The 57,671-nt window shown below is 66.2% G+C and carries 48 protein-coding genes and 2 pseudogenes (1 of these 50 running past the window's edge); 27 read left to right on the top strand and 23 right to left on the bottom strand.

From position 1 onward, the window contains the following. Positions 1 to 1,376: the 3' end of an RND family transporter gene (locus CYU59_RS01195; protein WP_292974949.1), read on the top strand. Its footprint begins 1,543 nt before the window's first position; the window shows 1,376 of its 2,919 coding nt (coding positions 1,544–2,919); the start codon falls outside the window, past its left edge; its stop codon occupies positions 1,374 to 1,376. A gap of 108 nt (positions 1,377 to 1,484) precedes the next feature. Here CYU59_RS01195 and CYU59_RS01190 read toward each other — a convergent pair whose 3' ends face one another. Both CYU59_RS01190 and CYU59_RS01185 read right to left on the bottom strand, forming a co-directional pair. Continuing rightward, a complete protein-coding gene (locus CYU59_RS01190; RefSeq protein ID WP_292974947.1) occupies positions 1,485 to 5,222 on the bottom strand; it encodes a multifunctional oxoglutarate decarboxylase/oxoglutarate dehydrogenase thiamine pyrophosphate-binding subunit/dihydrolipoyllysine-residue succinyltransferase subunit in 3,738 nt (1,245 codons plus the stop codon). Between the two features lie 117 nt (positions 5,223 to 5,339). Then, complete coding sequence (locus CYU59_RS01185; protein ID WP_292974945.1) at positions 5,340 to 6,095, bottom strand: hypothetical protein; 756 nt, start codon at positions 6,093 to 6,095, stop codon at positions 5,340 to 5,342. A 268-nt stretch (positions 6,096 to 6,363) separates the two neighbouring features. On the opposite strand from CYU59_RS01185, the gene CYU59_RS01180 reads away from it, so the two are divergent. Both CYU59_RS01180 and CYU59_RS01175 read left to right on the top strand, forming a co-directional pair. Then, entirely contained in the window at positions 6,364 to 6,933 is a 570-nt protein-coding gene (locus CYU59_RS01180; RefSeq protein ID WP_292974943.1) for a PadR family transcriptional regulator, read from the top strand. 83 nt (positions 6,934 to 7,016) lie between these two features. After that, positions 7,017 to 9,020: an MFS transporter gene (locus CYU59_RS01175; protein ID WP_292974983.1), complete on the top strand. Its 2,004-nt coding sequence runs from the start codon at positions 7,017 to 7,019 to the stop codon at positions 9,018 to 9,020. Here CYU59_RS01175 and CYU59_RS01170 read toward each other — a convergent pair. Both CYU59_RS01170 and CYU59_RS01165 read right to left on the bottom strand, forming a co-directional pair. After that, on the bottom strand, positions 9,017 to 12,445 hold the full coding sequence (locus tag CYU59_RS01170; RefSeq protein ID WP_292974941.1) for a TM0106 family RecB-like putative nuclease: 3,429 nt from the start codon (positions 12,443 to 12,445) through the stop codon (positions 9,017 to 9,019). The two genes, CYU59_RS01175 and CYU59_RS01170, sit on opposite strands and share 4 nt — an antisense overlap. Positions 12,446 to 12,528: 83 nt before the next feature. After that, positions 12,529 to 13,110 carry an LppP/LprE family lipoprotein gene (locus CYU59_RS01165; RefSeq protein WP_292974981.1) on the bottom strand — a complete coding sequence of 194 codons (582 nt, stop codon included), beginning with the start codon at positions 13,108 to 13,110 and terminating at the stop codon, positions 12,529 to 12,531. A 99-nt stretch (positions 13,111 to 13,209) separates the two neighbouring features. Here CYU59_RS01165 and CYU59_RS01160 point away from each other — a divergent pair, with 99 nt between their 5' ends. Continuing rightward, complete coding sequence (locus CYU59_RS01160; protein ID WP_292974939.1) at positions 13,210 to 14,919, top strand: DEAD/DEAH box helicase; 1,710 nt, start codon at positions 13,210 to 13,212, stop codon at positions 14,917 to 14,919. After that, a complete protein-coding gene (locus tag CYU59_RS01155) occupies positions 14,916 to 16,052 on the top strand; it encodes an acyltransferase (RefSeq protein ID WP_292974937.1) in 1,137 nt (378 codons plus the stop codon). Before CYU59_RS01160 ends, CYU59_RS01155 begins: the two co-directional genes overlap by 4 nt. Here the strand turns inward: CYU59_RS01155 and CYU59_RS01150 are convergent. Together CYU59_RS01150 and CYU59_RS01145 are read right to left on the bottom strand one after the other, a co-directional pair. Then, a complete protein-coding gene (locus CYU59_RS01150) occupies positions 16,033 to 16,620 on the bottom strand; it encodes a TetR/AcrR family transcriptional regulator (RefSeq protein ID WP_292974935.1) in 588 nt (195 codons plus the stop codon). The two genes, CYU59_RS01155 and CYU59_RS01150, sit on opposite strands and share 20 nt — an antisense overlap. After that, positions 16,621 to 17,856 carry a cytochrome P450 gene (locus CYU59_RS01145; protein ID WP_292974933.1) on the bottom strand — a complete coding sequence of 412 codons (1,236 nt, stop codon included), beginning with the start codon at positions 17,854 to 17,856 and terminating at the stop codon, positions 16,621 to 16,623. It lies immediately after the preceding gene. Between the two features lie 774 nt (positions 17,857 to 18,630). On the opposite strand from CYU59_RS01145, the gene CYU59_RS01140 reads away from it, so the two are divergent. Next, the gene (locus tag CYU59_RS01140; RefSeq protein WP_292974931.1) at positions 18,631 to 19,713 is read left to right on the top strand and encodes a GGDEF domain-containing protein; all 1,083 of its coding nucleotides are present in this window, start codon (positions 18,631 to 18,633) and stop codon (positions 19,711 to 19,713) included. Between the two features lie 20 nt (positions 19,714 to 19,733). Here the strand turns inward: CYU59_RS01140 and CYU59_RS01135 are convergent, their stop codons facing one another. Continuing rightward, positions 19,734 to 20,756, bottom strand: a complete 1,023-nt coding sequence (locus tag CYU59_RS01135; protein ID WP_292974929.1) for an NAD(P)H-binding protein — start codon at positions 20,754 to 20,756, stop codon at positions 19,734 to 19,736. A 359-nt stretch (positions 20,757 to 21,115) separates the two neighbouring features. Here CYU59_RS01135 and CYU59_RS01130 point away from each other — a divergent pair, with 359 nt between their 5' ends. Beyond that, positions 21,116 to 21,769 (top strand): STAS domain-containing protein, encoded by a 654-nt coding sequence (locus CYU59_RS01130; protein WP_292974927.1) that lies wholly within the window; start codon positions 21,116 to 21,118, stop codon positions 21,767 to 21,769. Continuing rightward, a pseudogene (locus CYU59_RS01125) lies at positions 21,766 to 22,048 on the top strand (GlsB/YeaQ/YmgE family stress response membrane protein). Before CYU59_RS01130 ends, CYU59_RS01125 begins: the two are co-directional and overlap by 4 nt. A 100-nt stretch (positions 22,049 to 22,148) precedes the next feature. Here CYU59_RS01125 and CYU59_RS01120 read toward each other — a convergent pair. The 3 genes and pseudogenes from CYU59_RS01120 to CYU59_RS01110 all read right to left on the bottom strand — a co-directional run bounded on the left by CYU59_RS01120 (position 22,149) and on the right by CYU59_RS01110 (position 24,306). Further along, complete coding sequence (locus CYU59_RS01120) at positions 22,149 to 22,694, bottom strand: sigma factor (RefSeq protein ID WP_292974925.1); 546 nt, start codon at positions 22,692 to 22,694, stop codon at positions 22,149 to 22,151. Positions 22,695 to 22,858: 164 nt separating this feature from the next. Beyond that, a pseudogene (locus CYU59_RS01115) lies at positions 22,859 to 23,497 on the bottom strand (Crp/Fnr family transcriptional regulator); the annotation flags it as partial. A gap of 653 nt (positions 23,498 to 24,150) precedes the next feature. Next, the gene (locus CYU59_RS01110) at positions 24,151 to 24,306 is read right to left on the bottom strand and encodes a hypothetical protein (protein WP_292974923.1); all 156 of its coding nucleotides are present in this window, start codon (positions 24,304 to 24,306) and stop codon (positions 24,151 to 24,153) included. A gap of 458 nt (positions 24,307 to 24,764) precedes the next feature. Between CYU59_RS01110 and CYU59_RS01105 the strand changes: the two genes are divergently transcribed. Continuing rightward, positions 24,765 to 25,526 (top strand): YoaK family protein, encoded by a 762-nt coding sequence (locus CYU59_RS01105; protein WP_292974921.1) that lies wholly within the window; start codon positions 24,765 to 24,767, stop codon positions 25,524 to 25,526. Between the two features lie 23 nt (positions 25,527 to 25,549). Here CYU59_RS01105 and CYU59_RS01100 read toward each other — a convergent pair whose 3' ends face one another. Then, positions 25,550 to 25,792 carry a hypothetical protein gene (locus tag CYU59_RS01100; RefSeq protein ID WP_292974919.1) on the bottom strand — a complete coding sequence of 81 codons (243 nt, stop codon included), beginning with the start codon at positions 25,790 to 25,792 and terminating at the stop codon, positions 25,550 to 25,552. A 269-nt stretch (positions 25,793 to 26,061) separates the two neighbouring features. On the opposite strand from CYU59_RS01100, the gene CYU59_RS01095 reads away from it, so the two are divergent. After that, positions 26,062 to 26,568: a J domain-containing protein gene (locus CYU59_RS01095; RefSeq protein WP_292974917.1), complete on the top strand. Its 507-nt coding sequence runs from the start codon at positions 26,062 to 26,064 to the stop codon at positions 26,566 to 26,568. Between the two features lie 22 nt (positions 26,569 to 26,590). Here CYU59_RS01095 and CYU59_RS01090 read toward each other — a convergent pair whose 3' ends face one another. Then, the gene (locus CYU59_RS01090; protein WP_292974914.1) at positions 26,591 to 28,324 is read right to left on the bottom strand and encodes an NAD-binding protein; all 1,734 of its coding nucleotides are present in this window, start codon (positions 28,322 to 28,324) and stop codon (positions 26,591 to 26,593) included. Positions 28,325 to 28,674: 350 nt separating this feature from the next. On the opposite strand from CYU59_RS01090, the gene CYU59_RS01085 reads away from it, so the two are divergent. From CYU59_RS01085 to CYU59_RS01070, 4 genes are all read left to right on the top strand, one after another. Then, complete coding sequence (locus CYU59_RS01085; protein ID WP_292974912.1) at positions 28,675 to 29,724, top strand: hypothetical protein; 1,050 nt, start codon at positions 28,675 to 28,677, stop codon at positions 29,722 to 29,724. Between the two features lie 68 nt (positions 29,725 to 29,792). Next, entirely contained in the window at positions 29,793 to 30,092 is a 300-nt protein-coding gene (locus tag CYU59_RS01080) for a hypothetical protein (protein WP_292974910.1), read from the top strand. After that, positions 30,092 to 31,585, top strand: coding sequence for a hypothetical protein (locus CYU59_RS01075; RefSeq protein WP_292974908.1), 1,494 nt, complete (start codon positions 30,092 to 30,094; stop codon positions 31,583 to 31,585). Before CYU59_RS01080 ends, CYU59_RS01075 begins: the two co-directional genes overlap by 1 nt. Before the next feature lie 13 nt (positions 31,586 to 31,598). Then, positions 31,599 to 32,156, top strand: a complete 558-nt coding sequence (locus CYU59_RS01070; RefSeq protein WP_292974906.1) for a hypothetical protein — start codon at positions 31,599 to 31,601, stop codon at positions 32,154 to 32,156. Here the strand turns inward: CYU59_RS01070 and CYU59_RS01065 are convergent. Next, on the bottom strand, positions 32,153 to 33,520 hold the full coding sequence (locus CYU59_RS01065) for an FAD-linked oxidase C-terminal domain-containing protein (protein WP_292974904.1): 1,368 nt from the start codon (positions 33,518 to 33,520) through the stop codon (positions 32,153 to 32,155). The genes CYU59_RS01070 and CYU59_RS01065 overlap by 4 nt on opposite strands. Before the next feature lie 48 nt (positions 33,521 to 33,568). On the opposite strand from CYU59_RS01065, the gene CYU59_RS01060 reads away from it, so the two are divergent. After that, positions 33,569 to 34,405 (top strand): uracil-DNA glycosylase, encoded by an 837-nt coding sequence (locus CYU59_RS01060; RefSeq protein WP_292974902.1) that lies wholly within the window; start codon positions 33,569 to 33,571, stop codon positions 34,403 to 34,405. Between the two features lie 45 nt (positions 34,406 to 34,450). Beyond that, positions 34,451 to 35,488 (top strand): LLM class flavin-dependent oxidoreductase, encoded by a 1,038-nt coding sequence (locus CYU59_RS01055; RefSeq protein WP_292974900.1) that lies wholly within the window; start codon positions 34,451 to 34,453, stop codon positions 35,486 to 35,488. Positions 35,489 to 35,503: 15 nt separating this feature from the next. On the opposite strand, the gene CYU59_RS01050 is transcribed toward CYU59_RS01055, so the two are convergent. Continuing rightward, positions 35,504 to 35,944 carry a nitroreductase family deazaflavin-dependent oxidoreductase gene (locus CYU59_RS01050; protein ID WP_292974898.1) on the bottom strand — a complete coding sequence of 147 codons (441 nt, stop codon included), beginning with the start codon at positions 35,942 to 35,944 and terminating at the stop codon, positions 35,504 to 35,506. 10 nt (positions 35,945 to 35,954) lie between these two features. Further along, positions 35,955 to 36,383 carry an HIT family protein gene (locus CYU59_RS01045; RefSeq protein WP_292974896.1) on the bottom strand — a complete coding sequence of 143 codons (429 nt, stop codon included), beginning with the start codon at positions 36,381 to 36,383 and terminating at the stop codon, positions 35,955 to 35,957. A 52-nt stretch (positions 36,384 to 36,435) separates the two neighbouring features. Here CYU59_RS01045 and CYU59_RS01040 point away from each other — a divergent pair, with 52 nt between their 5' ends. After that, positions 36,436 to 37,827: an amidase gene (locus tag CYU59_RS01040; protein ID WP_292974894.1), complete on the top strand. Its 1,392-nt coding sequence runs from the start codon at positions 36,436 to 36,438 to the stop codon at positions 37,825 to 37,827. On the opposite strand, the gene CYU59_RS01035 is transcribed toward CYU59_RS01040, so the two are convergent. Next, positions 37,822 to 38,316 (bottom strand): DNA-deoxyinosine glycosylase, encoded by a 495-nt coding sequence (locus CYU59_RS01035; protein WP_292974892.1) that lies wholly within the window; start codon positions 38,314 to 38,316, stop codon positions 37,822 to 37,824. The two genes, CYU59_RS01040 and CYU59_RS01035, sit on opposite strands and share 6 nt — an antisense overlap. 16 nt (positions 38,317 to 38,332) lie before the next feature. Here CYU59_RS01035 and CYU59_RS01030 point away from each other — a divergent pair, with 16 nt between their 5' ends. Beyond that, the gene (locus CYU59_RS01030; protein ID WP_292974890.1) at positions 38,333 to 39,448 is read left to right on the top strand and encodes an adenylate/guanylate cyclase domain-containing protein; all 1,116 of its coding nucleotides are present in this window, start codon (positions 38,333 to 38,335) and stop codon (positions 39,446 to 39,448) included. 56 nt (positions 39,449 to 39,504) lie between these two features. Continuing rightward, positions 39,505 to 40,071 (top strand): hypothetical protein, encoded by a 567-nt coding sequence (locus CYU59_RS01025; protein WP_292974888.1) that lies wholly within the window; start codon positions 39,505 to 39,507, stop codon positions 40,069 to 40,071. On the opposite strand, the gene CYU59_RS01020 is transcribed toward CYU59_RS01025, so the two are convergent. Continuing rightward, on the bottom strand, positions 40,068 to 41,927 hold the full coding sequence (locus CYU59_RS01020; protein ID WP_292974979.1) for an ABC transporter ATP-binding protein: 1,860 nt from the start codon (positions 41,925 to 41,927) through the stop codon (positions 40,068 to 40,070). The genes CYU59_RS01025 and CYU59_RS01020 overlap by 4 nt on opposite strands. Positions 41,928 to 41,962: 35 nt before the next feature. Then, the gene (locus CYU59_RS01015; RefSeq protein WP_292974886.1) at positions 41,963 to 43,708 is read right to left on the bottom strand and encodes an ABC transporter ATP-binding protein; all 1,746 of its coding nucleotides are present in this window, start codon (positions 43,706 to 43,708) and stop codon (positions 41,963 to 41,965) included. 133 nt (positions 43,709 to 43,841) lie between these two features. Between CYU59_RS01015 and CYU59_RS01010 the strand changes: the two genes are divergently transcribed. The 3 genes from CYU59_RS01010 to CYU59_RS01000 all read left to right on the top strand — a co-directional run bounded on the left by CYU59_RS01010 (position 43,842) and on the right by CYU59_RS01000 (position 45,643). Further along, positions 43,842 to 44,339, top strand: coding sequence for a DUF3558 domain-containing protein (locus tag CYU59_RS01010; protein ID WP_292974977.1), 498 nt, complete (start codon positions 43,842 to 43,844; stop codon positions 44,337 to 44,339). An 8-nt stretch (positions 44,340 to 44,347) separates the two neighbouring features. After that, entirely contained in the window at positions 44,348 to 44,893 is a 546-nt protein-coding gene (locus tag CYU59_RS01005; protein WP_292974884.1) for a DUF3558 domain-containing protein, read from the top strand. Positions 44,894 to 45,052: 159 nt separating this feature from the next. Further along, positions 45,053 to 45,643 carry a hypothetical protein gene (locus CYU59_RS01000; RefSeq protein WP_292974882.1) on the top strand — a complete coding sequence of 197 codons (591 nt, stop codon included), beginning with the start codon at positions 45,053 to 45,055 and terminating at the stop codon, positions 45,641 to 45,643. Positions 45,644 to 45,659: 16 nt separating this feature from the next. On the opposite strand, the gene CYU59_RS00995 is transcribed toward CYU59_RS01000, so the two are convergent. Continuing rightward, positions 45,660 to 46,166 (bottom strand): histidine phosphatase family protein, encoded by a 507-nt coding sequence (locus CYU59_RS00995; RefSeq protein WP_292974880.1) that lies wholly within the window; start codon positions 46,164 to 46,166, stop codon positions 45,660 to 45,662. Between the two features lie 192 nt (positions 46,167 to 46,358). Between CYU59_RS00995 and CYU59_RS00990 the strand changes: the two genes are divergently transcribed. Beyond that, positions 46,359 to 47,525 (top strand): exonuclease SbcCD subunit D, encoded by a 1,167-nt coding sequence (locus tag CYU59_RS00990; protein ID WP_292974878.1) that lies wholly within the window; start codon positions 46,359 to 46,361, stop codon positions 47,523 to 47,525. Further along, positions 47,522 to 50,131: an AAA family ATPase gene (locus CYU59_RS00985; protein WP_292974876.1), complete on the top strand. Its 2,610-nt coding sequence runs from the start codon at positions 47,522 to 47,524 to the stop codon at positions 50,129 to 50,131. The genes CYU59_RS00990 and CYU59_RS00985 overlap by 4 nt, the downstream gene beginning before the upstream one ends. A 3-nt stretch (positions 50,132 to 50,134) precedes the next feature. Here CYU59_RS00985 and CYU59_RS00980 read toward each other — a convergent pair whose 3' ends face one another. From CYU59_RS00980 to CYU59_RS00965, 4 genes are read right to left on the bottom strand one after another with little or no spacing between them, the layout of a single operon-like run. Continuing rightward, positions 50,135 to 51,757: an ABC transporter family substrate-binding protein gene (locus CYU59_RS00980; protein WP_292974975.1), complete on the bottom strand. Its 1,623-nt coding sequence runs from the start codon at positions 51,755 to 51,757 to the stop codon at positions 50,135 to 50,137. 49 nt (positions 51,758 to 51,806) lie between these two features. Further along, positions 51,807 to 53,642, bottom strand: a complete 1,836-nt coding sequence (locus CYU59_RS00975; RefSeq protein ID WP_292974874.1) for an ABC transporter ATP-binding protein — start codon at positions 53,640 to 53,642, stop codon at positions 51,807 to 51,809. Then, a complete protein-coding gene (locus tag CYU59_RS00970) occupies positions 53,639 to 54,529 on the bottom strand; it encodes an ABC transporter permease (protein ID WP_292974872.1) in 891 nt (296 codons plus the stop codon). Before CYU59_RS00970 ends, CYU59_RS00975 begins: the two co-directional genes overlap by 4 nt. Then, positions 54,526 to 55,503 carry an ABC transporter permease gene (locus CYU59_RS00965; RefSeq protein WP_292974870.1) on the bottom strand — a complete coding sequence of 326 codons (978 nt, stop codon included), beginning with the start codon at positions 55,501 to 55,503 and terminating at the stop codon, positions 54,526 to 54,528. The genes CYU59_RS00970 and CYU59_RS00965 overlap by 4 nt, the downstream gene beginning before the upstream one ends. Before the next feature lie 129 nt (positions 55,504 to 55,632). Here CYU59_RS00965 and CYU59_RS00960 point away from each other — a divergent pair, with 129 nt between their 5' ends. From CYU59_RS00960 to CYU59_RS00950, 3 genes are all read left to right on the top strand, one after another. Next, positions 55,633 to 56,124, top strand: a complete 492-nt coding sequence (locus CYU59_RS00960; protein WP_292974868.1) for a carbonic anhydrase — start codon at positions 55,633 to 55,635, stop codon at positions 56,122 to 56,124. A 289-nt stretch (positions 56,125 to 56,413) separates the two neighbouring features. Next, a complete protein-coding gene (gene cysD, locus CYU59_RS00955) occupies positions 56,414 to 57,337 on the top strand; it encodes a sulfate adenylyltransferase subunit CysD (RefSeq protein ID WP_292974866.1) in 924 nt (307 codons plus the stop codon). After that, positions 57,337 to 57,671: GTP-binding protein (locus tag CYU59_RS00950; RefSeq protein ID WP_292974864.1), on the top strand; the 335-nt coding region annotated here is incomplete at its 3' end. The genes cysD and CYU59_RS00950, both read left to right, overlap by 1 nt.

Below are 57,671 nucleotides of genomic sequence, written 5' to 3'. Positions count from 1 at the left end.
AGTTGACCGACCAGCTGGGCGGCACCATCCACGCGCTGGAGCATGTGAACGTGTTGATGAACCAGCTGGTCGGCACCACGCACCACATCACCGGTCTCACCAAAGACACCCTGGCCATCACCAATCAGGTGCGCGACGACATCGCCGACTTCGACGACACCTTCCGGCCGCTGCGCAGCTACTTCTACGCCGACACCCACTGCTACAACATCCCGACGTGTTGGGGGATCCGGTCGGCGTACAACGCGACCGACGGCGTCGACAAGCTGAGCGAGAAGCTCGGCGAGTTGATCAAGGACATCGACAGCGTCGACGTCGTGGTGCCGCAGCTGGTCGCGATGCTGCCGTCGCAGATCGACGCGATGCGGAGCTTGCGCACCATGGTGCTGACGATGCACAGCACGATGTCGGGGATTTTCGACCAGGCCAGTGAGCTCAGCAACGACGCGACCGCGATGGGCAAGGACTTCGACGACGCGAAGACCGGCGATTCCTTCTACCTGCCGCACGAGGTCTTCGCCAATCCCGATTTCCAGCGGGTCGAGAGTCTGTTCCTGTCGCCGGACGGCAAGGCTGCGCGGTTCATGATCTCGCACAAGGGCGATCCAGCGACCAGCGAGGGAATGTCGCGCATCAACGCGATCCGGACAGCTGCTTACGAGTCGCTGAAAGGGACCGCACTGGAGGACGCGAAGGTCTACATCTCAGGCACCGCAGCCACTTTCAAGGATCTGCGCGAAGCCTCCAACTATGACTTCATGATCGCCGGGATCTCGTCGCTGTGCATGATCTTCATCATCATGCTGCTGATCACCCGCAGCCTGGTGGCCGCACTGGTGATCGTGGGGACCGTCGCGTTGTCGCTGGCCGCCTCATTCGGCATGTCGGTTCTGTTGTGGCAGTACATCATCGGCGTCAAGCTGCACTGGCTGACAATGGTGATGTCGGTGATCATCCTGCTTGCCGTCGGATCCGACTACAACCTGCTGCTGGTTGCCCGCTTCAAGGAGGAGATCGGCGCCGGCCTCAAGACCGGCATCATCCGGGCGATGGGCGGCACCGGCAGGGTGGTGACGGCGGCGGGTCTGGTGTTCGCCTTCACCATGGCGTCGATGTTGGTCAGCGACAACCTCGCGGTGGGACAGGTGGGTACCACCATCGGGCTTGGCCTGCTGTTCGACACGTTGATCGTGCGGTCATTCCTGATGCCGTCGATCGCAACGTTGTTGGGCCGCTGGTTCTGGTGGCCGATGAACGTCGCATCGCGGCCGCCACGGATCCGGCGTCGACCGGTGACATCGGACGACCCCGACGCCACCGGACCGCTGCCCGCCGGCGGAACGCACGCCGCCTACGAGGGCGCGGTACGCCGCTAGCCGGGGTTTCAGGCGCCGAGATCGACGCCGGCGTGCTGCGCACTCGCGGACTACCGCGCCAGCGTCGAACTCGACGAGACTGACGGCAGCAGTGCCACGCTCAACCGGTCAGCGAAACGCCTCGTCGAGGATCTCCTGCTGCTCGACGGCGTGCACCTTCGACGAGCCCGACGACGGTGCCGACATCGCGCGACGTGAAATCCGTTTGATGCCAACCAGTTTGTCGTCGAACAGCTCAGGCAGCTCGAGACCGAACCGCGGCCATGCGCCCTGGTTGGCCGGCTCCTCCTGCACCCAGAAGTACTGGCTGACGTTCGGGTAGCGATCCAGCGTCTCCTGGAGGCGGTGGAACGGCAGCGGGGCAAGCTGCTCGATGCGCACGATCGCGACATCGTCCCGGTTCTCCTTGGCCTTGCGAGCGGCCAGCTCGTAGTAGATCTTGCCGCTGGTCAACAACATCCGCGTGGCCTTGTTGCGGTCGCCGATGCCCTCTTCGTAGGTCGGCTCTTCGAGCACCGAGTGAAACCTGTCCTCGGTGAAGGCCCGGATGTCGCTGACCGCGGCCTTGTTGCGCAGCATCGACTTCGGGGTGAACACGATCAGCGGGCGCTGCACCCCGTCGAGGGCGTGGCGGCGCAGCAGGTGGAAATAGTTGGCCGGAGTCGACGGCACCGCGATCGTCATCGATCCCTCGGCCCACAGCTGCAGGAAGCGCTCGATGCGGCCCGAGGTGTGGTCGGGGCCCTGGCCTTCGTGGCCGTGCGGCAGCAGCAGCACCACGCTGGACAACTGGCCCCACTTGGCCTCACCGGAGCTGATGAATTCGTCGATGATGGACTGGGCGCCGTTGACGAAGTCGCCGAACTGCCCCTCCCACAACACCAATGCGTCCGGGTTGCCGACGGTGTAGCCGTACTCGAAACCGACCGCCGCGTACTCCGACAGCGGTGAGTCGAACACCATGAACTTGCCGCCGGTCGGGTTGCCGTCCTTGTCGATGGTCAGCAGCTGCAGCGGGGTGAACTCCTCGCCGGTCTGACGGTCGATGATCACCGAATGCCGTTGGGAGAAGGTGCCGCGTCGGGTGTCCTGACCGGACAACCGCACCAGCTTGCCTTCGGCCACCAGCGTGCCCAGCGCCAGCAATTCGCCGAAGGCCCAGTCGATCTTGCCTTCGTAGGCCATCTCGCGGCGCTTCTCCAACACCGGAGTCACGCGCGGGTGAGCGGCGAATTCGTCTGGCAGAGCGAGGAATGCGTCGCCGATGCGGGCCAGCAGGGCCTTGTCGACGGCGGTGTCCAGGCCGGCCGCGAGCATCTGGTTGGACTCCACCGACATGCTCGCCTGAACGCCGTGCTTCTCCAATTCGCGGACGTCGTTGAAGACCCGCTCGAGTTGGCCCTGGTAGTCGCGCAGTGCGTCCTCGGCCTCCTTCATCGAGATGTCGCCACGGCCGATCAGCGCTTCGGTGTAAGTCTTGCGGACGCCGCGTTTGACGTCGACGACGTCGTACATGTACGGGTTCGTCATCGACGGGTCGTCGCCCTCGTTGTGCCCGCGCCGGCGGTAGCACAGCATGTCGATGATGACGTCTTTCTTGAACTTCTGCCGAAAGTCGACTGCCAGCTTGGCCACCCAGACGCAGGCTTCCGGGTCGTCGCCGTTGACGTGGAAGATCGGGGCGCCAATCATTTTCGCGACGTCGGTGCAGTATTCGCTGGATCGCGAGTACTCCGGTGCGGTGGTGAACCCGATCTGGTTGTTGACGATGATGTGGATGGTGCCGCCGACCCGGTAGCCGGGCAGCTTGGCCAGGTTCAGCGTCTCGGCGACCACACCCTGCCCGGCGAAGGCGGCGTCGCCGTGCAGCATCATCGGCACGACGGAGTTGCCGCGTTCGCCCTCGCCCTTGTCGAGCAGGTCCTGCTTGGCCCGGACCAGGCCTTCCAGCACCGGGTCGACAGCCTCCAGGTGCGACGGGTTCGCCGTCAGCGACACCTGAATGTCGTTGTCGCCGAACATCTGGATGTACACACCGGTGGCGCCGAGGTGGTACTTGACGTCACCGGAGCCGTGCGCCTGGGCGGGGTTGAGGTTGCCCTCGAACTCGCTGAAGATCTGCGAGTACGGCTTGCCGACGATGTTGGCCAGCACGTTCAGCCGGCCGCGGTGCGGCATGCCGATGACGACTTCGTCCAGGCCGTGCTCGGCGCACTGGTCGATGGCGGCGTCCATCAGCGGGATGGTGCTCTCGGCGCCTTCAAGTGAGAACCGCTTCTGCCCAACATATTTGGTCTGCAGGAAGGTCTCGAACGCCTCGGCGGCGTTCAGCTTGCTCAGGATGTACTTCTGCTGCGCCACAGTCGGTTTGACGTGCTTGGTCTCGACGCGTTCTTCCAGCCAGCGCTGCTGTTCGGGGTCGAGGATGTGGGTGTACTCGACGCCGATGTGCCGGCAGTAGGCGTCGCGCAACAGCCCCAGGATGTCGCGCAGCTTCTTGTACTCCGAGCCGCCGAAGCCGTTGACCTTGAACACCCGGTCGAGGTCCCACAGGGTCAGCCCGTGGGTGACCACCTCGAGGTCGGGGTGGCTACGGAACCTGGTGTTGTCCAACCGAAGTGGGTCGATGTCGGCCATCAGATGCCCGCGGTTGCGGTAGGCCGCGATCAACTCCATCACGCGGGCGTTCTTGTCGACGATCGTGTCGGGGTTGTCGGTGCTCCACCGAATCGGCAGGTAGGGCACACCCATCTCGCGGAACAGCTCGTCCCAGAAACCGTCGGCGAGAAGCAGTTCGTGAATGGTGCGCAAGAAGTCACCGGACTCCGCGCCCTGGATGATGCGGTGGTCGTAGGTCGAGGTCAGGGTGATGAGCTTGCCGATGCCCAACTCGGCGATCCGCTCGGCGCTGGCGCCCTGGAACTCGGCGGGATATTCCATCGCACCCACGCCGATGATCGCGCCCTGACCGGCCATCAGTCGCGGCACCGAGTGCACGGTGCCGATGGTGCCGGGGTTGGTCAGCGAAATCGTCACGCCGGCAAAGTCTTCGGCGGTCAGCTTGCCGTCGCGGGCCCGCCGGACGATGTCCTCGTATGCCGCGACGAACTGGCCGAAACTCATGGCCTCGCAACGCTTGATCCCGGCGACCACCAGTGATCGCTTGCCGTCCTTGCCCTGCAGGTCGATGGCCAGACCCAAGTTGATGTGGGCGGGTGTCACCGCGTTCGGCTTGCCGTCGATCTCGGCGTAGTGCCGGTTCAGGTTCGGGAAGCTCTTCAGCGCCTGCACCAGGGCGTAGCCGAGAATGTGGGTGAACGAAACCTTGCCGCCGCGGGTGCGTTTCAGCTGGTTGTTGATCACCACGCGGTTGTCGATCATCAGCTTGGCCGGGATGGCCCGAACGCTGGTCGCCGTCGGGAGCTCCAGCGACTGCGACATGTTTTTTACGACCGCTGCGGCCGCTCCGCGCAGTATCTGGTTCTCGTCGCCCTCGGCGGGCGGGGGCCCGGACGGCTTGGAGGCCGGCTTCGGAGCTTCGGCGGCCGGCGGTGCGGCGGGTTTCGGGGTGGTGGGCGCGCCGTTACCGGACGCGGCGGGAACGGGCGCGGCCTGCGGGGGAGTGACTGCGGGCGGGGGAGCTGCGGGCGGAGGAGCTGCGGCAGGCGGGGGCGCCGGCTTGGCCGGCTTCAGCTCAGCGGGCGCATCGGCGGCCGGGTCGGGGTTGTAGTCGACCAGAAAGTCGTGCCAGCTCGCGTCGACCGAGGACGGGTCGTCACGGAATTTGCGGTACATCTCCTCGACCAACCATTCGTTCTGTCCGAATGGTGAACTCGTACTGCTCACAGCAGCTGCTCGCCTCGATTCCTCTGTCCGGAAAGCGCTCTCCCACGCTTGTCATTGGCCCCATAAAGGCTAACCCTTCAGCGGCGATCCGCCATGTGAGTTCGATCAGCGCCCCGCTCAGTGCGCGTCGGACGCCGACGGCAGCAGGTGCAGGGTGACCGGCCACTTCGCCGGCGGCGTTCCGAAGGCCTGGCGCGCGTTCTGCACGATCCGCTTGCCCGCCAGCCGATTGCCCACGGCGCCGATACCGGCACCGATCCCGACCGGAAGGACCTTGCCGAACAACAGTGCGCTACGACGCAGAGTGAAGCGCCGGACCGCCCGCTTGAGCAGGCGCGAGTTCAGCTGCGACAACGCCGGCATCGGCAGGGAGGCCATCCCTTCGGACAACCACGCCCCGCTGGTGCGCCCGCCGCCGATCAGTTCGGACATGGCGTGCTTGCTGTCGTCCCCGACCAGTACCGACAGCACCAGCGTGCGTCGTCGCTCCCGGTCGTCGGTCGAGATGCCGTACACCGACGCGACCGCCAGCGCGTAAAACGCCGTCGCCTCCAGGAACACCGCGGTCTCACCGGCCGACGCCGACAGCGCCGCCAACGTGCCCAACCCGGGCAGCACCGCGGCCGAACCGACGGCGGCGCCGCTGGCCGTCACCGCGGTCACGTAGCGCTTCTCCAGCTTCGACACGATTGCAGCGGGGCTGGCTTCGGGGTCGGCGCGGCGCAGCCGCTCCACGTAGGCCGTCGCGGCAGGTCCTTGAATACGCGAGCTGCGCTCGATGATGCTGGCCAGCGCCCGCGCCGACCTCTTCGGCTTGCCTTCGGTGGTCGCGGGCAGCGAGTCGGCCGATGACCGTTTCCGTCGGGCGAACATGGAAGCCTCCGGGTCGTGGTGGACCCGGGTTCTTCCCCGGGCCGCTTCGCAACCCGCATTGTCACCCGGCGGCATTGCTGCAATCCCCGGGTCCTTCGCGGGCAGTGACGTTATCTCAGGCTAGCGCCGGCCTCCGGCGACGTGGGGCCACCCGTCCGTTCGAATAGTCCGTTAGGAATAATCCACCGCAGACAGGTGCGAGGACACAGGCAGATTCGCTCCCGGTCCGGAGAGTGACCGCGACGATCCCAAACAAGACGGAAAGCCGATGGCCTATCAACTCACCGCACTGGGAATCTCGGTGCTGGCGCTGCTGCGCGGACGCCCGATGCACGGTTACGAGATGGTCCAGACGCTGGTCGAGCGGCATGCCGACCGCATCGTGAAGGTCCGCCCCGGATCGCTCTACCACGTCGTCGACCGCCTCACCGACGAGAAGCTGATCCGTCGCGCGGGCACCGCACGCGACGGCAAACGGCCCGAGCGGGCCATCTACGAGATCACCGACGCCGGGGCCGAGGCGCTCGCCGATCGGGTCGGTGAACTCATCGCGGTGCCGGCGCACGAGTTTCCGCAGTTCGCGGTTGCACTCGCGGAGATCGATACGCTGGACGACGATGCCGCGCTGAATGCAGTGGAAGACCGGGTTGGGGCGCTGGAGTCCCGCGCCGCAGACATCATGGCGCTGCGGGATGCCGGCATCACACCCGCCGGATACCTGGTGGCATTCGACTACCTGCTGGCAACCACGCGGTCCGAGCTGTCCTGGCTGCGAGGCTTTGCCGGCTCGATGCGATCCGATCGGTCGGGGCTACGAACGGACGGGGTGAAGACATGACGACGGCGACTGCACGTCGGCGCCCGGGCGGTGAGCCGGCGTCGAATCCTGACGACGTGAAGCCGTGGAACGCGCTGTGGGCCATGATGGTCGGCTTCTTCATGATCCTGCTGGACTCGACGATCGTCGCGGTCGCCAACCCCAGCATCATGGTGAAGCTCGGCACCGGCTACGACACGGTCATCTGGGTGACCAGTGCCTACCTGCTCGCCTACGCGGTGCCGCTGCTGGTGGCCGGCCGGCTCGGGGACCGATTCGGCCCGAAGAACCTGTATGTGATCGGTTTGACCGTCTTCACCGCCGCCTCGCTGTGGTGCGGCCTGTCCGGCACCATCGGGATGCTGATCACCGCGCGGGTGGCCCAGGGCATCGGTGCCGCGGTGATGAGCCCGCAGACGCTGTCGCTCATCACCCGGATATTTCCGCAAGAGGGCCGCGGGGTGGCGACGAGTGTGTGGGGCGCCACCGCCGGGGTGGCCACGCTGGTCGGGCCGCTGGCCGGTGGCGTGCTGGTGGACGCGATGGGCTGGGCGTGGATCTTCTTCGTCAACGTGCCGATCGGCGTCATCGGCCTGGCGCTGGCCGTGTGGCTGGTGCCGGACCTGCCCACCCAGAAGCACCGCTTCGACCTCGTCGGCGTGGCGCTGTCCGGGGTGGGGATGTTCCTGATCGTGTTCTCCCTGCAGGAGGGCCAGTCCCACCACTGGGCGCCGTGGATCTGGGCGGTGCTGGTCGCCGGGATCGGGTTCATGACGGCGTTCGTGTACTGGCAGTCGATCAGCCACTACGAGCCGCTGATCCCGCTGGACATATTCCGCTACCGCGACTTCGGGCTGTGCAATGCCGCGGCGGTCGTCATCGCATTCGCGGCCACCGCGATGATCCTGCCGCTGATGTTCTACGCCCAGTCGGTGTGCGGATTGTCGCCGACCCGGGCGGCGCTGCTGACCGCGCCGATGGCCATCACCAGCGGCGTGCTGGCGCCGGTCGGCGGCCGGCTGGTTGATCTCGTACACCCGCGCCCGGTTGTCGGATTCGGGTTCTCCTGTCTGGCAATCGGTCTCACCTGGCTGTCGATCGTGATGACGCCGACCACCCCGATCTGGGAATTGGTGCTGCCGTTCTTCGTCCTGGGTGTTTCGAATGCCTTCATCTGGGCGCCGATCACCGCGACGGCGACCCGCAATCTGCCGCCGCAGTTCGCCGGCGCCAGCTCCGGGGTCTTCAACGCGACGCGTCAGGTGGGCGCCGTGCTGGGCAGCGCGGCGATGGCGTCGTTCATGACGTCGCGCATCACCTCCGCGCTGGGGCCGATGCCCGACGGTGGGTCGGGCCCACCGGCCGGCGAAGGCGGAGGCCTTGAGATGCCGGAATTCCTGCACGAGCCGTTCGCCGCCGCGATGTCGCAGTCGATGCTGTTGCCGGCGTTCGTCGCGTTGTTCGGGATCGGTGCGGCGATCTTCCTGATCGGATCCGATGGGGCGTCGACGGACGGCGAATTGCCCGCCGACGGGACCGCCTCAGGCGGCCCGGACGCGCCGACCCGTCGGGTTCGGGTACGGCCCAGCGCCCCGGAGGGCTTCGCGAGTGGATTCGACGGCTACCGGGAAGGCTTCGACGATGACGACGACTACGTCGAGTACACGCTGACCCCGCCCCGGCCCGCTGCGCCGCGGCGACAAGCGCCGCCCGCTCCGCCGGCCCGCGGGCGTGCTGCCGAGCCGCTCACCGAGCCGCTGGCCACCCATCGGGAGCCGCCGCTGGCGGCACCGGCCGAGAGCTGGCGCAGCGCGCCGGTCGAGTCGTGGCACAGCCTGCTCGACGACACGACCGCGACCACCGAGATCGCGGCGGTCAGGGACACTCCCAACGGATCTCGCGACGAGGACGACCAGCGATTCGCTCCGGTCGAGCAATTCCCGCCGCCGACGCGCCGGGGGGTCGAGCCCGAACAGCCGGCGTTCGACGACATCATCGACACCTACGGCGGGGCCACTTTCCCTGACGACCGGCGCAACGGCCAGCACCGGCCGCCGCCCAGCCGGCGACCCCGTCCCGATCCCGACCAAGGTCCGCGACGGCGCTAAACGTCGGGCGCGGCACGATCGGGCGTCGTCAACGCGAGAAAGGCGCCGAGCTCCACCAGGCCGGTCGGCGCGGCAGGCAGGTACTCGGTCAGCGCGTCCGCACGCACGACAACCGCGCAGTACTGCGCTCGGCTGATCGCGACGTTGAGCCGATTCCGTTTGAGCAAGAACGGGATTCCGCGCGGGATGTCCTCGACGGACGACGCGGTCATCGACACGATCGCCACCGGCGCCTCGGCACCCTGGAACTTGTCGACGGTCCCCACCCGCACCTCGCCGAGTCCCGCGTCGGCCAGGTGTCGACGCAGCAGCACGACCTGAGCGTTGTACGGCGCCAGGACCAGCACGTCGGCGGGCGTCAAGGGCCGGGTGCCTTTCTCGGTGGTCCACGCCCGGCCGACCAGCGTCTGAATCAGGTCGGCGATGGCGTCGGCTTCCTCGGGGCTCTCGGTCGAATTGCCCTCGTGTTGGACGCGAAGCACCTGTAGCCCCGGCGGATGCCCGTCCAACTGCCGCGCCGCGGTGACTTCGGCGAGGGGCTGCAACCTGCCCTCGTAGGCCAACGTCGATACCGGGGCACACACCGCGGGATGCATTCGCCGCGAACGGTCCAGGAAGTAGCCGCGTTCGGCGGGCAGGGTGCGGTGGTGTTCGACCAGCCAGCCCAACGCGGAGCCGTCGACCGGTTCGGGATGGGTGCCCTGGCTGACCTGGGGCAGCTGCTGTGGGTCGCCGAGCAGCAGCAGGTTCGCGGCCGCGGCGGCCACCGCGATGGTGTTGGCCAGACAGAACTGGCCGGCCTCGTCGATGACGAGCAGGTCCAGGCTGCCCGGCGGAACCCGGCCCGGGTTGGCGAAGTCCCACGCCGTTCCACCGATCACACACCCTGTTGTGCTGCTGATGAAGGCGGCGTACTCGCTGTCGCCGATCACCTGCCAGTCGACGTGGCCGCGGTCGGCATTCTTCTTGGCGACCCGTGCCGGGTCGATGCCGGCGTCGATCGTGCCCTGCAGCAGGTTCTCCACCACGGCGTGTGACTGCGCGACGACGCCGATGCGCCAGCCGGATTCGGCGACCAGCCGGGTGATCACATGCGCGGCCGTATAGGTCTTGCCGGTGCCCGGCGGACCGTGCACCGCGAGGTAGGAGCAATCGAGGTCGGCTACGGCGGCGGTGATGTCGTCGATGGCGTCACCGTGCCGCGGGAGGCCGGCGCCGCTGCGGGTCCGCGGCGGGCGGCGCAGCAGGATGTCCATCGCCGCGGTGTCGGGAAGGTCTGGCAGTGCCGCAGCGACGTCGACCGCGGCCCGTTCGACGGCTTCGCGCAGTGGCTTGGTGTTGACCAGCCCGTTCGGCGTCAGCGCAAACGGCAGCTCGTGAAAGGTGTTGCCGTCCGGCGGAGTTCGCTCCAGGATGATGACCTCGGTCGGGACAGTCGGGTCATCGCACTCGACCACCTCGGCGTGCCCGGTCGCACGCCGGTCGGGGTTGTCGGTCAGGCCGGCCGGTGCCGGCGGCTCGTAGAGCGCGTACACCTTGGAGTTGAGCGCGCCCCGGGCCAGTTCACCGGTCAGCTGCAACCGTCGCTGCATTTTCTGCGCGCGCGGCGGCTTGTTCCAGTCGACCGCGACCTTCGCCTGGTCGACCACGAAAACGTCAGCATCGCCGGACCATTCGTCGACGGGGTAGTTCAGCCGGTTGAAGTGGGCCCACCAGAACGGCTTGTCCTCCCGGCGGTGATACCCACGGGCGGCCGACACCAGCGCGACCGCCGTTTGCTCGGGAGTGCGGTCGGCGCTCGCCGCGACGCCGGAGAACTCCTCCAGCTTCATTGCCAGCGCGTCCGGTTCCTCGATGGCGCCGCCCTCGGAAACCGGTTGCGCGCCAAGCGGAGTGACACCACCCTCGAACGCCTGGATCAGCAGCCAATTGCGCAGCTCGCGAGTGGACACGCAGTCGTACTGGTTGTAGTCCTCGATCTCTTTGAGCACGGCCGCGGCGTCGTCGAGTTCACCGTCGGCGCGCAACTCGCTGTATTTCGCGTACTGCGTGATCGAGTCGGTGGCCGTCGTGACATCGCCCGATCGCAACCGCGATCCCATGTACAGCGGCTCGAGCGCCTTGAGGCTCAACGACTCCGAGCCGGTCCGAATGCTCTTGCGCACAATCGGATACAGGTCGACCAGAGTCCCGCTACGCAGCAGGTCGTCGACTTCGTCCTCACCGACACCGTGGCGTCCGGCCAGCCGCAGCAGGGCGGTCTTCTCGTAGGCGGCGTAGTGGTAGACGTGCATGTTCGGATATCGCTTGCGCCGCTTGGCCACCAGCGCAAGAAAATCGATCAGGGCTTGCCGCTCGTCTGGCCGGTCGTGCGCCCACAGCGGGTGGAATCTGCCCGCCCTGCCACCTTCGAGAACACCGAACAAATACTCCAGGCCCCAGTCGACGCCGTCGGCGGTCCACAGCGGGTCGCCCTCGAAGTCGAAGAACAGGTCGCCCTCGTCGGGGTTGGGCAACAGCGTCAGCGGTTGCGCGTCCACCACCTCGAATTGCGCTGTGCCGCTCACGCGTTGAAGCATCTGCAGTCGGGCCTGAGCGACCATCGCGGTGAGCGAGCGAGCAGACACGTCGGGCACCGGACCGTCGTGGGCGGCCAATTCGGCAACGGTCGTGATGCCGGCGTCGAGCAATTTCGCGCGCTGCGTGACGCGCAGGCCCGCAACCAGCAACAGATCGTCGGTAGCACGCACCTGCTCTTCGCAGGCCGGGCAGCGGAAGCAAGCGCGCACGCCGGTGTCGTCCCAGCTCACCGGGGAGCCCTGGGCGAGGTGCTCGTCGAGCAGGCGCTGCAATCGCGCGCGTTGTTCGCGATACACCGGAATCAGCTCGTCGACCTGGTAGGTGACCACGGAGCCGTTGCCGAGAATCAGCTCGGCTTCCGGATGTACCACAATTCCTTTCTGGCTCAACGTTTCTGCGTAGGCGGCGATCTGAAGAAGCGCGGTGACCTTGGCCGACCGGGCCAGCTTGGTATCGGAGACCTGATACTTCCCGTCACGGAGCACCAGGAAATCGGCGAACCCGACGAAGCGGCCGTCGAACATCGCGGCCTGGTAGACGACGTCGACGCCGCGCTCGACGGCCCGCCGGGTCTGGTCTGCCGCCGCGGTGACGTTGTCGACGGTGAACGGCACCGGCCGGCCGATGACCGCGACCTCGCCGCGCACGTCGCGAAGCTGGTCGAGCCGGCGTTGCTCGTGCTCGTCACCCAGGGTCGCGGTGCGATCGAGCAATTCGTCGGTGACCGTGACGCGTTGCCCCCGACCGAGTTTCGCATCGAATTCCCTCAGCAGGGCGTATTCACACCGTGCCGCGGATGCCAGATCCGAGGCACTGTAGATGACGCTGTCGCCTGCCATGAACACAGCAGTCACTCTAGGCGGCGCTACCGACAACGTCGGGCGACGATGCGGGCCGGAACGGCCCGAGGAGAAGGCCGACCGTCCGATCAGCCGGCGTTGGCGATCAATTCCACCCCGTTGCCGTTCCAGCGGAACTTGACCACGCTGGGCAGGCCGATGCCGCCGGAATAGCTCAGCGCAACCGTGTCACCGGTGCACTGCGAGTTGTCGAGGCCGTTGAAGCCGTAAGTGTCCGGCACGCCCTGCGGTGGGATGAGCTTGCCAAGATGGAACAGCACCGCTCTGGTGTTGGGGCTCTCGGCGTTGGTGTTGGCCTTCACGATCACCGCGGACAGCTGCGCGCACTGGTTGAAGTTGCCGGCCAGCGGCTCGGGGTTCCACGGCTGCTGGCTGCGCGGGTCGTGCGGCAACTCCGACACTCCGCGGGCGATGGCGGGATCGGCGAGGTTGACCGCGCATGGGTCGACGGGCCCGGCGCTGGTCGGGGGAGCGGCGACGGCCGACGAGGGCGCCGGCGCCGCGGAATGGGGTGTCGTGGCGGCGTGGGTGGTGGGCTCCGGCGTCTTGGCGACGGTCGAATCCCCTGATCCACACCCACTCATCGTGACGGCAAGCAGTGCGGCCGCGATCGGTCCGGTCAGGTAGCCGATGCCACCCGAACTGCACAGTCGTGTCCACACAACGCCGCACGGTACCTCGCCCGGCCCGGTCGACGCGGCAGGCGTGGCCGTGCGACCGTCGATGACGCCGTAAACTTTTTTCCCGAGATGAGCGCCTCTGATGATGACACCGTGACCTTCGCCGACCTGCAGATTCACCCCTCGGTGCTGCAGGCGCTCTCCGACGTCGGTTACGAGTCGCCGTCGGCTATCCAAGCGGCGACGATTCCGGCCCTGATGAGCGGCTCGGACGTGGTCGGGCTGGCGCAGACCGGGACCGGCAAGACGGCGGCGTTCGCGGTCCCGATTCTGTCCAAGATCGACACCGCCAGCAAGGCCACCCAGGCGCTGGTACTGGCGCCGACGCGGGAGTTGGCGCTGCAGGTGGCCGAGGCGTTCAGCCGGTACGGCACGCACCTACCGCAGATCAACGTGCTGCCGATCTACGGCGGAGCGTCCTACACGACGCAGCTGGCCGGGCTGAAGCGCGGTGCGCAGGTGGTGGTCGGCACGCCGGGCCGGGTGATCGACCATCTCGAGCGCGGGACGCTGGACCTGTCCCGGGTGGACTATCTGGTGCTCGACGAGGCCGACGAGATGCTCACGATGGGTTTCGCCGAGGAAGTCGAACGGATCCTGGCCGAGACGCCGGAGTATAAGCAGGTGGCGTTGTTCTCGGCGACCATGCCGCCGGCAATCCGCAAGCTCAGCAACAAATATCTGCACGACCCGACCGAGGTCAAGGTCGAGGCGAAAACCACGACAGCCGAGAACATTTCGCAGCGCTACATCCAGGTCGAAGGTAGACGCAAGATGGATGCGCTCACCCGCGTCCTCGAAGTCGAGCCGTTCGAGGCGATGATCGTCTTCGTCCGCACCAAGCAGGCCACCGAAGAGGTCGCCGAAAAGCTGCGCGCCCGAGGCTTTTCCGCGGCGGCCATCAACGGTGACATCCCGCAGGCCGTGCGTGAGCGGACCATCGCCGCTCTCAAAAAAGGTGGCGGCACCGGCATCGACATCCTGGTCGCCACCGACGTGGCGGCCCGTGGGCTGGACGTCGAGCGGATCTCGCACGTGCTGAACTACGACATCCCGCATGACACCGAGTCCTACGTGCACCGGATCGGGCGAACCGGCCGGGCCGGACGGTCCGGCGCCGCACTGCTTTTCGTGTCTCCGCGCGAGCGCCACCTGCTCAAGGCAATCGAGAAGGCGACCCGGCAGAAGCTGATCGAGGCGCAACTGCCCAGCGTCGACGACGTCAACGCGCAACGGGTGGCGAAATTCGCCGATTCGATCACCAACAGCCTCGGCGCACCCGGTATCGAGTTGTTCCGGCGTCTGGTCGCGGATTACGAACGCGATCACGACGTGCCGATGGCCGACATCGCCGCGGCGCTGGCGGCGCAGTCGCGCGACGGCGAGGCCTTTTTGCTGGCGCCCGAGCCACCGCCCGAACGCCGGTCCCGGGAATACCAGGACCGGCCGGCCAGGGCGGCACGCGGCCCCGGTGACGGTCCCAGACAGGGGCTGGCCACCTATCGCATCGCGGTCGGCAAGCGGCACAAGGTCGGGCCAGGCTCGATCGTCGGCGCCATTGCCAACGAAGGCGGCCTGCATCGTAGCGATTTCGGCCACATCACCATCAAGCCGGACTTTTCGCTGGTGGAACTGCCGGCCAAATTATCCCGCGAGACGCTGAAAAAGCTTGAGAAGACCCGTATTTCGGGCGTGCTGATCAATTTGCAGCCTGACCGGGCACCGAACAAGAACCGTGGCGGCAATCGTGGCGCGCCGCGACGGGACCACAAGGGATGACCGATACCGACACCGCGGATCAGGGCGGACTCGAACAGGTCTCCGGGCCGGATCGAATCGCCTCGCTGACCGGTGTCCGGGCCCTCGCCGCGACCCTGGTGGTGGGCACCCACGCGGCCTACGCGACCGGCAAGTACAGCCATGGTTATTTCGGCTTGTTGTGTTCGCGGATGGAGATGGGCGTCCCGATTTTCTTCGTGCTGTCCGGCTACCTGCTGTTCCGGCCGTGGGTGAAGGCGGCTGCGACCGGCGGGCCCGACCCCTCGGTCGCCCGCTACGCCGGGCACCGGGTGCGACGCATCATGCCGGCCCACGTCGTGACTGTGTTGATCGCCTTTGTCATCTACCACTTTCGGCATGCCACGCCGAACAACGGCCACAGCTGGTTCGGATTGCTGCGCAACCTCACGCTGACCCAGATCTACACCTTCAACTACATGCGGGCCTACATTCATCAAGGTCTCACCCAGTTGTGGAGCCTGGCGGTGGAAGCCTCGTTCTACGTCGCGCTTCCGCTGTTGGCTTACCTGCTGATGGTCGTGCTGTGCCGACGGCAATGGCGGCCGAGGCTGTTGCTGGGAGGCGTTGCCGCACTGGCGCTGATCTCGCCGGCGTGGTTGGTCGGCACACATCTCCTGACGCCGGTTTTCAGCGGAACCCGACTCTGGCTACCCACCTACCTGATCTGGTTTCTGGCCGGCATGGCGCTGACGGTGCTCGAAGCGATGGGTGTGCGCTGCTACGGATTTGTCGCGTTGCCGCTGGCCGCCATCTGCTACCTCATCGCGTCCACGCCGCTCGCGGGTGATCCGACCACCTCGCCGCTCGGATTGTCGCAGGCGATTTGGAAAGCGATCTTGTACGCGGTGATCTCAGCGCTGACGGTGGCGCCGTTGGCGCTTGGTAACAGTGGTTTCTACGCCCGACTACTGGCAAGCCGGCCGGTGGTGTGGTTGGGCGAGATCTCTTATGAAATCTTTCTCATCCATTTGATAGTCATGGATTTCGCCATGGTCTACGTCATGCGCGATCACGTCTACACCGGATCAATGGTTGGGCTGTTCCTTGTGACGATGCTGATGACCATTCCGCCGGCTTGGCTGCTGCATCGGTTCACCCGGGTGCCCGGCTGACCTTGTTAGCGGGTACCACGACCGGGGCCACGAACTCGGTCAGCATCGCCCGCTCGTCGTCCTCGTCGCGGCCCGGGAAGATCAGCAGCGACGTGATCGCGCGGACCAGCCATCGTCCGCGGCCCGCTACGTTGGCCGGATCGTCGTCGCCCAGCGAGGTGACGAATGCGTTGGCCAGCGCGGTGATCACGTCGGATTGCTCGGCCATTTCGGCGCCGAGTGGGCCCGACGTGGTCGCGAACCAGGCTGACAACGCCGGGCTTTCGCGGACCAGGCGAAGCGTGGTGATGATGCCGGCGACCAGTCGCTGCTGCGGATCGCTGATCTCGTCGACGTCGATCGACTCGGCCAGTCGATGGGTCTCGCGGGCCACGTAGGCACTGCGCAGCGCCTCACGGTTCTCGAAGTAGCGGTACAGCGTCGCGCGGGAACAGCCTGCGGCTCTGGCGATCTCGTTCATGCCCACCGAACCGGGGTCGTTGCGGGTGAACAGGTTCTCGGCGGCGTCGAGGATGCGGTCGGCGGCGACTTCGCCGCGGCGTTCGGCGAGCCAGTCGCTGGCCGGCATCTAGGACGTGACCCGGAACGGTACCGACAGCGGGCGTCGCACGTAGCTACCGCCGGCCCAGACGATGCCGTCCTCGTCGACCTCGAAATCGGGGCAGCGGGCCATCAGTTCGGTCAGCGCGACCCGCGACTGCATCCGGGCGGCGGCGGCCCCGAGGCAGTGATGCGCGCCGTGGCTGAAAGTCAGCAGGTTGCGCGGGTGCCGCGTGACATCGAGTTCACCTGCGTCAGTGCCGAATTGGCGTTCGTCGCGGTTGCCGGAGCCGTAGACCAGCAGCACACGACGACCTGCCGGGATGCTGGTGCCTTCAATCGTCACGTCGCGCGTCACCGTGCGGGCCAGCGCCTGTGCCGGCGCGGTCAGTCGCAGAAACTCGTCGACGGCGCCCGGGACCAGGTCCGGATTGTCGGCCAGCAGGCGCCGCTGATCGGGCCGCTGGTGCAGCAGTTGCACTGCACCACCCAACATTCCGGTAGTGGTGTCGTTTCCGCCGGTGACCATCGTGAAGACGAACGCGAGGATCGACAGCGTGCCGGCGATGTCGCCGTCGGCGCCGACACCCGCGGCGACGAGATGCGAGACGGTGTCGTCCTCGGGTTCCACGCGACGGCGCTCGATCAGCTCGCCGAAGTAGGCCATCATCGAGCCGACCGCTTCGCCGACGCTCGCGAGCGCCGCAGCAATGCCGCCTTCGGCGGTGTTGGCCGCGACGATGGCTTCGGTCCAGCCGTCGAATTGGCCGCGGTCTTGCGCAGGCACGCCCAGGTAGTGCGCCACCACCATCGACGGCAACGGCTTGAACAGTTCGGTGACGATGTCGCCACCGCCGTTGGCGATCAGCCGGTCGAGGCGCTCGACGATGAATTCGCGGACCTTGGGTTCGACCGCCTCCACCTGTCGCGGGGTGAAGCCGCGGGCCACCAGTTTCCGAAACTCGGTGTGCACTGGAGGATCCTGCATCACCATCGGCGGATTGTCGGCCAGACCGATCATTTCCAGGTCGCCGTAATTGATGGTCAGGCCCTGGGCCGACGAGAACGTCTCGTGGTCTTTCGCCGCGGCCCAGATGTCCGCATGCCGGGTCAGCACGTAGTAGTCGTCGTCGGGCTTGGCCGGCGGGACGACGTGGTGCACCGGGTCGTGGTCGCGCAGCGCGCGGTACATCGGCCAGGGCTCGGCCCACGTCTCGGCGGTGGCCAACTGGAACCGAGGGGAGTGAGACAAAGTTGCCGTCATGTCTTATTGCTACGACAGCTGGCGAGGAATGTCAACCGTTGTCACTCGGAGGTGGGCAGGGACGAAACACCCCCACAGCCCATCTCGGCGACCACCTGCGCGTGCCGCGCATCACCGCCCTCGCGGCAGCGGATTTTCGATTAACGGCTCACCCGATATGCGGCGGCACGTGAGCCCGAGTGCTCGCTGGCGTCAGCGATTTGAACGACACGGTTGAAAACGGTGCTGGGCGAGCATTTTTGGTGGCTCGGCAAGGCCGGGGCCGCCGACGCGAAGCCAATTGGAGATGACGGCCTCTGCCGCCGCGTCAAGGACGTGACCGAGCCACACGGGTCGACCGCCGGCGTGTCTTCCCCGTCTCGACGGAGAGACAACGACGACGTTGGAACGCTCGCATGGACCAAGACAGTCGCTGATTCGCACATTGGCGACACCCTCGATGAGATGCCGCAGGTTCGCTAGCTGGACATGGTGGTCGACCGCCGGGTGCTTCTTCACCGTGCCGCAGCAGCATCCGCGGCAGACGGTGACTGTCGGCTTGAGCTTGTCCAATGCCACCTGACGAAGATTACGTTTCCAATGATTCGCACCCCCATTGTGGGGGGAGCGGCGCGAGACACCGTCGCACCAACCACTCGCTGCCCGATCCCTCCAACCAAGAACGGAGTTTGCCAACTACGCTCAGCGGTGAACCTGAGCATTAAGCCTCCTCGGCGGGGGGCCTCTCGTATATCCTCTGCGCACCTCAGAAACTTTCTGGCGAGTCTGGAATGCATGTTTTTTCGTGGCTGGTTTGCTCGCTGGTGGAATCAGCCTGACCAGTTCGAGACGATGACGGCGCTGCTGACTCAGCGAGGACTACTGCACTCAGCCCAGCTTCTGCTTGCGGTTACCGCGGCCTTCGCGGGTGTTGCGCCATTCATCGTGGTAGCGACTTCTGGGAGGTCGAGCACCCCTGGTGTGGTCGCGAGTGTTGTAGCTGCTGGATTTGTCTTTCTGTCGATGGGCTCTTTTGCGCGACGGTGGCCTACCCGCCGGCAGTCGGTCCTGCTGTCCACCGGCGGCGCGGTGGTCATCACCGCGTGGAGCATGGCTCAAAGCGACGCGACGCTGCAGTGTCTGGTGTGTGCGGTCATGACCATCGCGGGCGGGTACATGGCCGTATTCCACACCACCAGGTTGATGTTTCTGGTTTTTGTCCTCAGCGGTGCAACTGCCACTGAAGCCGCCATCCGTCTCAGCCATCAGGCTGATGTGACCACAGCTGCGGCGAGCTTTTCCGTGCTGTGGCTGGTGAATCTGGCTATACCGCTTGGGGCGCGAGGATTGTCGCGGGCGATGACCGTGTACGCCTTTGACTCTCTGCACGATCCTTTGACCGGTTTGCTCAACCGCCGCGGTATCCGGCACCAGTTCAAATCGAAAATCAACGATGTTTTTGTCGCGGGTCACACGCATTTGACGGTGTTGCTCATTGATTTGGACAACTTCAAAGCGGTCAATGACACGTACGGTCATCCCCACGGCGATGAGCTGCTGTTGGCGGTGGCACGCCTGCTGCGCCAGACGTGCCCAGCTCACGCCGCGATCTGCCGGGCAGGTGGTGAAGAGTTCCTGATCGCCTATTCCAGCACCGACCCCGGCGTGCCTGAGATTGCCCCCGAGCTGTGCCGCGCCATCGCCGAGCTACCGCTCGCCGTCACTGCCAGCATTGGCAGCACCACGGTCGCATCGACTGGGCGCGGCACTCACGACAGCCTCGATATGCTCATCAGCACCGCCGATGCCGCCATGTACGTCGCAAAACGCCACGGCGGCAACCAGACTCACCACATTCTCTGTCAGGCCCTGCGGTGACGGGACTGCCGCGATGCGAATCAGGTTGTCGCTGAACGCGTTTGGCGACCGTGGTGTGACCAGTCCGGGTCGGTGTCGAGTGGCACCGCTGCGGACGGGGGGTTGTGGAGGTCGTAGGTCGTGACCGGGGGGCGTAGGGCTTGTTGAATCGAGTTGCGGTAAGTGCGAAGTGCGCCAGGTGGCGGCGCGATGACAGTGTCGATGTCACGGTCTTTCATGACGGCGTCGTGTCGAAGCGACTCCACGAGCGGACGCACCAAGTCGGCCGACATGGGTGTGAGAAATGCAATGCCCCAGGTGCTGAGCGCTGGACTGATCAACGGAAGAGTGATGAGGCGGCGGCGGGGCAGCCCCGCTTCCTCGGCGAAATCTCGGAGCATGTCTTTGTAGCGCAGAACATTTGGGCCGCCGATGTCCCAGCAACGCGAGACTGGCACCTCGGCGTTTGCTGCGGCAACGAGGTAGTAGAGGGCGTCGTCGATGGCGATGGGTTGGATCAGGTGGCGAGTCCACGTCGGCACCGGAAGCACGGGAAGGGCGGTTGTCAGCAGGCGGATCATTTCGTACGAAGCCGACCCGGCTCCGATGATGACCCCAGCCTGGAGGACGACGGTCGTGATCCCCGAGCTCAGTAGGGTTTCGCCGACGGCGGTGCGCGATTGCAGGTGCGGGGAGAGTTCTCCGGTGCGCGGGTGCAGGCCACCCAAGTAGACCAGTCGGCTGACGCCGGCTTCGCGGGCTGCGGCGACGGTATGAGTCGCGGACTCGGATTCGGCGCTGCTGAAATTCGGTGAGCTGCCCATCGAGTGCACCAGGTAATACACGACGTCGATGCCTGCGAACGCGGTTGCAAGGGAGTCGGGATCGGTCAGGTCGGCCTCGACGACCTCGGCGTCGTCAGCCCACGGCATCTTGTTCACCTGGGCTCGATTGCGCGCCATCGCCCGCACCCGGTGACCGGCCGCAAGGAGCCGCGGGACAAGCCGACCGCCCACATAACCCGTCGACCCAGTCACCAAACAGTTCAGCTGGCCATCTTCCACGAACGACTCCTCTCCGCCTCGCGTGAGCTACGCCCTACCTGAGCGTGGACTGGAAACACTGGGTAAGTACCCGACGCCCGCCATTTCACGCGGCGAGCGTGCAGCTGCATCGTTTCGGCATCGGGTCGTCGACGACACACTGCCGCGTTGTCGCCCGAACGCGGCGCCTCAGGACGCGACCCGATACCCGTGTCCACCGACCTCGTGCCAGCGTTTGACAACCGGCCGGTAGGAGCGTTTCCTTGAGGCAGTTGAACATGCAGCCGGCCTGGGGTCGGTGCCGTCACCCACATCTTGGTACGCGGCACAGATTGCTTTCCGACACCGCCCAGATTCTGACCTGGTTCTCGTGACATCGAATGGCCCCTGCGCATGTCAACGCCGTCTTCCTGCAATTCCCGCCCCGCTGGACCAGCACTGCGTGCTGCGACAGGCTCGAAATTGCTGCGTCGCAACGATCTTCGCGATTTCAGGCCGTGAACATCGAGAAAGGATCCGCCACGCTCGAAGGCGGTCCCGTACGCCCTGGTGAAATCCCCGCGATCGACCACGACGACGTCCAGGCGTCGGCCCGAGTCAGCCGAACGGTCACGGTGGTCACCATCAGCGGTGAAATCGACATCAGCAACAGTGAGGGCGTCAGTGCCTTCATCGCTCGGTCGGTGTTGTTGGGCAATCCGATACTCTTGGATCTCAGCCGCGTGAGCTTCTTTGCGGTGCAGTCGGTTTCGTTACTATCCGGCACAGAGAACGCCTGCCGTCAGACCGATCTACCGTGGGTGCTGGTTGCCGGCGAGGTCGTCCAGCGAGTGCTGAGGTACAGCCAACGACGAAACGCCCTGCCCATCGCCAGTTCGGTGCCCGGGGCGATGGCGTACTTCGCCCAACTCACACTCATGCAGGCCAGGCCCCGAAAACCCCTGCTGAGTCGCAACGGATCGGTAACGGAAACCCTTGGTAGCTCTTGCCTCTTAGGCGCCCGCAATGCACACCAAACAAAGGAACAGCAATGATCACCACCATCTTCACCGCTATCGTGGTCGGCCTCATCATCGGCGCTGGCTCGGCTCATCCTGCCCGGAAAGCAGAATATCGGCATCGTCATGACCATCGCACTGGGCGTAGTGGGCTCCTTCGTCGGGTCGTGGCTGACATATAAATTCGGCTACCGCGGTGCCGACGGCGGCTGGGCGGTCGTCCCGTTTCTGGTCGGCGTCGTCGTCGCCGTCATTCTGATCGCGATCTACGTCGGTGTCACCGGCCGCCGCGCTGGAACCGCACGACTCCGCTAGACGCTTGACGGCATGTCATGCCGTGACCGCGTGATGAGTTGAACAACAACGTGTTCCAGACGGGGCTGAGCGTACAAGAGCGCGGTCATGCCCCGGCCGATCAGTCCGACGATTGCGCCAGTCGAGTCAATCCGGTCCGGATACGTGATGTCACGGTCGACAACGGCACATCAAGGAACTCGGCAACCTGCTGACGGGTCATCGCACCGTAGTAGGCCAGTGCGATCGTTTCGCGCTGCCAGTCGTTCAGTGCGTCGCTCTCCGCGCTCACCATGTGGTGGCGTACCCCGTCGAGGACGTACTGGCAGCCACCGACGCGGTTGCCGTTGCTACAACCCAATATCCGGGCTGCGCGGCATGGTTCGGCGCGGACCCATTCCACGGAAACATGATGAATCAGCGTCGTCAACCACGCCTCGGCAGAACATTCAGCGGGATCGAAAGAACCAGCGGTGGCCCAGATCTGCGCGTAGGCCTCCTGCGTTGCCTCGGTCGCTGACGCTGGTTCTCGCAGCACCCTGAGCGCGACGCCATACAGGCGTGCGCGCGTGTGGTCATACAGCTCTGCAAACGCGTTGACGTCTCCCGTGCCGAGTGCGGCGAGTAGTGCTTCGGCATGGGTTGGTGCACAACCGGGTTCGCTCACTGCCGGCAGCGGTGGCTCCCGGGGCGCCAGCCACTGAAGGCGGCGGCGTGGCCGTCGACGGTTCATCGCGGTGCCGCTTCGGCTTCAGCGCGGCCACCGTCACCGTTGGTGTGGGCGGGACTGTCAGGGCCCGGTGAACCTGCGTGGGCGCATCTTACGAGCGCTTGGGAATCGGTGATCAAAATGCTGTGACCGTGCACTCGAATCCAGCCCTGTTGGGTGAAGTCGGCCAGCGCCTTGTTGATCGACTCGCGGGACGTTCCGATGAGCTGCGCGATTTCCTCTTGAGTCATGTTGTGGGTCAGACGCATCGCGCCGTCTTCCTGCACGGCGAACCGTTGAGCCAGCCGTAGCAGGTGTTTGGCGACCCGAGCCCCGACGTCGGTGAAGATGAGATCGGACAGGTCGTTGTCAGTGCGGCGCAATCGCCGGGCCAGTACCCGCAGTAGACGTTCGGCGATCTCGGGACGATCGGCGACCCATGCCCGAAACACGTCGCGCTCTACCGTGACCGCGGCGACGTCGGTGAGCGCGGTTGCGGTCGCGGTACGCGGGCCGGGGTCGAAGATCGAGAGTTCTCCGAACATTTCTGATGGCCCCACCACCGCCAAGAGGTGACTGCGACCATCGGGGGAGCGCTTACCGAGTTTCACCTTGCCGGAGGTGACGATGTACAGGGTGTCGCCGGCTTCGCCCTCGGTGTAGATCTGATGTCGGCGCGCATAGAGCCTGGACTGAAGGTGTGTCATCAGCGCGGCGACCGCGGTGGGTTCGACGGTCTGAAAAATTGCGGCCCTGGCCACTGCCGCTGTCGCTGCAGTGGGCAACTGCCGATGGACTGTATCAAGTTGTGCCGCTGCGTATTCGGCGGTCATAACGACCAACGGGCGGCGTTCGTAGTGGCGCGAGAAACGTTGGTGCGCTGTTCGGGCGCCAACGCCGCGAAGTACGCAGATTCACGATGGACGATGTGGCGAGGTGGCATTGGGGGACTTCCAGGCCGACGAATCCGAGTGTCGTCTGGGCGGATGACGATGCCATTGCGATGCCGCGGACCCATGGGCGGCGGCACCGGCCCCAAGCCGGCTGCGTATTTCAGCACTTCTCACATAACCCGGATATCGCAGTCCTGTCAAACGCTGGCTTGACTGCTTTCGCGCTCTTCGGGCCTCTCCGTTGCAAGCGGTCTAATCGGCCTCCACGACTGAATTGCAACTGGGGAAAGTCTCAGTTGCCACCGGGCCGAGCCTGCGGCGTGGCGGCTGCGCAGTCGGCAACGTCATCTGGCCGACGGTCCGGGTGCTGAAGTGGATGCTGCGACGAGGGCCGGCCCAGAACCCTCGGCGGCGCCGCATTCCGCCGCCGCCGCGAAAGTGGCTCGGCCAGTGGCGAGTTGCCCGGTGTGACGAAGGCGCTGGGGGCGGCGCCCTTCAACTCGACGCCGTGCGCAGGCTATTTAGCGGGTAGAGCGCCGGGCAGCAACTCCGTACAGGACGAGCCCGGCTGCGGTCGTGCTGTCCACGGACAGTTCAGTGCCCTGCGTCAAGGTGACCAATCCATCCTTGGGCCGGAAATCACTGAGCATGGTGATGGCCACCTGATCACTCGGCATGAGACCTATCCTCCAGCGTCTTACTCTCGAGTAACATCGAATGTGAAAGTAAAACTTCGCCGTGGTCGCGGTCAAGATTGCTCAGGAGCTTGGCCCGGCTCGTTGGATCAAGCCACCGGTCTTCCGCACAAACACAGCACGGGATCCTGCCCACCGGCTCGGCGGATTCTACGGAGCGGCCGCTCTCGCCGATCGCAGGAGCAACGGGGTAAATGTCACCGCCGTATCGCTCGAGTGAACCGGTCGCTCAGCCTGGAAGCCGAACCGATCTTTCGCACTCATCGAAAATGCATATGTCGTGCCGGGCGACGCGCAATCAGCCGGTTGAGCAGGGATGGTGCCCGTCGTCAGTGCAGCGGCGAGGCCGCCGACCGGCCGAGCAACGCGAAATCCGCCGTGCCGTCCAGCACCGCGGTCATTAGGCTCAGGACTACTCACTGAAGGCGAAACTGACACGCATGCAACCGATTAACGACAGTACCGATCGGCGGGAGCCGGCCCGCGGGATCGTTCTCGGCGCGAGCACAGTGCTGGCGCTGACCGCGGGATGGGTAAATGCCGTCGCATTGCTCATATTCGCGCTGCCGGTCGGCAATCTAACCGCGGTCACCACCCAGCTCGGGATGAAGACCGCCAATCCCTGGCTTTACGAAGGGCACGTGCTGTTGGCCGTGCTGACCGGTTTTTTCATGGGAGCCCTGACGGCCGGCGTGGTTCTGCCCGCCGAGCCCATCATGGCGGGAATCCGGCCTGCGGCCGTGTTGGTGGGCGAAGCTGTCTTGCTGCTCATGGCGACGGCCGCAGTTGAGGACACATTCGTCCGGGACATACTCGAAGGCACCAGTGTCGAAACTCAAGCGGTTCAGGCACTGTTCGCCGCCTCGGCGCTCGGGCTGCAGAACGGCCTTACATCCAGCTTCCGTGAAATGGCGGTACGCACCACCCATTTCACTGGAACTGTCACGGATCTGGGCCTGATGATCGGACGCAGCCGGATACGAAAGATCGATCCGTGGAAGGCCTCGACATTGGCACTCACGCTACTGCTGTTTTTGATCGGCGGTGCGGCAGGACTGGTAGCTGGATCTCGCTGGGGCGGGTACGCATTGATCGCTCCAGCGATGTTTTGCGTCGCCTTGGCCGCCGCCAGCGTTCTATGGGTTGAGGTCGGTCGCAGTGTTGTCGGCCTCGGCGCACGCCGGGAACCTGTAAAGGCATAGCTCCCGGCGACCAAACAGAGGTATCAGCGCGCCGCGCGACGTGGTACCGCCGCCACAACTCGTTGCCAGCTTGCCGCGATGATGCATACGTCGCCGATCCGCGCGATCGCCGCCGCCTCGCAGTGCCCGCAGTCGCACTCGCTTCGGTGGGTCAGCAGATCGTCGATCACCCGTCGTGCGAGCTTCTTGGTAACGGGTTCGCCGGCGGACTGGGCGGCATTGAAGCAGACGATCGCGATGAGATTGTCAGCATCGGCCATCCGCATGAGTGCCAGTGTGCGCCAGGGTTGAGGCCAGTGCCAGCAGCGACACCTACCAAACTCCTGGCAGCGGACTTGTTGGGCCGAGTCGGCAGATTACGCGGCGTACCGACATTGACAGAATTCAGCGGCTGACTCCGATCAGTACCATTGGCACCGGCACCTACGCAGCGCATTCCTTGACCGCATTTCTGATGAGTTCATTGGCCACCGACCGCAGCGGAGCTGTTCTGTTCGCACACTTGAGCTTTGCCGATGACGGAAGGCCGGACCACATGGGAGAGCTCTCGAGCCTCAAGAACTCCTCGCCCGCCAAGAGGGTTGCCGCGAAGAAGGCTCCGGCGAAAAAAGCTGCCGCCAAAAAGGCTCCGGCGAAGAAGGCTCCTGCCAAGAAGGCTGCCGCGAAGAAGGCTCCTGCCAAGAAGGTTGCCGCGAAGAAGGCCCCGGTCAAGAAGGCCGCCCCGAAGAAGGCTGCCGCCAAGCAGGCCGCCCCGAAGAAGGCTGCCGCGAAGAAGGTCCCGCACAAACACAAAGTCGGGGGGTCTGCCTCAAGCCGTAACGCCGGAGCGTCAACCGGTGGCAGCGGGTCGGTCAAAGCCTTGCCGGCCCCTCCTGACGATCCGCGTCTCGTCCTCGGACTGACCGAGCCCTACTCGCGGGCCGAGCTTCGCCGACGCTGGCGCGCCTACGCATCTCGTCATCATCCCGACCAAGGCGGAGACGCGGTGACTTTCGCACGTGGCAATGCGGCTTACGAGACGCTGCTTCGGGAATTCTCGTAAGAACGAATTTTGCCGGCTCGGGTCACGGCTGCCGCTCCGGCAGCAACCCGCGGCCGTTGATCGCGATGGGCGACGTGCCTTTCTGCAAGGTGCTCAACAGCTCTCGGTAAGGGCCGACGAGGTGGACGAGGTCTCCGGCGGTGAGTCGGCTGTCCCGTCGGGGGTGCACCACGACCGGTTCGCCGGTCCGAGACCTCGCCAGGACCTGGGTCTGCGACGACAGCGCCGACAAGGGCGCCCCGTCGAGTTCGCTTCCCGGGGCCACCCGCATTCCGCCGACGACGAAGGAGCGTTGACCGACCGAGAACGTGCCGGCTACCTGCAGCCCCATCGCGGCGCCGATGAACCACGGTGCGGCGAGCTCGACAGTGGAACGGGTGTTGACGAAGCCGAATCGTTGTGCCAGCGCGAACCCGAGCGATCTGTCAAACACCCTCAGCACCAGTGGAACTCGCGGCTTGCGGTACATCGGTCCAAGGCGGCGGCCGAGGATCTGCGCGGCAACTATCCCCGTCTCGATGTTGATCATGTCGTTGCGGGTCAGCACCGCAAGTGCGCGGGCACGGTCTACCCGGGCGGCCTTGAGAGTCTGCGCTTGCGTGGCATCGCCGAAGATCACCGGAATGTCCAGAGCGCGAGCGACGGGCAGTAACGCGTTGTCCTCGTCGCGCTCGATGACGGCAACGTCGTAGCCCGCGGTCGTCAGATCGCTCACCACCCGGACACCCAGGGCGCTCAGCCCGGCGACAACGACGTGCTGATTCAGGTGCCGTATTCCGGGTCCGGCGGCCGTGAAGCTGAAGCGTCGCGAAAGCAGGACGTCCGCCACGAAGGCGACCAGCAGCGCGACGGTGGTCGCACCGCCGAACATCAGCATGATCGCGAACAAGCGCAACCATGTCGGCTGGTTGACGAAGGCGAAGTCGCCGTAGCCGGTCGTGCTGATCGTCTCGACCGTGAAATACAGTGCGTCAACCCACCCCATCGGGGGGTCACTGTGGCCGAATCGCAGCACGACGGTAGATCCGATGATCAACAGCACCACCGCGCCCAGTACCGGGTAGAACGCCGGATTGAACTCGTCGAGCAGTGCCCTGATCCCGTCGGCGGCTCTATGCAGCGGTCGTCGAGGGGCCCGCGTCAGATTTTCGGGTGACACCTTGATGCCGAAGGCGGCAACCTCGTCGGCAGTGCCGATGACGGCTGTCCAGTCTCCGGCGTGCAACCGCTGATCTCTAGGCGGGCGCACCTCCATGACACCGGGGCTCGGCGAGCGCTCCCCGTGGAGCAACGCGACCGGCGTGAGTTCGCCGTATAGCTGGTGCAGGGTCGTGTCGCGGGGTGCCTCGCTACCAGCGACCACGAAGTTGACCCCTGCCACGGTGAACGAGTGAGTGGCGTCGGACAGGCACGCTTTGACGACGGACGGCGCGGTGAGCTCCGCGACATTCAATATCGCGCCCGGGCCGTTGTCGGCGCTGATCGCCTCGCGCAGGACGTCGTTGGCCAGGCGTGCCACGACACGAACGTTTGCGTTGAGTTTTCTTGCCAATAGGGCGATTTCGAGATTGACCGCGTCGTCCTCACCGGCGCAGACCACGGCTGCGGCATCAGCGATGCCGGCCTGCTCTAGCCCGATCTCCATTTGTCCGGCGTCGGTGTCGTCCAACGCGACGACCTGTGCGCCTGCGCTCTTGAGTTCCACGACGATAGTTGTTGCCAAAGCATCACTTCCGCTGACAATGATCTCGTTCATCGAGCACTTCCATTTGCATCGTGGTCGACTCGCCGCGGTCGCGGCACGTCGATGGCGCGCCACAACAACACTCCGGGGGTTGCCCGAGGCGTTGTTCGGCGTCGCTATGACTTACGTCGGTCGGTAGTCAGACCCCCACGCAAGCCAAGGGGAGATGTCACAGCAAAGCACGCCACGACGTGCTGGTCGCAACAGTCTTTACGGAATATTGATGTGTGACAAAGCTTATGGAGTCGACGGCCTCAGGGTGTCCACCACATTGGACAGTGCCAGGAGCCGTGCTCCTCGACGGGTAAACATCTCGGCGTGGGCATCACTAAGATCATTGCGATGAGAGCACCGGCCAGCGCATGATCCGCGACCGGCTCTGGCTGTCTCCGTTGTGGGTGCAGGGCCTCGTCCAGGTGGCGACGTTCGTCGTGTTCATCGGGGCAATGGTGGTGGTGCTCTATCCGATGTTCATTGCGCGGGTCGGCTGGCCGCTGAGTGTGCTCGCGGTGGTTGCCCTGTGCGCCATAGTGTCTGGGGCCACTCTCTATCTCCAGCGGCCCGTGCGCCAACGCGGTCTGGACGCGCTGGGTGGCGGTACGCAGGCTGATCGGTTGGCGGCGCTGGCTGCGTTGCGTACCGGCGAGGTGCCCGCCGACGCCGACGTGCTCGCCGCGGCGATCCGCTACGGCGCCGTGGTGCGGGCCTACCAGGCCGACACGTCTCGCACGCAGCGCGCCATTCAGTGGCTTGGACCCGTGGTGGCGATCTTGTACGGGGTTTTCGGGCTTTTCCGGTTGCCGCTTCGATTCGGCGCGGTGCTGATCGCGGTGGGGATCTGGTGGGCGGTGCTGTCGGTGCTGCGGGAGCGCCGGCGGCGGCGTACCTTCCAGAATCTGGGAGCGCTGCGTGCCGCGACGGGCCCCGAGCCGTCCTCGACAGGAGAGGACGACGCGGTTGCCGGATTGCCGCCTTCGCGACATCGGCTCGCGGCGGCGGTGGCGCTGATCGCAGTGGCCGCATTCATGACGCTGGTCTATTTCGTGGTCCGCTCCGACCCCGACTGTTACTACGTGGCCGACGCGGCCAACCTGATCTACGACCAACGGCAGCTGACGGACCCGCAGAACATGACGCGCGGTCAGCCGGACCTGGAGACCTATCGCCGCTGGGCGCAGCATTTGCGCACCGACGCCGACCACGTGACGGATCCGCGCCTGGCGCCGCGCCTGCGCCACATCGCCGAGCTGGCCGATCAGGCGGCCACCCAGTTCGCGCAGTCCCGCGACGCATTGGTCAGGCCGCCGCCGGGCTACGACCTGCACGCCCAGCAGACGGCCTTCGGCGCGACGATGCGCATGCTGATCGACGAAGACAACGCCGTGTTCGCGGTGTGCTTTCCGCACCGCTGACCCAGCTACCGCGGCACGGCCCCAAGTTTCCGTAATCGGACTCGTGCCCGTTCGCCTAAAATTTGCCCATGGCGCAGACGCCCGGTTTCCGCGTAAAGGTGCTGGCTAATGGGCTGCATCAGCTCGCCCGGACGTGCGAGAAGGTCAGCGGCGAGCTGGCCGCGGATGCCGGGCCGCCGTCGATATCGGTATCGGGTTGGCAGTCGAGTGCGAAGACGGCGCGGGTGCTTGCCGAGCGCGCGGGCAAAGACGTATCGGCGGTCGCGGCGCACATCGGGAAACGGGCGGCGTGGTTCAACGCCGCCGGCACGGCGATCACGAACCACGAAGCCCGCAGCGCCGAACGCATGCGCCGGGTCGGGCGCTGATGGCCGCGACCACCGGGTTTCCTACGCTTTCGCAGCTGCGGGCGTCCGACTACTCCTATTTCGGCCAATTGGCCGGCTACCTGCAACGGATTTCACCGAAGGTGCAGGGGGCCGTGGATCAGTTGGCCAAGGATGTACAGCACCCAGGTGGCGGTGAGTGGGAAGGCAGAGCGGCCGACGCGGCCATCGCGGCTGCGGGGTCCGATGTGTCGCGGGTGCGACCCTTCACGTGGAGTTGGGAAGACGTGGCCGGCTCGACGCAGCGCTGGCAAGGCGAACTGGAAGCCGGGACCCGCAGCGCACTGGATGCGGTTCACGACGCCGAAGACGACGGCTTCGAGGTCGGTGAGGATTACACGGTCCGCGACACCTACGAGGCCGAAACCGAGGAGGAGTACGAGGAGCGCCTCGAGCAAGCCGAGGCGCACGCCGGGCTGATCGGTCACCGCGTGACGATGCTGGTCGGCAACGAACACCGAATCAACGGCGAACTGCGCGCGATGTCGGCCGGCTGGGGGATGCTGGATTTCAAGGAAAGCCCGGGCACCGGCGGGCCGGGCGACGGTCCCGGCGAGCACGATCCCACGATCGCCGGACCCGGATCCGACCCCACTCAGGAGAGCCAGGACGGCTCGCCCTACGACCTGGGTGTGACGATCCCGGGGACGGGCATCCTGATCACCGGTGACCCGGAGACCGGCCACCCTCAGTTGCACATACCGGGAACACAGTGGAACGGCGACAACCCATTTCCCGTTCCCGAGGGTCAGCGCCCGCTGCCCACCGGCACCGCGGTCGGGCCCGACGGTCAGCAATATGCGTTCTACAGCGTCAAGCCGTATGGTCCCGGAACCGCGCCGAGCGACTTCATCGCACCGGAGTCGCACGTACAGAACCTGGCCGACCCGACCCACGATCTCGGACCTTTGCAGGGCGCGCTGCTGAATTCCGGCCAGCTGGTTGGCATTTCGCAAGCCAGCGGTGCCTATGACCCGAGGACCAACCGGATGGTGATCGTCGGCAACATCGGGGCCGACGGTCAACGCGCGCTGTGGCAGTCCGACCCGATCAGGCCTGGCGACGCGCCGAACGCGTGGATGAACAACATGCACCAGACCGGCACCTTCACCAATGTCGGTGCCGGCGACCGGGAAAACCAGATAGTTGCGCTGCCTCAGGGCGGCTTCCTGCTGGCCAGCGCCAGCAACGGGCAGCCGGTGGTCGGCCTGACCGCCGCCACCCCGGACGGCCTGCTCGGCGCAGCGCCTCAATCTCTTACTCCTGCAACGATTCCCAGCGGTCCGGGCATGCAACCCGGCGTGCCCTACGGGCCGACTATCACCAAGATCGACGTCCTTCCCAACGGGCAGGAACAAGTCACCCTTCGGACGAGCACCTGGCCGGCCCCGGAAGGTTGGCCGACTGGAGAGGGTGCCCCGGCGGTGCCCTACCATCCCCGCACTTACACCTCGACATTCGACATCAACCCTTGACCAGGAGGACGCGATGAACACCGCCGCAGTGAGCCCGACGCGTATGTTGACCGCCGCCGTCGTTGGCGCGGCACTGAGCTTGTTGGGCTGTGGGCAGCGCGCTGCCGCCCTACCGCCCGGTTTCCCCGACCTCGACAGCTTCGGGCCGGTGGCGGTCGACGGCTACATCGCGACCGGACCCAAGGGCCCGAGACGCTTCGTAGCCTTCTCAACCCCCTACAACATCCAGTGCGGGTTCACCGCCACCGAAGATCCGCTGCCGGCGGGCAAGTCCCAAGCCATTCACTGCGAAGGTGACATTCCGGGTGTGGCATCAGGCCCGTCGATCACCGAATCGTGTGCGACCGGCGTCGTCAACTCGTTGGGCGCAGCGGGATTTCGGGTCGAACGCCAACTCAGCGGCTGCCCCGTCGGCTCGTACAACGCCGGCACACCGCTTGGCGTCGGGCAGAAACTGACGTACCAGAATGTGACCTGCGCCGTGGGCGGCGACGGTCTGGTCGCCTGCCTGGACACCAGCCTCGGACAACACGGCTTCGCGCTCAAACCGTCGGGCAACGTCACGTTCTAGACGCCGGCACCGGGATTCAACAGCCCCAGCGGATCCAGCGCGTCCTTGATGCGGCGGTTCAGCGCCATGGCCTCGGGGCCCAGGTAGTCGCCCAGCCAGGGACGCTTGAGCCGGCCGACGCCGTGTTCGCCGGTGATCGTGCCGCCGAGGTCAAGAGCGAGTTCGATGATCTCGCCGTAGGCCAACTGGGCCCGCTCACTCTGTGCCACATCGTCTGGGTCGTAGACGATCAGCGGATGGGTGTTGCCGTCGCCGGCGTGCGCGATCACCGCAATCAGCAGGTCGCGCTGCTCGGCGATGCGGGCGATCCCGCCGACCAGATCGGCCAGGGCGGGCACCGGCACGCCGACGTCCTCGAGCAGCAACGGTCCCTTGTCCTCGACAGCCGGGATGGCGAATCGCCGAGCCGCGATGAACGCCTCGCTCTCGTCGGGGTCATCGGTCGAAAACACTTCCGTCGCACCGTATTCGGTGAATGTTGCGGCCATGACTTCGGCGTCGTCGCTGCCCGCGCTACCGCGTTCGTCGGATGCGGCGACCAACATCGCGGCGGCGTTGCGGTCCAGGCCCATCCGCAGTTTGTCCTCGACGGCGTTGATGCTGGCCGAGTCCATGAATTCCAGCATCGCCGGGCGCAACCGCGACGTGACCCCGAGCACGGCGTTCGCGGCGGCTTCGACCGACGCGAAATAAGCCACCACCGTCGACAACGGCTGCTGGGCCGGCACCAGTCGCAGGGTCACCTCGGTGATCACGCCCAGTGCACCTTCGCTGCCGACGAACAGCTTGGTCAAGCTCAGTCCGGCAACGTCTTTCAAGCGCGGGCCACCGAGCCGCACGGCGGTTCCGTCGGCCAGCACCACCTGCACACCGAGCACGTAGTCGGTGGTCACGCCGTACTTGACGCAGCACAACCCGCCGGCGTTGGTGGCGATGTTGCCGCCGATACTGCAGATCTCCCACGAGGACGGGTCCGGCGGGTACCACAGGCCGTACTCGGCGACAGTCTTCTTGACCTCGGCGTTGAGCAAGCCAGGCTGACAGACCGCGGTACGGGTCACCGGGTCGACCACGATGTCGCGCATCTTCTCCGTCGACAAGACGATGCCGCCGTCGACCGCGGTGGCGCCACCGGACAGACCGGTGCCCATCCCGCGGGTGACCACCGGAACCTGGTGGGCGGTAGCCCAGCGCAGCACGCTCTGCACTTCTTCGGTGCGCAACACCCGCACCACCGCCAGCGGCTTCCCCGCGGTCGGGTCCAGGGCGCGGTCCTGTCGGTAGCCCTCGGTGATCGCGGGGTCGGTGACGACCATTCCCTCAGGTAGCTCGGCGATCAGGCCGGCCAGCGCATCAGCGGCCATGGGCCGATCCTACGGACACCCGCGGCGACGCTCGTGCACAGTGGACCCGTGAACCTCGCCCACCCCCGCACCGGCGCGCTGTTCGTCTCGCCGGTGCCGCCGGGTAGCGGATGGCCGGGCGATCTCGCCACCGCTGCCACCCCGATCGCGGCGACCCCGGCGCAGGTGGCTGAGCTGGCCGGGGACGCCCATTCGCTCGAGCAACTCGACGCCGAGATCACGGTGTGCCGGGCCTGCCCCCGGCTGGTGGAGTGGCGCGAGGAGTCCGCGCTGACCAAACGGAAGTCATTCGCCGACCAGCCCTACTGGGGCCGGCCGGTCCCGGGCTGGGGCGACACGCGGCCGCGGATCGTCGTCGTGGGCTTGGCCCCGGCGGCCAACGGCGCCAACCGCACCGGCCGGGTGTTCACCGGTGACCGTTCCGGCGACTTCTTGTACGCCGCACTGCACCGGGCGGGTCTGGCCAACTCGTCGATAGCCGTCGATGCCGCGGACGGCTTGCGGCTCAACGACATTCGGGTGGTGGCCGCGGTGCGGTGCGCGCCGCCGGCGAATGCACCTACCCCAGCCGAACGCTCAGCGTGCGCGCCGTGGCTCGATGCCGAATGGCGACTCGTCGGCGGCGACACCCGGGTGATCGTGGCGCTCGGCGGATTCGGCTGGCGGTCCGCGCTGGACATGATTCGCGCCGCCGGTGGCCAGGTGCCCCGGCCGCAACCGAAGTTCGGTCACGCCGCCACCGCGACGCTGCGAGCCTCGCACGGCGAGGTGGTCCTGCTGGGCTGCTACCACCCCAGCCAGCAGAACACCTTCACCGGCAAACTGACCCCCGCGATGCTCGACGAGATATTCGCCGCGGCGAAGAACATGGCAGGCCTGCGATGACGTGCGCGCGGGAACGAACGGCCAACAGAGGGCGTTGACCATCACATGCGGCTTTCTGTCCTCGATCTCATCCCCGTCCGCACCGACCAGAACACCGGCGACGCGCTGGCTGCCACCGTGCGCCTGGCGCAGACCGCCGATCGGCTGGGTTTCACCCGTTACTGGGTGGCCGAGCACCACAACATGCCGTCGGTCGGTGCGACCAGCCCCCCGGTGGTCCTGGCCTACCTGGCAGCGCAGACCACCCAGGTGCGGCTGGGCTCGGGCGGCGTGATGCTGCCCAACCACGCGCCGCTGGCGGTCGCCGAGCAGTTCGCGCTGCTGGAAGCGGCGGCCCCGGGGCGCATCGACCTCGGCATCGGCCGGGCCCCCGGTTCGGATCAGGTGACGTCGGTGCTGCTGCGCGGGGCGGCGGGCCGCGACGATCGCGACATCGACCAGTTCCCGAATTACCTCGACCATGTGCGCGCGATGATGAGCGCCGACGGTGTGCCCGTGCAGTTGCGCGACGGCGACTACATCCTCAAAGCCACCCCGGCGGCGGCCGGCGAGCCGCGGCTGTGGCTGCTCGGGTCGTCGATGTATTCCGCGCAACTGGCCGCCGCCAAAGGGCTGCCCTACGTGTTCGCCCACCACTTCTCTGGCCAGGGCACCGAGGAAGCACTCGAGCTCTACCGGTCGCAGTTCGTGCCCAGTGAGCTGACCGCTGAGCCGGTGACCTTCCTGACCGTCAACGCCGCGGTCGCCGAAACCCGTGACGAGGCAATGGCTTTGATGCTGCCGAACCTGCACATGATGGCCCGGCTGCGGACCGGTCAACCGCTGGGCCCGGTGCAACTCGTCGAAGATGCCCGCGGTGTTCAGCTCACGGCGCAGCAGCAGCACATCGTCGACAGCGGTCTGGAGCGAGCCGTTGTCGGGTCACCCGCCGAGGCTGCCGATCAGATCAACGCGCTCGCGCAGCAATTCGGCGTCGACGAGGTGATGGTGCATCCGGTCGCCTCGGCGCATCGCGGCACCGATCCCGCGACCGCCCCCGCGCGCGAGATGACGCTGGAACTGCTGGCCAAAGAGCTTTTCTGAGCCGCTCGGCGCAGGTCAAGGCTTCTTGAGTCGCACGACCGGGATGGGTCGCGACGTCTTCGCCTGATACGCGTCGTAGCGGTTGCTGTTCTTGTCGTTGACGATCTTCCAGAGCCGTTCGTAGTCCGCGTCGCCCGGTACGACCGGTTGCGCGGTGACGCGGAACCGCTTCGGCCCGACGTTGATTTCGACGCTCGGGTTGGCTTTCAGGTTGTGATACCAGCCAGGCGCTTTCGGGTCGCCACCCTTGGACGCGACGACCAGGTAGTCGTCACCGTCGCGGGCGTAGCTCAGCGCCGCCGTTCGGGGCTTGCCCGTCTTGGCGCCGACGGTGTGCAGCAACAGGCTGGGCACCAGCAGCAGGTGATGCCCGAGCCAGCCATTGGTCTTCTGGTAAACGATGTCGTGGACTCGAACGATGTGCGGTAGCAAGGTCTGTTCGAACGGAATGGCCATGCGACCAGTATCAGCCCGCGGCGTCGAGCTGCGCCAGCGCGTCCCGCAGGAGCCGGCCGGTCGACTCGCGATCGGGGTCGCGGCGTAGTAGAAGCCCCTTGGCGACCGACAGCTTGTCACCGTTGCGCCGCGGCAGCACATGCAGATGGATGTGGAACACGGTCTGGAAGGCCGCCTGGCCGTCGTTGATCCCGATGTTGGTGGCGTCGGCCAACTCTGTCGAGCGGGCCGCCTTGGCGATGCGCTGACCGATCGTCGCCATGCTGGCCAGCGTCTCCGGCGGGGTGTCGGTCAGGTCCACCGAATGCCGCTTGGGCACCACCAGGGTGTGGCCCCGAGTGAATGGGCGGATGTCGAGGAAGGCCAGAAAGTCGTCGTCTTCATGGATCCGGATGGCCGGAGCCTGACCGGCGACGATCGCGCAGAACACACAGGACATGAGGTCACGGTAGCGGTCCGCCGGGTAGGCCGAGTGAGTAGTCTGCCTCGACGTGGACGCAACAGAACTGGCCTTCGCGGGTGCCGCCGAACAGGCGCGGATGCTGGCCGCGGCCGCCATCACCGCGCCGGCGTTGCTCGAGGTCTACCTGGAACGCATCGCACGGCTGGACCCCCAGTTGCGGAGCTTCCGGGTGGTACTGGCCGAGTCCGCCCGGCGAGAAGCACTGGAGGCCCAGCGGCGCCTGGACGCCGGCGAGCGACTGCCGCTGCTCGGTGTGCCGATTGCGATCAAAGACGACAACGACGTCGCCGGTGAACTCACCGCCTGCGGCAGCAGCGCGGTCTCGACGCCGGCGACCCGAGACGCGGAAGTGGTCCGCCGACTGCGTGCCGCGGGCGCGGTGATCCTCGGCAAAACCGCGGTGCCGGAACTGATGATCTTCCCGTTCACCGAAACGGTCACGTTCGGCGCCACCCGTAATCCCTGGGACACCGCACTGTCGCCGGGTGGCAGCAGCGGCGGCAGTGGGGCCGCGGTGGCCGCTGGGCTGGCGCCGCTGGCGCTGGGCTCCGACGGTGGCGGCTCGATCCGCATCCCGTCGGGCTGGTGCGGGTTGTTCGGGATCAAGCCGCAGCGTGACCGGGTCTCGCTGGCGCCGCACGACGACGCCTGGTGTGGGCTGTCCGTCAATGGTCCGCTCGCTCGCACAGTGGAAGACGCCGCGCTGTTTCTCGACGTGACGACGACGCTGCCCGCTCCCGACGGAGGGTTCGTCGCCGCGGCCGCAAAACCCCCGGGCCGATTGCGAATTGCGTTGAGCACCAAAGTTCCACCGCCACTGATTGTCCGAATCGGCAAACAGCAGCGGGCGGCGGTCGATGCGGCCGGCGCGCTGCTGTGCGAACTCGGCCACGATGTCGTCATCCGTGACCCGGACTATCCGCCGTCGGCGGTGTACGGCCACTTCCTTCCCCGTTACTTCCGGGGCATTTACAACGACGCCCGCACGATGCCGCACCAGGACCGGCTCGAGAAGCGAACCCGCAACATGGCGCGCATCGGTTCGCTGATCCCCGAAGGCCGGATGGCGAAGATTCGTGCCGCGGAATCCGTTGTGGCCGAGCGGATTCAATCGATCTTCGACGATGTCGACGTAGTGCTGACCCCGGGCAACGTCACCGGGCCGTCGCGCATCGGCGCGTATCAGCGCCTCGGCGGTATCTCCACCCTGCTGGCGGTGTCGCAGCGGGTGCCCTTCTTCGAGATCTGGAACCTCACCGGCCAGCCCGCCGCGGCCGTGCCGTGGGGCCTCGACGACAACGGCGTTCCGGTGTCGATTCAGCTGGTCGGCCGCCCGAACGACGAGGCGACCCTGGTCGCGTTGGGCGCGCAGATCGAGGCGGCTCGGCCGTGGGCGCAGCGCCGCCCGCCGGTGTCATGACCCCGCGATGGCGCGCCAGGCCTGCAGTTTCAGCCCGGCCCGCATCGCGCGTGCGGGACTGGTCGACGGCAAGACTTGGTAGCTGACGTCGGCGTCGACGTCGACCAGTCGTTCGTAGAGCCGGCGCGCCGCGGTGCCGTTGAAGTAGACCCGCTTGATTGACGGGTGGTCGGCGAACAGTCGACCGAAGTCGTTGGCCACCACGCTGTTCGGCTCGATCTTGGCATCGGCGCTACCGTGCCGTCGACAACTGTGCAGAACGTCCCACAGCGCCACACCGGCCGATTGCAGTGCGGCCAAACGGGATTGATAAGGATCCCCGGCATCGAAGCCGAACAGCTCACCGGTGATCGGCCAGAACGCGTTCCGTGGGTTGCCGTAGTACTGGCCGCCGGCCAGCGACAGCACGCTGGGGAACGAACCGACGATCAGCATCGTGGCGCTGTCGTCGACGACCGGCGGGAATCCCCGCAGCAGCGGTGTGGCCATCGGATAACTTGACCACGTGGACGATGCGAAAATCGAGAACCTGCTCGACGGCCTCGACGGCGACGCGCGCGCCGAGCGTGCCGAGCTGGTCGAGTGGCTGCTGGAGCAGGGCATCACCGCCGAGGAGATCCGCGCCTCGCCGGTGCCGATGCTGGTGGCGTCCCGGCGGCTGATCGGTGACGACGGCAACTACGTCTCGACGCGCGAGATCAGCGAGGCCAACGGTATCGACATCGAGCTCCTGCAGCGTGTGCAGCGCGCGATCGGGTTGGTGCGGGTCGACGACCCCGACGCGGCGATTCACCTACGGGCCGACGGCGCCGCGGCCGCGCACGCCAAGGACTTCCTCGACCTCGGCATCGAGCCCGATCAGATCGTGCAGGTGGTTCGCGTTCTCGCGGAAGGTCTTTCGCACGCCGCGGAGGTCATGCGCTATACGGCACTGTCGGCCATCATGCGACCCGGCGCGAGCGAACTCGAGATAGCGCAGGCGTCGCAAGCACTGGTCGGGCGCCTCGCGCCGTTGCTGGGGCCGATGATCCAAGACATGTTGTTGATGCAGTTGCGGCATCAGATGGAGACCGAAGCCGTCAATGCCAGCGAGCGTGCGGCCGGCGCTCCGCTGCCCGGCGCCCGACAGATCTGCGTCGCATTCGCCGACCTGGTCGGCTTCACCCGGTTGGGTGAAGAGGTGCCGGCCGAGGAGCTCGGAAAGCTGGCCAACCGGCTCGCCGACCTGGCCCGCGATGTCGCCGTGCCGCCGGTTCGGTTCATCAAGACAATCGGCGACGAGGTGATGTTCGTCTGCACCGAACCGGCGCCGCTGCTGGATGCGCTCATCAAGCTGGTCGACATCACCGACGGCGACAACGACTTCCCGCGGCTACGAGCGGGCATCGCCTCCGGCTCGGCGGTGAGCCGGGCCGGCGATTGGTTCGGCAGCCCGGTGAACACCGCCAGCCGCGTCACCGCGGCGGCGCGACCGGGAACGGTGCTGGCCGCCGAGTCGGTTCACGACGAACTCGGTGACGAGGCCGGCTTCAGCTGGTCGTTCGCCGGCGCGCGGCGACTCAAGGGCATCAAGGGTGAGACGAAGTTGTTCCGCGCCCGCCGCGGCGAGAGCGAGGACTGATTTCGCCGCGAGTGAAAACCCTTTGACGTCGGTTGTAACGCTGTAATCATGTAAGCATGAGACAACATCATGGACATGGGCGGCGGCACGGCCGCCCCGGCGGTTGGCAGCAGGCAGGTCAGCCCGAGGCCGGCGACGCGGGCGACTGGTTCGCCGGGCGGCTCCCGGACACCTGGTTCGACGGCGACGCGACCGTCGTCGTCGACCGCGAAGAGATCACCGTCATCGGAAAGTTGCCGGACACGTCCGGCTCGGAGAGCGACGAGAGCGCAGCCCACGCCGAGGGCCGGGCATCGCGCTTCCGCGAGGAGACCCGTTCGGAGCGGATGAGCATCGCCGACGAGGCGCAAAGCCGCTACGGACGCAAGGTGTCTTGGGGTGTGGAGGTGGCCGGCGAGCAGGTGCTCTTCACCCACATCGCGGTTCCGGTGATGACCCGGTTGAAGCAGCCGGAGCGTCAGGTCCTCGACACCCTGGTCGACGCGGGTGTGGCGCGGTCCCGGTCCGACGCGTTGGCCTGGTCGGTCAAGCTGGTCGGCGAGCACACCGACGAGTGGCTGGCCAAGCTGCGCGACGCGATGTCCGCGGTCGACGACCTGAGGGCCGAAGGTCCCGAGCTCTAGGCCTGGGTCATCCGGTAGTAGGCGCCACGGCGGGCCAGCAGCTCGCCGTGGTCGCCTTTCTCGACGATCTTGCCCGACTCCATCACCAGGATCACGTCGGCATCGCGGATCGTCGAAAGTCGATGAGCGATAATGAAACTCGTGCGATCACGACGGAGTTCGTGAGTGGCCTTGGCGATCAGCAACTCGGTGCGGGTGTCCACCGAACTCGTCGCCTCATCCAGCACCAGTAGTTGCGGACGGGCCAGGAATGCCCGCGCAATCGTGATCAACTGCCGTTCTCCGGCGCTGATGTTGCTTCCGCCGTCGTTCACCTGGCTGTCGTAGCCGTCGGGCAACGTGTGGACGAAGCGGTCCACGTGCGCCGCCTTGGCCGCCTCGATCACCTCGTCGTCGCCGGCGTCGGGCCGTCCGTAGGCGATGTTCTGCGCGATCGTTCCACTGAAGAGCCAGGCGTCCTGCAGCACCATCCCGATCCGCGACCGCAGCGAATGCCGACTGACGGTGGCGATGTCGACGCCGTCGACCAGGATCCGGCCGGCGTCGACGTCGTAGAACCGCATCAGCAGATTCACCAACGTCGTCTTACCGACCCCGGTCGGGCCGACAATGGCGACGGTGCTGCCCGGTTCGGCGACGAACGACAGATCGTCGATCACCGAGCTACCGGGGTGGTAGCCGAAGCTGACGTGCTCGAATTCCACGCGGCCCGAACGACCTTGGCCGACTGGCGACGGCAGCGACCCGGGACGGTCCGGCGATTCCTCGACCTCGTCGAGTAACTCGAAGACCCGTTCGGCGCTGGCCACCCCGGACTGCAGCGTGTTGTACATCGAGGCAACCTGATTCAGTGGTGCGTTGAACTGCCGCACGTACTGGATGAACGCCTGGATGCTGCCGACGGAGATCTGCCCGCTGGCCACCTGAATGCCGCCGACGACCGCGACGGCGACATAGCTGAGATTGCTGATGAACGTGGTGGCCGGCCCGACCATCCCCGAGATCAACTGGGCGCCGAAGCTCGCCTGGTACATGTCGTCGTTGAGTCGGCGGAATTCGTCTTCGATCCGCGCGCGCTGGCCGAACGTTCGCACCAGCGTGAAACCGCTGTAGCTCTCCTCGATGTGGGCGTTGAGTCGCCCGGTGTTGGTCCACTGCGCGACGAACAGTCGCTGGGAACGCCGTGCGATCGCGCGGGTCACCACGACCGACAAAGGGACGGTCAGCAGAGTGAGCCCGGTCAGCACCGGCGAAATGCTGAGCATCATCAGCAGCACTGTCGCGACGGTGAGCACTGCGCTGAGCAGTTGGGTGATCGTCATCGACAGCGATGTCTGCAGGTTGTCGATGTCGTTGGTGAGCCTGCTGAGCACCTCACCGCGCCGCCGGGTGTCGAAGTAGGCCAACGGAAGTCGATGCATCTTGTCCTCGACCTGCGTGCGCAGCCCCTGCAGCGTCCGTCGCACGGTCACGTTGAGCAGCCTGGCTTGTGCGTAGATCATCGCGGCGGCAACCAGATACATGCCCAGCGCAAACGCCAGCGTGCGGGCTATCGCGCCGAAGTCGACGCCGTGGCCGGGCACTACGTGCATTCCGGAGAGCAGGTCGGCAAAGGCGTTGTCGCCGTGCGCCCGCGCCGCCGCGACCGCCTGGTCTTTGGTCAGACCCGCCGGAAGTCGGCGGCCGATGACGCCGTTGAACAACAGGTCGGTGGCATGGCCGAGGATGCGGGGGACCACGACCCCGATGACTGTGCCCAGGACGCTCAGCACTGTGACCGCGATGGCCGTACGGCGTTGCGGAGCAAGCAGCTTCACCAGACGGACGGTCGATCCGGTGAAGTCGCGTGCCCGCATGGCCGGGGGAGCGGCGGGCCGCTTGGTCGGTGAGGTCACCGTGGCCCACCCACTTCGGCGTCCGGGGCTTGCGACTCGGCGAACTCCCGGTAGGTCGGCGAATCCCTCAGCAGCGATTCGTGAGTGCCCGTCTGCAGCACTTGCCCGTCCTCGACGACGATCACCTGATCGGCATCGCGGATCGTCGAAATACGTTGTGCAACAACAATCATTGTGGCTTCAGCGGCAACTTCGGCCAACCTGGACCGCACCAGCGCGTCGGTCTGCGCGTCGAGCGCGGAGAACGCGTCGTCGAAGACATAGATCGCCGGACGCCGGATCACCGCCCGGGCGACCGCCAACCGCTGGCGCTGCCCGCCGGAGAAGTTGATGCCGCCCTGGGCGACCCGCATCTGCAGGCCGTCGGGGTGCGCCCGGACGAAATCGTCGGCGGCCGCCACGCGCAGCGCCGCCCACATTTCGTCCTCGCCGGCGTCTGGATTGCCGTAGCGCAGGTTATCGGCGACGGTCCCGGAAAACAGGTATCCGCGTTGCGGCACCAGCCCGATCGTCGACCAGAGTTCCTCGACGTCCCGGTCGCGTACGTCGACCCCTCCGACCCGGACCGTTCCGGTGGTCGGGTCGTACAACCGGCAGATCAGCGCCACCAGAGTGGACTTGCCCGCGCCGGTGCTCCCGATGATCGCAGTGCGGGTGCCGGGCCGCGCGGTCAGCGAAACATCCTGCAGCACAGGCCGGTCCGCGCCGGGATAGCGGAATCCAGCACGATCGAGCTGAACCACCCCTCGCTCATCGAAGGCCGGGCGAACCGGATGCGGCGGGTTGCGAACCTCCGGAATCGTCGACAGCACCTCGGTGATGCGTTCGGCACACACCGCGGCCCGCGGCAGCACCATCACGGTCATCGTGGCCATCACCACAGCCATCAGGATCTGCGCGAAGTAGACCAGAAAGGCGATCAGCGAGCCGACCTGCATCTGGCCGCTGTCAATTCGTAAGCCGCCGAACCAGATCAGCGCCACACTGGAGCAGTTGATCGTCAGCGTGGTCACCGGCAACAGCAACGCCTGCCAATTCCCGGCGTCCTGCGTCGTCGTCGACAGGGCGACGTTCGCGTCGTCGAACCGCCGTCGTTCGAACGGCTCACGCGCGAACGCGCGCACCACCCGCACACCGGACAACTGCTCGCGCATGACCCGGTTGATGTTGTCGATGAGGCGCTGCATGCTGCGAAACAGCGGCAGGGTCTTGCCGATGATCCAATAGTTGGCCACCACCAACACCGGGACGCTGACCAGGAGCAGCCACGACAGCTCGGCGTCTTGATGGATGGCCATCGCGATGCCGCCGACGCACATGATCGGCGCGGCGACCAGCACCGTGCAGCCCATCTGCACCAGGAACTGGATCTGGCGAACGTCGTTGGTGGTGCGGGTCAGCAGCGTCGCCGCGCCGAACCGGGAGGTTTCGTGTTCGGAGAAGGTCGCGACGTGATGGAACATCGCCGCGCGCAGATCGCGGCCGAGGCCCATTCCGGCGCGGGAGCCGAAGTACACCGCGCCCACCGCGCACAGCACCTGTAGCGCCGTCACCGCGAACATCAGGCCACCGAGTCGGACGATCGCGGCGCTGTCGCCTTTGGCGATTCCGTCGTCGATGATCGTGGCGTTCACCGTCGGCAGATACAGCGAAGCCAGGGTGCTGACCAACTGCAATGCCATCACCGCCGCGACCGGCCACCGGTACGGCCGCACGAACTGGCGCAGCAGTGCCACGAGCATCTGGTAACTGTTGCACACGAGAAAGCACAGCTCACCGCGTGTGCGATGGTTGGCACAAGGTGGGGCCGCTACAGTGCATCCTGTGCGGCATAACCTGGCGGTGCTCGCCCTGGCGGCGGCGGCTGTGATCCCGATGGCGTCCGCGTGTTCTGATTCCGGCTCCAACCAATCCCAGTCTCCCGGGTCGACCGCGCCCTCATCGGGCAACGGAAGTCACGGACCGTCGTTCCCGCAGTGCGGCGGTGTCAGCGACGAGACGGTGAACAAGTTGACGCAGATCAACGGGCTGGTCAACACCGCCAAGAACTCCGTGGGCTGCCAGTGGCTGGCCGGCGGCGGAATCCTCGGCCCGCACTTCTCCTTCTCCTGGTATCGCGGCAGCCCGATCGGTCGCGAACGCAAGACCGAGGAATTGTCCCGATCCAGCGTGGAAGACATCAACATCAGCGGTCACGGGGGGTTCATCGCCGTCGGAAACGACCCCCAACTGGGTGATTCGCTGTGCGAGGTGGGGATCCAATTCAACGACGACTTCTTCGAATGGTCGGTGAACTTCAACCAGAAGCCGTTCCCCGACGCCTGCAACATCGCCAAAGAGCTGGCGCGGCAGACGATTGCGAACGGCAAATGAGCAACGGCATGTGGCGTCGAATTGTGGTGACCCTGGCCGTGCTGGTCACCGCGTTGTCCATGTCGACCGGTTGCAGCAAATCAGTCGGCGGGACGGCGCAAAAAGCGGGCGCCGGTGACACGCAGCGCAACAACAATTCCGAGCAGCAGTACCCGAACCTGCAAAAGGAATGCGAAGTCCTGACCACCGACGTGCTGGCGAAGACCGTGGGCGCCGACCCGCAGGACATCCAGAGCACGTTCGTCGGGGCGATCTGCCGCTGGCAGGCGGCCAACCCCGGGGGTCTGATCGACATCACCCGGTTCTGGTTCGAGCAGGGCAGCCTGGCAAACGAGCGCAAGGTCGCCGAATTCCTGAAGTACAAAATCGAGAACAAGACGATCGCCGGCGTGGCATCGATCGTGATGAAGCCCGATGACCCCAACGGTGCGTGCGGTGTCGCCAGTGACGCAGCCGGTGTGGTCGGGTGGTGGGTCAACCCGCAGGTGCCGGGGATCGACGCGTGCGCGCAGGCTCTCAAGCTGATGGAGCTCACGCTCTCCACCAATTCTTGAACTCGAACTCCGAACGCTCAGTGCGCTGGTTAACCGTGCCGTCGCATCGGTTTTCGCTTCCCATATGCGGTTATGGCCACCAAAGCGATTGAGAGAGTTAATTTTAATTGACCCGCGAAAGGGTTACCGGCCAATACTTGCGGCCTATACGATCGACGAATGTCTGAAACACCCTCACACGAGCCATCGTCCGCTCCGGCGGACGTCACCGAGTCGGTCGCCGCACCGACGCCCGCACCCGCAGTCGCAACGACGACGACGCCCGTGGCGCGCCCGTCGAAGTTCGCCAAGTGGGGCACGGTGGCGGCCCTGGTGTTAGCGATCCTCGCCGTCGCGGGTGCTGCTTATGGGTACTTCTTCCCGAACGAGACCGCCGCCGCCGCGGGCAAGTACAGCGACAGCCAGCGCAACGACGCCAAGAAGCACATCTGCGAGACCTTCAAAATCGTCGACCGCGCGGTGGTCCGCAACTCGCACCTGAAGAACCCGGACAACGGCGGACCGATCGGCGCGCTGTCGGTTGCGACGGCTCAGCGGTTCGCGTTCTACGACGGCGGCGCCTTCCTGAAGGACCAGGTTGCTGCGGAGCCGGCGACTCCCAAAGAACTGGCGGATAACTCCACCTCGCTCGGAACTCAACTGCAACAGCTCAGCATCGGCTACCTCGCCGGCGCTCAGGACTTCGCTCAGGACGAGTTGCGGCAGAACCTCGACGACAAGATCAAGAAGATCGTCGAGATCTGCAAGTAGACCTTCGACGCCGCGGTCAGCGCGGCACGTGAAAACCGGCTAGCTGGGCGGACCCGAGTTCGAGGTCCGCCCAGCTGCCGTTCAACCGCAGTACGGCCATCGCCGAGGTGGGAAATTTCGTCGAGATGCGTTCGGCGGCATCGGTGTTGGCGGTGGCGGGATCGGCCAATCCCAGTGCCAGTTGCGTCATGGTCGGCTCGTGTCCGACAACCAATAGAGTCGAAACATCACTACCAACGGCATTGATCCGGCCGATCACCGTGCCCGGCGTGCTGTCGTAGAGCTCGTCGTCGTATTCGACCGGTCCGTCAATGCCGGTGCGCGCCAACGTCTCACGGGTGCGGGTTGCCGTCGAGCAGAGCACCGCGTCGATCGAAGGCACGTTGGCCCGAAGCCAGTCGCCGGCCAGACCGGCTTCGCGTCTGCCGCGGGACGCCAACGGCCGGTCATGGTCGGCGACGCCGTCGGGATAGGCCGATTTGGCGTGCCGCAGCAGCACCAACGTGCGATCGTGGTCGCTCACCCGGACGAGGTTACCCGTGCGGTCCGGAGGTCGGTGTGGCTGATGTGACGCCTGCGCATCGGTGAGGTTCGGCTGTGTCGATGCGCGGCGGACCTGCCGATCGACGTCCCGGACTTGTCAGCGGCCCGTCCTAAACTTCGCGGTGCCCGGCCACCCACGGCCGGACATCACGCAGAAGGGACTCCGGCCGCAATGCGATTCGTGCATACCGCCGACTGGCAACTCGGCATGACCCGTCGCTGGCTCGGGGCGGAGGCGCAGCCGCGTTACTCCGCGGCCCGTCGCGATGCGGTGGCCGGGCTCGGTGCCCTGGCGGCCGATTCGGGTGCGGAGTTCGTCGTGGTCGCCGGTGACGTCTTCGAAGACAACCAGCTCGATCCGACTGTCATCAGCCAATCGCTGGAAGCCATGCGCGCCATCGGAATTCCCGTCTACCTGCTGCCCGGCAACCACGACCCGCTGAACGCGGCCTCGGTGTACACCAGTGCGCTGTTCACCGCCGAACGCCCGGCCAACGTCCGAGTACTCGACCGGCCGGGGGTCTACGAGGTTCGGCCCGGTGTGCAGATCGTGGCGGCGCCGTGGAAGTCGAAGGCGCCGACCACCGACCTGGTTGCCGACGTGCTGGCCGACGTCCCGAACGACGGGGTCGTGCGCGTTCTGGTCGCCCACGGCGGTGTCGACGCCCTCGATCCCGATCCCACCAAGCCGTCGCTGATCCGGCTGGCCGGCGTCGAAGATGCGCTGTTGCGCGGCGCAATTCACTACGTCGCGCTCGGTGACAAGCACTCGTTGACCGACGTCGGCAGCACCGGACGCATCTGGTACTCGGGCTCACCGGAGGTCACCAACTACGACGATGTCGAGTCCGATCCCGGCCATGTCCTGATCGTCGACCTCGACGAGGACGATCCGCAGCACCCGGTGACGGTCGATGCCACGCGCGTGAGCCGGTGGCGGTTCAGCACGCTGAACCGGCAGGTCGACAACAGCCGCGACATCGCGGACCTGGACATGAACCTCGACCTCATGCCGGACAAGGATCGAACTGTGTTGCGGCTGGCCCTGATCGGCTCGTTGACCGTCACCGACCGTGCCGGTCTGGACGCCTGCCTGGACAAGTACTCCCGGTTGTTCGCCTCGCTGCGGGTGTGGGACAGCCACAGTGACCTCGCGGTGCTGCCGGCCGACGGTGAATTCAGCGACCTGGGGATCGGTGGATTCGCCGCCGCGGCGGTCGAGGAGCTCGTCGAGGTCGCCCGCGCCGGCGACCAGCAGACCGCGGGTGACGCGCAAGCGGCGCTTGCCTTGCTGCTGCGGCTGACCGATCACGGTCAGCAGGGTCGAGGTGCGGCATGAAATTGCATCGGCTGGTCTTGAAGAACTACCGCGGTATCGAATACCGCGAGATCGACTTCCCGGACCACGGGGTGGTCGTGGTGTCCGGCGCCAACGAAGTCGGCAAGTCGTCGATGGTCGAGGCGCTGGACCTGTTGCTGGAATCCAGGGACCGGTCGAACAAGAAGGAAGTCAAGCAGGTCAAGCCGACGCATGCCGATGTCGGCGCGGAGGTGACTGCTGAGATCAGCGCGGGCGCTTACCGTTTCGTTTATCACAAGCGGTTCCACAAGAAGTGCGAGACACAGCTGACGGTCTTGGAGCCGCGCCGCGAACAGCACAGCGGGGATGAGGCGCACGACCGGGTGCAGGCCATCCTCGCCGAGACGGTGGACACCGGATTGTGGCATGCGCAAAGGGTTCTGCAGTCCGCGTCGACCGACGCGGTGAACCTCTCGGGTTGCGATGCACTGACCCGGGCGCTCGACGTCGCCGCGGGCGACACGGCCGCGCTCTCCGGAACCGAGCCGCTGCTGATCGAACGGATCGACAGCGAGTACGCCCGCTACTTCACCCCGACCGGCCGTCCCACCGGCGAGTGGACCGCGGCGATCAAGGCGCTGGAAGCGGCCAGTCACGAGGTAGACCGATGCGTCGCGGCCGTCGCCGAAGTCGAGGAGCGGGTGCGGCGGCATGCTGCGCTGTCGGTGGAGCTGGCCGAGCTGACCGAGCTGAAGGTGGCCGCCGCGTCCCGGCAAATCACGGCGCAGGCCGCCGCGGATGCCATCGCCCGGTTGGTCGAGCAGCTGCGTGAGGCCGAGCTGATCGCCGCAGCCGCGACCGCGACCAGCGCAGCGTCGACCGCCGCCCACGCCGAGCGGTCCAGACTGCTCGCCGAGAACGATTCGCGCGCAACCACAATCGCCGCACTCGAAGCCGAGGCGCTTGAGGCAGCCGAAGCACAGGCGTTGGCCCGCGACGTGACGGTCGAGGCCGACGCCGCCGTCGAGAGCGCTGACCAGAGTCTCATCGCCGCTCGGGAACGTGCCGAGACCGCGCGGCAGCTCGTCGACAATATCGCCCGCCGCGAGCAGACCCAGCGGCTGACCACCAAGCTCTCGAAAATCGATGCCGCGCTGGCCGAGCGGGACGAGATCGGCAAAGAGCTGTCGACCATTGCCATGACCGACGAGCTGTTGCGAAAGATGGAACAGGCTGCGGCCGCCGTCGAGCGCACCGAAAGCCAGCTCGAACTGGTCTCGGCAACAGTCGAATTCGTCGCTGCCACCGATGTGGAACTGGTCGTCGGTGATCAGCGGGTGTCGTTGCCCGCCGGCCAGAGCTGGTCGACGGTCGCGAACGCCGAGACAGAGGTCGCGATCCCCGGCATCGTGACCGCCCGCGTCACGCCGGGCGCATCCGCGCTCGACATCCACGAGAAACATGCCGTCGCCGCAGAGAAGCTGACGTCGTTGTTGGCGGCGGGTGACGTCGCCGACGTGACCGCCGCCCGCGAGGCCGAACTGCGGCGCCGCGAACTGCAGAGCTCACGGGACCAGCTCTCCGCGACGCTGGCCGGGCTGTCCGGCGACGACGATGTCGAGCAGTTGCGCTTGCAGCTGGCGGAAATGCAAAGTCTGCCATCGGTTCCCGACGATGTGGATGCCGGCGCTGCGCGAGCCGAACTCCTCGAGTCGGTCGCGGCCCGCGCCCAGGCCGAGGTGGACTGTGAAACGCAACGCAAGGTCGCGGCGCTGGCGATGAAGAAGCTCAACGACATCACTGCGCAGGCAACGCGAGTGCAGGACAAGCTGGTCACCCAACGAGCCGAACTGGTCGCCATCGCCGATCGGCTGGCCGAACAGCGCGCCGCCGTGCCCGACGAGCAGTTGGCCGCCACCGTCGACGCCCATACCGCCGCGGCGCAGACCGCTGCGACCAGCGTTGCCGAACTGGCCGATCAGCTGGCCGCGCAGGCACCCGAGGCGGTGGCCGCCGAGCTGGCCGAAGCCGTCGAGGCGGCTGGGGCGGTACAGGCGCGTGACGAGGAGGTCAAACGGAGTCTGCACGAAATCGTCGCGCAGCTAGCGGTATTCGAGACCGAAGGCCGCAAGGGCAAGCTCGACGCCGCCGAGACCGCCTGCGAGCACGCCCGCGGCGAGCATGATCGGGTTGGCTGCCGGGCACGCGCGGTGCAGCTGCTGCGCGAGGTGATGACGCGGCACCGCGATATCACCAAGCTGCGTTACGTCGAGCCGTTCCGCGCCGAGCTACAGCGGCTCGGCAAGCCGGTCTTCGGTCCGAGCTTCGAGGTCGACATCGACAGCGACCTGTGCATCCGCACCCGCACCCTCGACGGCCGCACCGTGCCGTACGAGTCGCTGTCCGGTGGGGCCAAGGAGCAGCTCGGCATTCTGGCCCGGCTGGCCGGCGCCGCACTGGTCGCGAAGGAGGACTCCGTTCCCATCCTGATCGACGACGCGCTCGGCTTCACCGATCCCGCGCGGCTGGTCAAGATGGCCGCGGTGTTCGACACGCTGGGCGAGCGGGGCCAGGTGATCGTCTTGACCTGCACGCCAACCCGATACGACGGCGTCAAGGCGCAGCGAATCGAGCTGTGCGCCTAAACCTCAGCGCATGAATCCGATCGCGGTGTAATCCAGGTCGGCCAGCCCGGCCGCACCGAAGTTGGCCAGCGAGCTGTTGACCGCGATATTGCCGGGGGATTGCACCAGCGGCAGGCTGAATCCCTCGGCCCAGACCAGCTTGTCGACCTCGTTGGCCAGCACCCGCGCCTTGGCCGGGTCCAGCTCCTCGAGGGTCTGCTCGATCTTGGCGTCGATCTCGGCGCTGCCGATCTTGCCGAAGTTGCTCTCACCGCCGGAGGCGTAGATCTGCGTCAACGCCGACAGGGGGAAAGCGTCGCCCATCCAGCCGAATTGGGCGATGTCGAATGCGCCCACGTTGATGTAGTTGGTGAAGAACCCGCTGCCGGCCTTGGCCATCAGTTCGAGCTTGACGCCGATCGCGGCCAGGCTGTGCTGTGCGATCAGACCGAACTGGCGGGTGGTCTGCGCGTCGTAGTACAGGTCGCGCACGACGAGTTGCTTGCCGTCCTTCTCGCGTACTCGCCCGTTGAGTTTCCAGCCCAGCGCATCGAGGTCACGTCTGGCCTTCTCCGGGTTGTAGGCCACCGCGGCGCTGTTGTCCTGATAGCCCTGTTGCCCCTCGACGTAGATGTGATTGTTCAGCGCGGCCGGGTGGCTGTTGAGCCCGTGCTGGCTGACCGCGGCGATGCTCTGCCGGTCGATGCCCTCGGCGACAGCGCGGCGCAACCGCGGGTCGGCCAGGATCGAGCCCTTCGCGCCGTTGAAGGTGAAGTGGTACCAGCTCGGCGTCGGCGCCCGCCGAATCGAGATGCCCTTGGTGCGCCGCGCGATCGTCATCTGATCCAGCCCGGCCACCCCGGTCGCGTCGATCGCCCTGTTCTGCAGCGCCGGTAAGCGGGCGGCATCGTCGAGCACCAGGAACGTGATCCGATCCAGTCGTGGACGCTCGCCCCACCATTTCGGATTGCGGGTCAACACAATTCGCTGCTTGGTCCGATCCAGCTCGGAGACGACGAACGGACCCGCCGACGGGCCAGGCCCGGACAACTGAGCCTTGTTGAACGCATCCGGGGTCGCGGTCATGCTCCTGGGCAACAGCATCGTGTTGCCGGAGAACATGCCGCGCCATTCCGCGTAAGGCTTGGCGAAGGTGATCACCGCCTGCCGGTCGTCGGTGCCCCGGCTGACCGACTTGACCCGCTCGCTGCCGTTGGTGCCCGCGATCGCGAATTCTTTGTCGACTCCACTGGTGGCGTGGATCTGACTGGCGATGTCCTCCCAGCTGAGCGGCGTCCCGTCGGACCAGATCGCCCTCGGGTTGAACGTATAGGTCACCACCTGCGGGTTGGTGCCGGTGAGTTCGACGCTGCTGAAGTATTCGCTGTTGACCGTCGTCGAGCCGTCCGCCCCGATCACGAACGCGCGCGGCATGGTGGCTTTCAGCATGCTGGCAACGTCGGCGGAGTTTCCGTCGATGTTCAAAGTGTTGAAGTTGGAAGGGAATTCCGACAGGCCGAGCCGAAGGTCGCCGCCGTTGCGCAGGGTCGCCGGGTTCTGCGGGTTGATGTCGCTGGTCGCGCCGACGGCGGTGGCGGGACCACCGGGCAGGTAGTCGGCACCCGACGAGCAACCGGCCACGACCATGACGGCGAACATCAGTGCCAGTGCGCGCTTGAGGCGCGTCGTCATCGCGCTACCCATGGGCCGCATCCGGTTGCGGTACAGCGGCCAACAGGCGCTGGGTGTATTCGTGCTGCGGATGGCTGAAAATCTCCTCACTGTCACCCTGTTCGACGATCGCGCCGCGCAACATCACCACCACGCGATGGGCCATGTGTTTGACCACCGAAAGGTTATGCGAGACAAATAAATACGACAATCCGAGCTCTTGCTGAAGGTCCAGCAGCAGATTCAGGATGCCCGCCTGAATCGACACGTCGAGCGCAGACACCGGCTCGTCGAGGGCGAGAATTCTGGGTCGCAGCGCCAGTGCCCGGGCAATCCCGATGCGCTGCTTCTGTCCGCCCGAGAACTCCGAGGGATAACGGCTGGCGTCGGCATGCCGCAGCCCGACCGTGTCGAGCAGCTCGGCGACCCTGTGTTGGGCGTCGGTGTTGGTGAAGCCGTTGGCGCGCAACGGCTCGGCCAGCAGATCGAACACCGGCAGCCGCGGGTCCAAGGCCGCCGCCGGGTCCTGGAAGATCACCTGGATGTCGCGTCGCAACGCCCGCCGGCCCGCCGACGTCAGCGTGGCCACATCGGACCCCAGCACCTCGATCGAACCCGACTGCGGCGCAACCAGTTCGAGTATCTGGTGCAGTGTCGTCGATTTGCCCGACCCCGACTCGCCGACGATGGCCAGTGTGCGGCCCTGCGGCAGTTCGAAGCTGATGCCATCGACCGCGCGGACTTCGCCGACGCTGCGGCGCAACAGCAGGCCCTTCGTCAATGGATAGGTCTTGACCAGATCGCGAACGCGGACCACGACCGTCTGGTCCCCGGTCGGGGCCGCTTCGGGCGTCGTGCTGATCCCGTAGACCTCCGCGGCGCTGCGCCCGACGACGTGTTCGGTGCGGATACATGCCGCGCTGTGCTCGGCGGCCACCGGCACCAGTTCGGGCTCCGCGGAGAGGCATTCGTCGACCACGAGCGGGCAGCGCGGCCCGAACGGGCACCCCGGCTCCAAGGCCGTCAGCGACGGGGGAGCGCCCGGGATGGGTACCAGGCGGGTGCCCTGCCGGGCGTCCAGTCGCGGCACCGATCCCAGCAGCCCGACCGTGTACGGCATCCGGCGATCGCGGTAGACGTCGTTGACCGCGGCGGATTCGACGATCCGCCCGGCGTACATGACCAGCGCCCGATCCGCGAATTCACCGACCACACCGAGATCGTGGGTGATCAGCAGCACCCCCGCACCGGTTACATCGCGGGCTGTCTTCAGCACGTCGAGGATCTGCGCCTGCACGGTGACGTCGAGCGCGGTGGTCGGCTCGTCGCAGATCAACAGATCGGGATCGTTGGCGATCGCGATCGCGATCACCACTCGCTGGCGTTCGCCGCCGGACAGCTCGTGCGGAAATGCCTTGGCGCGCTTGTCGGGCTGCTGAATACCGACCAGCTCGAGCAACTCGACGGCGCGCCGACGGGCATCGCGCTTTCCCGTGCGCGGCCGATGTACCTCGATGGCCTCGGCGATCTGGTCGCCGACCGTGTAGACCGGCGTCAGCGCCGACATCGGGTCCTGGAAGACCATGCCGATCGTGTTGCCGCGAAATCGCGACATGGCCTGGTCGGGTAATCCGATCAACTCAGTGCCCTGCAACCGCACCGAACCCCGGACGTCGGCGTACTCCGGAAGCAGCGAGACCACTGCCATCGCCGCGGTCGACTTACCCGAGCCGGATTCGCCGACGATGGCCACCACTTCGCCGGCGTCGACGTGAAAATCGACGCCGCGCACCGCCTTCAGTGGCGATCCCTCGGTGGGGAAACTCACCGCCAGGTTTCTGACGTCGAGCAGCCGGGTCACGGGCGGCCACCTCGCGGTACGGAGCTCGAGGGATCGAGCGCGTCGCGCAGCCCGTCGCCGGTGACGTTGGCGCACACCAGGATCAGCACCAGCACGCCGGCGGGGAACAGGAACACCCACGGGAACGTCGTCGCGGACTGGGTGCCGTCGGCGATCAGCGTCCCCAGCGACACATCCGGGGGCTGAATGCCGAAGCCGAGGAAGCTCAATCCGGTCTCGGCCAGGATTGCCACGGCGACATTCAGCGCGGTGTCGATGATCAGGATCGAGGCCACGTTGGGCACCACGTGGTGAATGATGATCCGCCAATTGGGCACACCCATATACCGTGCGGCGCGGATGAATTCGCGTTCGCGCAGGCTCATCGTCATGCCGCGGACCATGCGGGAGCTGACCATCCACCCGAAGCCGGCCAGCAGGAGTACCAGCACGATGACGTTGCCGGAACTCTTGGTGCGCGGCGTCAGGATCATGATCAACAGGAACCCCGGCACCACCAGCATGAGGTCGACGAACCACATCAGCACGCGGTCCCGCCAGCCGCCGAAGTATCCGGATACCGAGCCGACCGTCGCCGCTATGCCGGTGGAGATCAGTGCCACGCACACCGCGATCAGCATCGACTTCTGCATCCCCCGCAACGTCTGGGCCAGCAGGTCCTGCCCGAGAGCGTTGGTGCCCATCCAGTGTCGGGCGTTCGGCGACTGCAGCAGCGCGTCGAAATCGAGGTCGCTGAAGGAGTACGGCAGAAACGACGGCAGCGTGTAGCAGCCGACGAACAGCACCAGCAACACCAACAGCGAGGCCACCGCCGAGCGGCGACGCAGGAACCGGCGCAGCACCAGCGTGCGCCGTGACGCGAACTCCGGCGTGATCGTCGCGGTCATGACACCCGAACCCGTGGATCGAGCGCGGCGTAGATGACGTCGGACAGCAGCCCGGCCAGCAAGACCACCGCCCCGGCGAACACCGTGATCGCCGCGACGATGTTGGCGTCCTGGGTCGCGACTCCCTGCACCATCCATTCGCCCATGCCGTGCCAGCCGAAGATCTTCTCGACGAACACCGCGCCGGTCACCAATCCGGCCACGCCGTAGGCGAATAGCGTCGCCAGCGGGATCAGCGCGGTGCGCAGCCCGTGTTTGATCAGGGCGCGACGGCGGGTCAGCCCTTTGGCGCGGGCGGTCCGGATGAAGTCCTGACCGAGCACGTCCAGCATCGCGTTGCGCTGGTATCGGCTGAACCCGGCGGCGCTGCCGAGCGTCAGGGTGAGCGTTGGTAACGCCAAGTGCTGCAACCGATCCACGAACCGGGCGCCCGCATTGTCGATCAGGGCGGGCGAGGTTTCCCCGGTGTACTGGAACAATTGCCAGCCCAGCGCCCAGTTCACCCGCAACGCTCCCAGAATCAACAGGTTGGCGATCACGAACGTCGGCGCCGACAACACCAGCAGGGCCAGCAGCGTGATGGCCCGGTCACTGATGCGGTACTGCCGGATCGCTCCCCAGGCGCCGAGCGCGACGCCGATGAGGGTCCCGGCGACCGAGCCGATCAGCAGCAGCCGGAGGCTGACACCGATGCGGCGCCACAATTCGCCCGAGACCGGCTGACCGGTGATGGTCGCGCCGAAGTCGCCACGCACCGCGTGCGAGGCCCAGTCGGCGTAGCGCAGCGGGATCGGCTTGTTCAGCCCGAGCTGCGCCGCCTTGGCGTCGATCACGGCCTGCGGCGGGCGTGGGCTGCGCTGCATCAGGCTTTCCAGCGGCGAGAACGCCACCGCAGTGAGGCTGAACGTCAGGAACGACGCCAACGCCAGCAGCAGTACGTAGTTGAGCACGCGACGTGCCAGGAAACGGGTCATGGCTACCGGCCTCGCCCCTGTCGCATTCGCACAGACTAGGAGACGTGCGGCCGCGCAGCGCAGGCAACATTGCGATCGGGGTGATTCGGATCGGTGAACTCGCGGCGGTCGCGTCGTAGCGTCGGACCAATGACTGTGACCGACAGCTATCTGGCCAACAACGCCGAATACGCGAAGTCCTTCGACGGGCCGTTACCGCTGCCGCCGAGCAAGCACGTCGCAGTGTTGGCCTGCATGGATGCCCGCATCGACGTCTACCGGGTCCTCGGTATCAACGAGGGGGAGTCCCACGTCATCCGTAACGCCGGCGGCGTCGTCACCGATGACGCGATCCGATCGCTGGCCATCAGCCAGCGGCTGCTCGGCACCACCGAGATCATCCTGATCCACCACACCGACTGCGGGATGCTGACCTTCACCGACGACGACTTCAAGCGCGCGATCCAGGACGAGACCGGGGTCAAGCCACCGTGGTCGGCGGAGGCCTTCCCCGATCTCGCCGAGGACGTCCGGCAGTCGCTGCAGCGCATCGAGAACAGCCCGTTCGTCACCAAGCACACCTCGGTACGCGGCTTCATCTTCGACGTCGCCACCGGCAAACTCGACGAGGTCACGCTCTAGGGCTCATCGCGTCGGGCGTGCCGGGTGTGCCGGTGGCGACGCCGGGTGCGCCGTCCGAGTCCCACCAGTCCCTGCTGTCACTGACCTGGGCACTGTTTCTTTTTTCATTTCGTGAGCACGGGTGATATCACCGAGCCGTTTGTCGCTCAGAGGTGGGCACATCGAACCCCCCAACTCCTGTCGAACACCGCGAATTCGTTGACAGCCGCACGACCTTGCTGGTTTCATACTTGGCAATGTCTGTAATCCTGACCAAATCAACCAACTTTACCGAAGATAGGGAGGGTTGATGACGAGCCAAGAGGCACCCGCGGCCGGGCAATACGAGTTGAGCCACCTGCGGTCACTGGAAGCCGAGGCGATCCACATCATTCGCGAGGTGGCGGCCGAGTTCGAGCGTCCGGTGCTGCTGTTCTCCGGAGGCAAAGACTCGATCGTGATGTTGCAGCTGGCGATCAAGGCGTTTCGGCCCGGCCGTCTGCCGTTCCCGGTGATGCACGTCGACACCGGCCACAACTTCGACGAGGTGATCGCCACGCGCGACGAGCTGGTCGCCGAAACCGGCGTGCGGATGGTCGTCGCGAAGGTGCAGGACGACATCGACGCCGGCCGCGTCGTCGAGACCATTCCATCGCGCAACCCGTTGCAGACGGTGACGCTGCTGCGGGCCATTCGGGAGAACAACTTCGACGCCGCGTTCGGCGGCGCCCGGCGCGACGAGGAGAAGGCTCGCGCCAAGGAGCGGGTGTTCAGCTTCCGTGACGAGTTCGGGCAGTGGGACCCCAAGGCTCAGCGGCCCGAGCTGTGGAACATCTACAACGGCCGGCACTACAAGGGTGAGCACATCCGGGTGTTCCCGCTGTCCAACTGGACCGAGTTCGACATCTGGTCCTACATCGGCGCGGAGAAGATCAAGCTGCCGTCGATCTACTACGCCCATCAGCGGAAAGTCTTCTCCCGCGACGGCATGCTGCTGGCGGTCGACAAACACCTGCAGCCCCGTGCCGACGAGGAGGTTGTCGAGAAAACTGTCCGGTTCCGCACCGTCGGCGACGTCACCTGCACCGGCTGTGTGGAATCCGAGGCGGCCACCGTCGCCGAAGTCGTTGCCGAGACGGCGGTTTCGCGGCTGACCGAACGTGGCGCCACCCGGGCCGACGATCGGATCTCCGAAGCGGGCATGGAAGATCGCAAGAGGCAGGGGTACTTCTGATGGCTACATTGCTGCGCATCGCGACTGCCGGTTCGGTCGACGACGGCAAGTCGACGCTGATCGGGCGGCTGCTCTACGACTCCAAGGCCGTGATGGACGACCAGTGGGCCTCGGTCGAGCGCACCTCTAAAGACCGCGGCCACGAATACACCGACCTGTCGCTGGTCACCGACGGCCTGCGCGCCGAGCGGGAACAGGGCATCACCATCGACGTCGCCTACCGCTACTTCGCAACGCCCAAGCGCAAATTCATCATCGCCGACACTCCGGGCCACATCCAGTACACCCGCAACATGGTGACCGGGGCGTCCACCGCTCAGCTGGCCATCGTGCT

The sequence above is a fragment of the Mycobacterium sp. genome (genome assembly GCF_002863225.1).
In the GTDB taxonomy this organism is placed as follows: domain Bacteria; phylum Actinomycetota; class Actinomycetes; order Mycobacteriales; family Mycobacteriaceae; genus Mycobacterium.
Note: the sequence above shows the minus strand (reverse complement) of the source record. Positions and strands in the feature narration are given on the sequence as shown.

Coding starts and splice junctions, on each gene's coding strand:
- CYU59_RS01185 (WP_292974945.1), bottom strand. CDS start 6,095: ATGTTCGCCCGACGGAAACGGTCATCGGCCGACTCGCTGCCCGCGACC.
- CYU59_RS01180 (WP_292974943.1), top strand. CDS start 6,364: ATGGCCTATCAACTCACCGCACTGGGAATCTCGGTGCTGGCGCTGCTG.
- CYU59_RS01175 (WP_292974983.1), top strand. CDS start 7,017: ATGATGGTCGGCTTCTTCATGATCCTGCTGGACTCGACGATCGTCGCG.
- CYU59_RS01160 (WP_292974939.1), top strand. CDS start 13,210: ATGAGCGCCTCTGATGATGACACCGTGACCTTCGCCGACCTGCAGATT.
- CYU59_RS01155 (WP_292974937.1), top strand. CDS start 14,916: ATGACCGATACCGACACCGCGGATCAGGGCGGACTCGAACAGGTCTCC.
- CYU59_RS01150 (WP_292974935.1), bottom strand. CDS start 16,620: ATGCCGGCCAGCGACTGGCTCGCCGAACGCCGCGGCGAAGTCGCCGCC.
- CYU59_RS01145 (WP_292974933.1), bottom strand. CDS start 17,856: ATGACGGCAACTTTGTCTCACTCCCCTCGGTTCCAGTTGGCCACCGCC.
- CYU59_RS01140 (WP_292974931.1), top strand. CDS start 18,631: ATGTTTTTTCGTGGCTGGTTTGCTCGCTGGTGGAATCAGCCTGACCAG.
- CYU59_RS01130 (WP_292974927.1), top strand. CDS start 21,116: ATGGCCCCTGCGCATGTCAACGCCGTCTTCCTGCAATTCCCGCCCCGC.
- CYU59_RS01110 (WP_292974923.1), bottom strand. CDS start 24,306: ATGCCGAGTGATCAGGTGGCCATCACCATGCTCAGTGATTTCCGGCCC.
- CYU59_RS01105 (WP_292974921.1), top strand. CDS start 24,765: ATGCAACCGATTAACGACAGTACCGATCGGCGGGAGCCGGCCCGCGGG.
- CYU59_RS01100 (WP_292974919.1), bottom strand. CDS start 25,792: ATGCGGATGGCCGATGCTGACAATCTCATCGCGATCGTCTGCTTCAAT.
- CYU59_RS01095 (WP_292974917.1), top strand. CDS start 26,062: ATGGGAGAGCTCTCGAGCCTCAAGAACTCCTCGCCCGCCAAGAGGGTT.
- CYU59_RS01090 (WP_292974914.1), bottom strand. CDS start 28,324: ATGAACGAGATCATTGTCAGCGGAAGTGATGCTTTGGCAACAACTATC.
- CYU59_RS01085 (WP_292974912.1), top strand. CDS start 28,675: ATGATCCGCGACCGGCTCTGGCTGTCTCCGTTGTGGGTGCAGGGCCTC.
- CYU59_RS01080 (WP_292974910.1), top strand. CDS start 29,793: ATGGCGCAGACGCCCGGTTTCCGCGTAAAGGTGCTGGCTAATGGGCTG.
- CYU59_RS01075 (WP_292974908.1), top strand. CDS start 30,092: ATGGCCGCGACCACCGGGTTTCCTACGCTTTCGCAGCTGCGGGCGTCC.
- CYU59_RS01070 (WP_292974906.1), top strand. CDS start 31,599: ATGAACACCGCCGCAGTGAGCCCGACGCGTATGTTGACCGCCGCCGTC.
- CYU59_RS01065 (WP_292974904.1), bottom strand. CDS start 33,520: ATGGCCGCTGATGCGCTGGCCGGCCTGATCGCCGAGCTACCTGAGGGA.
- CYU59_RS01055 (WP_292974900.1), top strand. CDS start 34,451: ATGCGGCTTTCTGTCCTCGATCTCATCCCCGTCCGCACCGACCAGAAC.
- CYU59_RS01050 (WP_292974898.1), bottom strand. CDS start 35,944: ATGGCCATTCCGTTCGAACAGACCTTGCTACCGCACATCGTTCGAGTC.
- CYU59_RS01045 (WP_292974896.1), bottom strand. CDS start 36,383: ATGTCCTGTGTGTTCTGCGCGATCGTCGCCGGTCAGGCTCCGGCCATC.
- CYU59_RS01035 (WP_292974892.1), bottom strand. CDS start 38,316: ATGGCCACACCGCTGCTGCGGGGATTCCCGCCGGTCGTCGACGACAGC.
- CYU59_RS01025 (WP_292974888.1), top strand. CDS start 39,505: ATGAGACAACATCATGGACATGGGCGGCGGCACGGCCGCCCCGGCGGT.
- CYU59_RS01020 (WP_292974979.1), bottom strand. CDS start 41,927: ATGCGGGCACGCGACTTCACCGGATCGACCGTCCGTCTGGTGAAGCTG.
- CYU59_RS01015 (WP_292974886.1), bottom strand. CDS start 43,708: ATGCTCGTGGCACTGCTGCGCCAGTTCGTGCGGCCGTACCGGTGGCCG.
- CYU59_RS01010 (WP_292974977.1), top strand. CDS start 43,842: ATGGCGTCCGCGTGTTCTGATTCCGGCTCCAACCAATCCCAGTCTCCC.
- CYU59_RS01005 (WP_292974884.1), top strand. CDS start 44,348: ATGTGGCGTCGAATTGTGGTGACCCTGGCCGTGCTGGTCACCGCGTTG.
- CYU59_RS01000 (WP_292974882.1), top strand. CDS start 45,053: ATGTCTGAAACACCCTCACACGAGCCATCGTCCGCTCCGGCGGACGTC.
- CYU59_RS00990 (WP_292974878.1), top strand. CDS start 46,359: ATGCGATTCGTGCATACCGCCGACTGGCAACTCGGCATGACCCGTCGC.
- CYU59_RS00985 (WP_292974876.1), top strand. CDS start 47,522: ATGAAATTGCATCGGCTGGTCTTGAAGAACTACCGCGGTATCGAATAC.
- CYU59_RS00980 (WP_292974975.1), bottom strand. CDS start 51,757: ATGGTCGTGGCCGGTTGCTCGTCGGGTGCCGACTACCTGCCCGGTGGT.
- CYU59_RS00970 (WP_292974872.1), bottom strand. CDS start 54,529: ATGACCGCGACGATCACGCCGGAGTTCGCGTCACGGCGCACGCTGGTG.
- CYU59_RS00965 (WP_292974870.1), bottom strand. CDS start 55,503: ATGACCCGTTTCCTGGCACGTCGCGTGCTCAACTACGTACTGCTGCTG.
- CYU59_RS00960 (WP_292974868.1), top strand. CDS start 55,633: ATGACTGTGACCGACAGCTATCTGGCCAACAACGCCGAATACGCGAAG.
- cysD (WP_292974866.1), top strand. CDS start 56,414: ATGACGAGCCAAGAGGCACCCGCGGCCGGGCAATACGAGTTGAGCCAC.